Source organism: Bacteroides gallinaceum, from assembly GCF_030373775.1.
In the GTDB taxonomy this organism is placed as follows: Bacteria; Bacteroidota; Bacteroidia; order Bacteroidales; family Bacteroidaceae; genus Phocaeicola; species Phocaeicola excrementipullorum.
On the sequence record NZ_JAUDEN010000013.1, the window covers coordinates 57672 to 106618 of the forward strand.

Genomic DNA, 48947 nt, shown 5'->3' on the forward strand with positions numbered 1-48947 from the left:
CGCTACTTCATCAACTACTGGTTCTTGGGAGCTAATGTAAACTGGTTTGCACGCAACTATATAGAGGCAGCTCCGCTCCGCCGGCAGGCTTCGAACTATGAAACCGTAAATCCGTACGATCCGGAAATGATGGAAGCTTATCGTAAGCTGACTACTCAGGAACGTTTCCCGTCGGCCTATACGATCGATCTTTCAGTAGGTAAGATCTTCTATCTGCGCAACCGCCAGTCTATCAACTTCAATTTGTCGGTGAACAACTTGCTGAACAAAGAGGATATTTGTACGGGAGGTTACGAGCAGGGCCGCTCGGATCTGGACTATCCGGACCGGTTTGGTGGAAAATACTATTATATGCAGGGAATCAACTGCTTCCTGAACTTAAGCTACCGCTTCTAACGATTCATATTACTAACGACAATAAAACTTATCATATATGAAACTTTTGAATAAATTCAGTTTATTGCTGCTTTCCGCTTCATTTGCATTTACTGCTTGCGAACGCGATTATGATGCACCTCCTTTGAGCGAACCGGAATATACCGGTCCGGCAGCAAATACAACCATAGCCGAATTGCGCGAATTAGGCGCGAGCGCAACCCAGGATGTACCGTTCGTTATCGCCGGAGATTTTGTTTTGAAGGCTACCGTAACAGGTAACGACGAATCGGGAAACATCTATAAAAAAATATACTTTCAGGATGAAACAAGTGCCATCGAGATGGAAGTTGACCAGAACAGCGTGTACAATTATTATCCGGTGGGACAGGTTGTTTATGTAAACTTGAAAGGATTGAGCATATCAGTGTATGGCGACGAGCAACAGTTGGGACATCCTGACGGTTATCTTTATCGTACCCCATGGGAAACATTTCAGGAGGTTGTGAGCAAAGACGGATGGGCTAATCCCGAAAACGCCAAACCTACAGTCATTGATGACATAAGTACGGTCAACACAAACGTTGACGGCTATAAGTTCAAGCTTGTCCAGTTTACGAATGTGTCTTTTGCAAACGGAGGTAAAAACATTTTCGCTCCGGAAAGTGGTTACGGTGAAGAGAATATCGTAGATAGTCATGGCAATACGCTGATGGTGCGCACCAGCAATTATGCTGATTTTGCCGGACAGACGCTCCCTGCAGGAAGAGGCAATGTAACTGGTATTTTGGGAAGATTCAACGGTACATGGCAGCTGACTCTCCGTTCGATCAATGATGTTGCTGACTTTACAGGAGAAAGCGCTGGCGATGGAGAACAGGGAGGTGAAACGGAAGAAAACGTTATCTTCAGTGAAACTTTCGGGACTCCGGAGAGGAGTGGCAGTTATTGGCCTTTATTTAAAGATTACAATGGGTTTGATAATCCGAAGGAGATGTTCGAAGACGAATCAGGAAAGGCTTCTGTGCGTATCGCAAACAATTACACGAACGTTTGGTATCCTACCGGTTCTGATATTAATATTAAGATAAAGGGCATCAATGCACAGGGACAAACTGTAGCTACTTTGGTATATGAAGCTGGAGCGAATGTATATGATGCTGGTGAAACTCAGGATCTGAACACGTTGAAAGTGCGTTGCAATGGAACTGAGCTGACTGTGCCAAGTAAAGTTGTTACCGGTGATGATAAGCAAGGCAATACGCCCTTCAAATTCACGTTTGAGAATGTAAATGTTTCTGACGATACTACCTTGGAGTTTTATACTACGTCCGCAGACAATACATACGGGCTTCGTTTGTATAATGTTAAGTTGTATACCGCAACAAGTGGTGGAGGCTCTCAAGGCGGCAATACCGGAGATGGAGGCACGCCTATAGAACCGATACCGACCAACAATTAAAATGTAATCTGATTATTTATGAACAAACGAATCATTTTATTGAGCCTGTTTGTGACATGTATTGCACTCAGCCTTTCTGCACAGCAGAAAAGGCTGGGCGTATATGCCGCGGCATTCTATAACTTGGAAAATCTTTGGGATACGGAAGATGATCCGGACAACCCGGGGGATGATGAGTTCACTCCTAAAGGTCCGTACGAATGGACGGAAACAAAATACAGGCAGAAATTGAACAATGTGGCTAAAGTGATTTCTCAACTGGCGCTTGACTATTGCCCTGCCGGGCCGGCGATTATAGGTATTTCGGAGGTGGAGAACCGGAAGGTGGTCGAAGATTTGGTGAAGGCAGAGCCTGTTGCTTCGAGAAACTATCAGATCGTGCATTTTGAGTCGCCCGACCATCGGGGAATTGATGTGGCAGCACTTTATAACCCGCGTCTGTTCCGTTTCATTTCTGCTCAGAAATATCCGTTCAACAAACCGGATATGCCTGACTATCGTACGCGTGATATTCTTCTGGTAAACGGACTTCTGGCAGGGGAGCCTTTCCACTTGATTGTGAATCACTGGCCTTCGCGCTATGGCGGTGCCAAGTCTTCTCCGTTGCGGGAGTTTGCGGCAAGCATTGTCAAGCATATCGCTGATTCGCTTCATGCAGACAACCCGGAAGCGAAAGTCTTGATCGTCGGCGACTTGAATGATGATCCGAGCGACCCGAGCTGCAGCAAGGTTCTGGGTGCCAAGAAGAATAAGAAAGATGTGAAGCCGGATGGTTATTTCAACGCAACTTGGAAATTCTTCGATGAAGGCATCGGCTCGCTGTGTTATCAGGACAAATGGAACTTGTTTGACCAGCAGATCGTTTCGGGGAATCTGTTGGGCAAAGACCGCAGTACGCTGAAGTTCTGGAAATCGGAGATCTTTAACCGTTCGTTCCTTATCCAGCAGGAGGGCAAGTATAAAGGCTATCCGCTGAGAACCTTTTCGGGTACGACCTTCCAGAACGGATACAGTGACCATTTACCCACACTGACATATTTCATTAAAGAAATCCAATGACATTGACGGGCAAAGGCGGACGGGTGATGGAGAAACTGAATAAACGGCCTCGTTCACCCGTCCGCCTTTACTTTTTGATCAATATTCAAAAGTAATTCCCAATGTGGGAAGCACCGTTCCGCTTTCCTGTCTGATTGACTTCATTACGTAACGCTGCTCAGCCGACGGAGCAGATGGGTTTGCTATCTGCCCGGTGCTCATCAGTACATCCTGCTGGCGCAGCTTGCTCCCGGTGATGTTCTGTATGTCGATATAGAAGCCGAGCATATATTTCTTCAAGTAAAACGTTTTGTCTATGCGCACGTCAAGTTGTCCGAAAGCAGGCAGACGTTCCGAATTGTAGCGGCTATAGTCGAAGTAGGGCTTGCCCTGTGCGTTCCATGCCTCCACCAGCGATGACTTGTCCGTATCGTAAGGAGTGTAGGGAGAGCCGCCGATGCAGCATACTTTCATTCCTACGCTCCAGTTCTTCGGAAAGTTGTACGTGCCGCTTACGTTCAGAATAAAGCGGTTGTCCCATGCGGACGGCAGATAACTTCCTTCGTTGCCGGAGCGGAATTCGCTCTTGAACAGCGTAAATGAGGACGAAAGGTTCAGCCGGTTAGTGAGCAGCCATTTGAACATCATTTCAACCCCGTATGAACGTCCTTGAGCTTTCGACACGAGTTCTTCGTTGCCTATCACTCCATAGTCGTTCCCTTTGCAGGATAAAGGTATGCCGTCGGTTACGGAAAGAGGCATATTGCGGTATAATTTATAGAATCCTTCAACTGATACTTCCATCGTTTCATTCGGGTTCCAGGTCAGTCCGATGCTTTCTTGCGAAACGGAAGTATAATCCAGATCGCGGTTGACATACTGCCCTTCATTTCCTTTGAATCCCAATGCCGTATATTGGGGAAGCTGGTAATATAATCCTACATGGCCGCTCAGAAAAAGTCCGTCAAGCAGCCGGTATGATACCGAGAGCCTGGGTGACATCTGGCGCCAGAGCTCTTTCATTCTGTCGCTGTAATTGTTCGCATCCGCCCGCAATCCCAATGATGCGGTGAAGCTTTCATCGGAGGAAATATAGTTCATTGACGCGAATAGCCCCCAGCGTAACAGGTTCAGGCTGGTATGATAGTCTGACAGATGCATCTGGTCGGTAAAAATTTTCTGGTAAGTGGTGTTCGTATAGTGCGACTGCCCCAGCTCCAGTCCGAAATTCAGTTTCCATACGTTCCATGCAGAAGTGTTCTCCAGCCGCAATTTTGTTTCCTGTTCTACAGAGCGCAGATTCAGTGTCAGGTTCTCTTCACTGCTTTCATCATTGTTCAGATACTTCAGGTTGCGGTTGTTCAGGTAGCTGTGGCTCAATGTGACCGTTTGCACATGATTGCCGGCATAATGCCGGTAGACTCCTCCCAGCGTAAAGGTTTCCTGTTCTATCTTTGGCAGATAGCTCAGCATGTATTCTGCATCCTCTCCGTCGATGCCCAGATTCAGTTTCATGCGGTCGATTCCTCCCAATCCCAGTACGGTCAGTTCATTCTGCGGATTGAAGCGGGTCTTGACTTTAAACGAAGCGTCGGTGTAGGCTGGAAGAAAAGGCAGGCCCAGCACTTTGAAAAGCATCTGCAAGTATGACTGCCGGACGGATACCAGATAGGAGGTACGTTCGCCGAAGTGTCCGTTGGAACTCAGTGAAACTTCTGATGCTCCCAGCGTAGCCTTTATTGAATTATGCTCCATGTCACCGTCGCGCAGGCTGAAGTCGAGAACCGAGCTCAGCGCATTGCCTCGGTTGGCGGGGAAAGCTCCGCTGTAAAAGTTTACGTTGCGGATCAAGTCTGCGTCAATCAGCCCGACCGGCCCTCCTGATGCTCCTTGTGTACTGAAATGATTGATGTTTGGAATCTCGACTCCATCGAGGTAGAAGCGGTTTTCTGAGGGGCCTCCTCCGCGTACGATCAGGTCGTTGCGATAGCCGATGGGGGAGAATGCTACACCCGGATAATTCTGTACCACACGCGATATGTCCCGGTTGGCTCCCGGTGCCTTTTCTATCTCCTGCATTCCGATGATGCGGAGGCTGACCGGGCTTTCTGCCACCCGGCGGAAAGGAGAGGCCGTAACGGTGACCATATCCAGTGCTGCCGCTTCTTCATCCATCTCGATAAAAATATGAGGGGTGATGTGATTCACTCTGTATTCCGGAGTCACGGCTGTTTTGTAGCCTATCAATGAAGCCTGCAGGCTGTAGATTCCTGGAGGCACGTTTCTGATTTCAAAATTGCCGGAAGCATCGGTCGTGCCGCCGATTCCCAGTCCCATAACCAGAACGTTGACAAATTCGATCGGTTCGCGTGATTTCCGGTCGATTACGGTTCCGGCTATGCGGTAGTTGGCAGCCAGAAGCCGAAAGACGGCCAGAAGCAAAGTCAGGAACAGGGCTATTCGTTTGAAGGACATAGGCTTTGGAAGAGGTCGGTGAGAAGGTGTGCCAGGATTTAAGCGGGCCGGGCACAGGAAATATAAAGTTGCAGAGGAGAAAATAGCTGCCAGTCTGTGTCTTTACACTTGGATCTTTATCCTGTCACACCTTCTTCAGACACGATTGTAAACGGTTCAATGTAAACGGATTCTTGGTTCGTGCCGGATATTCCGGTTAAAGATTTTCTCTGATAGCCTTTGCAATGGCTTCAAAATCCTCCGGCTGGAGTTTCAGTTTGGGATTCGAGAACAGCATGTCTGATTCTTTTTGCATCGGAATCAGATGAATGTGAGCATGGGGAACCTCAAGTCCGATTACCGCTTCGCCTACCTTTCTGCAGGGGAAGGCCTTCTGGATTGCCAGTGCCACATGTTTTGCAAACACGTGCATCTCTCCCAGATCTTCATCAGAAAGGTCAAAAATGTAATCCACTTCCTGTTTCGGCACTACCAGCGTGTGGCCTTTGGCCAGTGGGTTGATGTCGAGGAAAGCATAAAATTTGTCGTTCTCGGCTACTTTGTAGCTGGGAATCTCACCTGCGATGATTTTGCTGAATATTGTTGCCATACCGTATGAAATTAAATAAGGCAAGCCTGCACGAAGCAGACCTGCCTTCTGTTAGAATGATATACCTGTTACTTCCAAGCTGATTTTGCCCTGGGGAATCGTGATTTCAGCGACATCGCCTACTTTCTTTCCCAGCAGCCCTTGCGCAATCGGAGTGTTCACCGAGATTTTACCTTGTTTCAGGTTTGCTTCGTTTTCAGACACAATTGTATACGCCATTTTCATTCCGGTCTTTACGTTCTTCAGTTCCACCCGGCTCAGAATCTGTACTGTATCTGTTTTCAGCTTTGAAGTGTCGATGATTTTTGCATCTCCGATAGTAGCTTTCAGCTGGTTGATTTTCATTTCAAGCATACTTTGCGCTTCTTTTGCTGCATCGTATTCTGCGTTTTCCGACAAGTCGCCCTTGTCACGCGCTTCCGCAATGGCAGCAATCACCTTCGGCCGTTCAACCGACTCAAGGCGTCTTAATTCAGCCACCAGTTGCTGGTAGCCTTCTTCTGACATATAAGCCATAATTTTTCCTCCTATATATTTCGTTAGTTAATAATTTCAGATAAAAGTAAAGGGCTGTTCCAAAATAGAACCACCTATCAAAAGTAAAGTCATTCTGAACGAAGAAAAGAAGACGGGCACTGAGAAAGACAACGCCCACCGTCTTCACTTTGTTCAGAATGACAATTTTGAATAGTCAGTAAAAATTTTGATACAGCCTCTTGGCTATAAACTCTTTGTATTTTCTGCAAAGATAAGCTTTTTTGTATTACGAACCAAATGCAGAGAGATATGCTTTACAACATATATGGAATATTAAAGAAGTTTCTTGATTTCCGTTTCCAGATCGGCGTTTTCCGGGAGCCGGAGGCTCAGTTCGTTATTGCGGTTTATGAGGAAGCTTCCGGGAAGTTTGGTCAGACCGTATATGTTGATATACGATGAGTAGGGGCCTTGCGGATCGCGGACGCAAATCCACGGCAGATTGTCGGCCGCGGTTTTCCAGAAATGCTCGTCCACGTCAAACGAAACCTGGTAAATTTCGAATCCCTGCGGCGCATACTTGTTGTAGAGTTCGCGCAAGGCAAGGTTGCGTACGCCGGAGGTGGCGGCGCCATAAGCCGTGAAGTCGAGGAGCACGACTTTTCCTTTCAGGTCTGTAAGGTGATGAAGCTTGCCGTTGATGTCTTTCAGCGGAACGTCTATGATGGATGTTTCCTGAATCTTGTCGGCCGGCAGAGCTATTTGTTCCTGCGCCGGCGTGCGCGTATTCTTCATTCCCTTAATTACCATGTTATAAAGGTTGCGCGAACGGTCGGCATGGGGGTAAAGGTTGTTCAGGCTGGTAGCGACGGCCGCAAAGCATTTCACGTCGTCCTTGCTCGTCAGCGGGTCGAAAATCATGTAGCCGTTCAGCGTCTGGAACAATGCGAAGTAGGCGTATGACTTGTTGGGAGCCGCGAAAATATAGTTCCGGCGCACCTTTTCCTTATAGGCATTCACTATCCGCATCAAGCTGTCCTGAGCAATTCCGGCGGGCAGCCCCGACTGTCCTAATTTGTTGACAGCCTGCTGCAGTCCGGACTGCAGCAAAGCAAGTTCCTTTATTTTCAGGTTGTTTTCCGAACCTTCAATCTGATAGTCTGTGGAGAAGCCGTTGTAATCGGCCTTCACCGTTACCGTTTCAATGGAATCTACCGAAAAATTGATGATCTGATTGTCTATGCGCAGGCGATAGAATTCCGGAGATTCGGGGCGGTTGCCTTTGAAGCTGAAAGTTCCCTTGCTGCCGAGCTTGACAGAGTCGAGTTCAACAATACCTTCCAGACCGGTCTGCTCAAAATACAGCATTTTGTCATCGGCGCCAGTTACCGCACCTTCTACGAGGAAAGACGGATTCTGGTTGCAGCCAGCCAGAACGGCAGCTATCAAAGCTGCCACCATATAAGCACTTCTTTTCATTGACAGTTCTTTTTTAATTTTGCTGCAAAGTTACTTCTTTTCATGACTTCACAAAGTTTTTCCGCCACAAATCGATTTCACGCGCCTGCAAACCTTTTTCCGGGCAGGGAAGGGCCGCCGGGAAACGGCCGTAGCCTTGAATAAAACGGCCGCTCGTCTTGCCCGGTTTGTCCCGTCATCTTTGCAGAGATGGCCTGTCTTTTTTTGAGGGGATTTCGGTGGCGGAGAAAATGAGGAAACGTGATTCCGGTTTCAGAAAACGAACATATAAAAAACGTGTTGGCGGTAAAAGTTTTCACGGATAACGAGGGTGGTATACAATAAAATATCTATCTTTGCGCAGATTTTTGAAATAATATAAAAAAGTTTTTTATGATCAATCCTATTGTTAAGACGATCGAGTTGAGAGATGGAAGAACCATCACGCTCGAAACGGGAAAGCTTGCAAAACAGGCAGATGGTGCTGTTATGCTGCGCATGGGAAATACCATGCTGCTGGCTACTGTTTGTGCAGCAAAAGATGCAGTTCCCGGTACAGATTTCATGCCTCTCCAGGTAGAGTACAGAGAAAAATATTCCTCATTCGGACGTTTTCCGGGTGGCTTTACCAAACGTGAAGGAAAGGCTTCTGATTACGAAATCCTTACTTGTCGTCTGGTGGACCGTGCCTTGCGCCCGCTGTTCCCGGACAACTATCACGCAGAAGTATACGTGAACATCATTCTTTTCTCTGCCGACGGCGTTGACATGCCTGACGCACTGGCCGGACTTGCCGCTTCTGCTGCTTTGGCCGTATCCGACATCCCGTTCGGAGGCCCGATTTCAGAAGTGCGTGTAGCCCGCATCGACGGCAAATTCGTTATCGACCCTACTTTTGAAGAGTTGAAGCGTGCCGACATGGATATCATGGTTGCAGCAACTTACGATAATATCATGATGGTGGAAGGCGAAATGAAGGAAGTTTCAGAACAGGATCTGCTGGAAGCCATGAAGTTCGCTCACGAAGAAATCAAGATTCACTGCAAGGCGCAGATGGAACTGATGGAGGAAGCGGGCAAGACGGTGAAGCGCGAATACTGTCATGAAGAAAATGATGAAGATCTGCGCAAGGCCGTTCATGAAGCCTGCTATGCAAAGGCATATGCCGTAGCAGAGTCAGGCAACAAGAACAAGCACGAACGTGAAGATGCGTTTGCTGCCATCTGCGACGAATTCAAGGCTCAGTTCACAGAAGAAGAGCTGGAAGAAAAAGGCCCTATGATCGACCGCTACTACCACGATGTGGAAAAAGAGGCTATGCGCCGTTGCATCCTTGACGAAGGAAAACGTCTGGACGGACGTGCCACTACTGACATACGTCCGATATGGTGCGAAGTAAGTCCGCTGCCCGGTCCTCACGGCTCGTCAATCTTCACCCGCGGTGAAACTCAGTCGTTGAGTACCGTGACGCTGGGAACAAAGCTCGACGAGAAGATCATTGATGATGTGCTTGACCAGCACAAGGAGCGTTTCTTGCTGCACTATAACTTCCCGCCGTTCTCAACCGGTGAGGCAAAAGCGCAGCGCGGTGTAGGCCGCCGCGAAATCGGTCACGGCCATCTGGCATGGCGTGCGCTGAAAGGACAGATTCCCGCAGACTATCCGTACTGTGTGCGTGTGGTTTCAGATATTCTCGAGTCAAACGGTTCGTCTTCTATGGCTACCGTATGTGCCGGAACACTGGCCCTGATGGATGCCGGTGTGCCTATCAAGAAGCCGGTATCAGGTATTGCAATGGGATTGATCAAGAATGCCGGAGAAGACAAGTATGCGGTGCTTTCAGACATCTTGGGAGATGAAGACCACTTGGGAGATATGGACTTTAAGGTGACAGGTACCCGCGACGGTATCACCGCTACACAGATGGATATCAAATGCGACGGACTTACGTATGACATTCTTGAAAAAGCACTGTTGCAGGCAAAGCAGGGACGCGAATACATTCTCGGCAAATTGACCGACTGCATCGCCGAACCTCGCGCCGAACTGAAGCCTCATGCTCCGCGTATCGAAACGATGACCATTCCGAAAGAATTCATCGGAGCCGTAATCGGCCCGGGCGGAAAGATTATTCAGGGTATGCAGGAGGAAACCGGAGCTACCATTACGATAGAAGAAACCGACGGTGTGGGACGCATTGAAATCGCCGGAAACAACAAGACGAGCATTGATGACGCAATTCGCCTTATCAAGAATATTGTTGCTGTTCCCGAAGTGGGCGAAACCTATAAAGGCAAGGTGCGCTCTGTAATGCCTTACGGAGCATTTGTTGAGTTCCTGCCTGGAAAAGACGGCTTGCTCCACATTTCTGAAATCGACTGGAAGCGTTTTGAAACGATTGAAGAAACCGGACTGAAAGAAGGCGATGAAATCGACGTGAAGCTGATGGATATCGATCCGAAAACGGGCAAATTCAAACTGTCGCACAAGGCTCTGCTTCCCAAACCGGAAGGTGTGGAAAACGGAAACGGCAAAGGCGAAGGACGCGGAAAGCGCGAACGTCGTCCGCACAACAATCCGAAAGAATAAATGCAGCTTAGCTTAAGCTTATTCGCATAAAGAAAGTCCTGCTCTCTTCAATGGGGGCAGGACTTTTTTGTATGCTCGGTCTGATCTTATAGCCGTTATTTGCGCAAAATGCGTGTGGAGGCACTTGCGCGCCGGAGCATATAAAAGATTTCATCCGTAATGCGGCGTGTTGAGTTGTGGCGGGCGAGCGCGTAGTTGGCGCAGAGGTGGGAAAGGAGCGAACCCGCCAGAAACAGGAGGCCGGCAGTATGCAGTATGTTGCCCAGTCCCGCAAGAGGAGAAACGATTCCGCCGAATGCAAATCCGATAGCGCCCAACAGAGCCGAAGCTATCCCAGCGTTTGTCCGTTCGCAGTCCATTGCCAGTGCACTGGAGGCGGTGAATGTCATTCCTACCATGGCCAGCAGGCAGAAAGCCAGCGTTTCGTATATCCAGAAGTTGCATCCGAGGTAGAGTGCAACGAATAAAACAGTTGACAGAAGCAGCATGGCGGAACTTCCGAATCCAAGCGCATCTTTCATGTTGCGGAACCTTACAGCTACGGTAGACGATATGACCATTGCGATAGCATTGGCCCCGAAGCAAAGGCTGAATTCCATCGGACTCAGCCCATAGTGCTGCTGCATGATGAACGGGGCAGAAGCAATGTTGGCGAAGAGCACCCCCATGGTCAATCCGTATTGCAGGATGTAGCAGAGGTATTGCCTGTTGTGCGTCACGGTTCTGAAGCGTCGGAATACGTTGCTCCAGCGCATGGAGGCGCGTTGTTCGGAAGACAATGATTCGTTGAAATGGAAGCTTCCGGCAAGCAGAATGACTCCCAGAAAGAGCAGGAAGCAGAATATTCCATGCCATCCGCCGATTTCGGATAAAGTGCCTCCGGCAATGGGGGCGGCTACAGTAGCTATTCCGTTGATAGCCCCGATGATTGCCAGCATGGCTGCGAGTTCGTGTCCTGCATATTTGTTGGCTGCTATGGATCTGGATATAACTACGCCTCCGGCTCCGGCTATTCCTTGGACAAGCCGAAGCGCAACGAACTGCAAGATGGTTTCGGAAAGAATGCAGCCCGCGGTAGAAAGCAGGAAGAGAATCATGGCGGCAAGCAGAGAGGAACGCCTGCCGAATTTGTCGCTGACAGGACCGAATACAAGCTGTCCTGCAGCCAGTCCGATCATGCTGGCCGTCAGTCCCAATTGCACCATTGATGATGACGTGTTGAAATAGCCGGTCATTGCAGGCAGGGTAGGCAGGTACATGTCCATTACGAAAGGCCCGAATGCGCTCAGCATTCCTAAAAAGATTATGGTGAAGGTTCTTGAATTTTGTCTGCTCTTCATTGTCGTGCCGTTTTTTAATTCGCCTGCAAAATTAGGGCATTTCTATGGGATGGAATATTTCGGAATTTGTACAAAACATTTCATTTTAGGAACAATGTGGTGGAAATATATACAGGGCAGCGGATTATTGGCTATATTTGTAGGAAAAAACAGAATAAATCCATTTGGGGAATATAGCAGGATATGGATAATACACTTTTTCCGTCTGATACCTTAAATATTCATTACGAGGAAACCGATCTGCAGTTTCTTCGTTTAAAGCCTTGTCATTTTCAGTGTGGGATTTATATTATTTGTGTGCAGGGATATGCCCGCATGTCAACGGGTGTGCAGCAATATGAATTGGCCGGACAGACCGAACTGATTTTTCTGACGGGCACGTTGCTGCAGCTTCTTGAGGCTTCGGACGATTTCCGCGTCCGTTTGCTGATGTTTCCTCAAGAGGTTTTTCTGAAAGCTGTGCTGCCTATTGATACACCTTATTTTAATTATACGCATGAGCATCCTTGCTACCGGCATACGGCAGACGAACGCAGCCAGAAGACATGGAAAGAAATCAATCTTTGGATGGATATGGCAAAGATGCTGTTTACAGGCAGCACCTCGCAGTTCAGGCGGCAGCAGGAACATGATTATTTGCAGGGAATGCTGATGTGGCTGTTCAACACCATTCAGGAAAAGCTGGCGTTGAAGAACCAGTATAGCCGGAAGCAGGTCATCTGCCACAGATTCATGCAGCTGGTCAGAGAGCATGGGCGGCAAGAGCATCAAGTGTCGTTCTATGCCGAAAAGTTGTGCATAACTCCGCGCTATCTGCATCAGGTGACGATGCAGTATATGGATGGAAGGTCGCCGAAAGAGTTGATCGACGAGCAGTTGACGGCAGAAATAAAGGTGCTGTTGAATCAGCCCGAACTGTCGGTTGCAGAAATAGCGGAGCGTTTGCATTTCGCGGACCAGTCGTACCTGACGCGATTCTTCAAGAAGAACACGGGCATGTCGCCCAAAGAATTTCGTTTGAAGTAGTTTCTTTGTTTTACGGCGGACAGAGTTAAATTATTTGCGTCTAGGTATGTCTGGAGATGATTTGGGGATAAATAAGGATAAAAAGAAATCGGCCAAGTGTTGATGTTTAATCACTTAGCCGATTTGCTCGTACCCAGACCCGGGGTCGAACCGGGATGGATGTTACTCCACTGGTGTTTGAGACCAGCGCGTCTACCGATTCCGCCATCTGGGCATTTCATTGAATTGTGGTGCAAAGGTACGCCTTTTTTTCGAACCTGCAACAGTTTTCCCGAAAAATGGTCAAAAAAACTTATCTAACACTATTTTGGATCCTTTTGAGGGGCATTTATGGGGAAAAAAGATTATCTTAGCGTAAACTTTAACGCTATTATATTATTAACCATGAGTAATAATAATTTTTATTGTGTTATCATGGCTGGCGGAACGGGGCGGAGGTTCTGGCCGTATAGCCGGAAAGCATTGCCCAAGCAGTTTCTCGACTTTTTCGGAAGTGGACAGACCCTTATCCAGCAGACCTACGAAAGGTATAGGCAGATTGTTCTTCCGGAAAATATCTATATTTCAACTTATAAGGATTATAAGGATATTGTGCTTGAACTGCTTCCCGAGGTAAAGGAAAGTCAGCTTATTATTGAGGAGGAGCATAGGAATACGGCTCCGGCCATCGCATATGCATCACATGTCATTCAGAAGATGGATCCTGACGCAACGGTGATAATGGCTCCGTCGGATAATATGGTGCTCAAGCAGGAGGAATTCAAGCAGGCAGTGCTGAAAGGTATGGAGTTTGCGTCACATTCAGGTAAATTGATCGTGATGGGGATTAAGCCGACTTATCCGGAAACGGGATATGGATACATTCAGGTGTCTGAAGAGCGTGAGGGGGATTTTTGCAAAATCAAGACATTCATCGAAAAGCCGGCAAGGGAGTTTGCCGAGGTGTTTGTGCAGGGTAACGAATTTTTTTGGAACTCAGGGATTTTCATTTGGCACATTGATACGATATTGAAGGCTTTTCATGAAATGCTTTCGGATATATGTCCGCGTGTGGAATGCGACCGTCCGGATTTCAGCTCATGTCCCAACAGTTCTTTCGATACGAGTATTATGGAAAAGGTAGACAATGTATATGTGCAGCTTTGTGATTTCGGTTGGGCGGATATTGGCACGTGGGGTGCTCTTCACGATTTGTTGCCGAAAGACGAAGAACGTAATGTGGTTATCGACAGCAATACGATGCTTTACGGATGCAAGAACAATCTGATAATGATGCCGAAGGACAAGCTTGCAGTGATACAGGATCTTGAAGGGTATCTGGTGGTTGAAAAAGACAATGTGCTTCTTATTTGCAGGAAAGACGACCAGAATGCTATCCGTAAATTTGTGAACGACGTTGAAATGCGTTTCGGAGAAAAATATTCCTGACAATGGATGAGATAGAAAGAGTCCGGGAAATGTCATTCCCGGATTTCTTTTTCCTGAAAGTCCTTCCTTCGCAGCACAAAGCTGTTGCTCAAGTATTTCTCTCGTACAATCTTGTTTTCGGCAAGTTCTTCGGGCGTGCCTTGGAAGAGGATTTTACCTTCGAACAGCAGGTAGGCCCGGTCGGTGATGCTCAGTGTTTCCTGTACGTTGTGGTCTGTAATCAGGATACCGATATTCTTGTCTTTCAGTCGCCACACAATGTGCTGGATGTCTTCTACGGCAATCGGGTCAACTCCGGCAAACGGTTCGTCAAGCATGATGAATTTAGGGTCGATGGCCAGGCAGCGGGCAATTTCCGTACGTCGGCGTTCGCCTCCCGAAAGCTGGTCGCCCAGATTCTTCCTTACCTTCTGTAGGCGGAATTCAGCGATCAAGCTTTCCAGTTTTTCTTTCTGATACTCCGGGCTTTTGTTTGTCAGTTCCAGCACGGAGGCTATATTGTCTTCCACACTCATCTTGCGGAACACTGAAGCCTCCTGCGCCAAATAGCCGATACCGATTTGGGCACGCTTGTATACCGGATAGGATGTGATGTCCTGATCGTTCAGATAAATGTGCCCTTCGTTTGGCACAATAAGTCCGGTTGTCATATAGAAAGATGTGGTTTTTCCTGCCCCATTGGGGCCTAACAGGCCTACGATTTCTCCCTGCTTCACATTGATCGACACGTGGCTTACTACCGTACGTTTGCCGTACTTCTTCACTAAGTTCTCTGTGCGCAATATCATCCGTCCGTCAGTCGGGAGTTCGAATGCTTCGGCTGTATGTGATTGGTTCTCTAGCTCTGCCATAATAGAATCGTTGAGTGCTGCAAAAGTAGTAAAATTATTGGGTTATATGGTCGTTCAGTAGAATTTCGTCTTATCTTTTATTATAATATAGCTAAAAAAGCGTACTTTTGTACCAAATATTATTCAAGCTTATGGTAAAGCCTATTACGAACTTTGGAAAATATCTTGTGCTGATGAGCCGGGTTTTTTCTCGTCCGGAACGTTTCCGAATGTATTTCAAGCAATATGTCAATGAGATGGTGCAGCTTGGAATCAATTCCATCGGCATTGTCCTTCTGATCTCATTTTTTATCGGAGCGGTAATCTGCATTCAGATCAAGCTGAATATCGAGAGTCCGTGGATGCCCCGATTCGTGGTGGGATATACCACGCGAGAAATTCTGCTGCTGGAGTTTTCGTCTTCTATCATGTGTTTGATCCTTGCGGGAAAGGTGGGGTCGAACATTGCTTCCGAAATCGGGACAATGCGCGTTACCCAGCAGATTGACGCACTGGAGATAATGGGGATCAATTCGGCCTCTTACCTGATACTTCCCAAGATACTCGGCCTGATGACCATTATCCCGCTGCTGGTTACATTCAGCATATTTGCCGGAATTATCGGTGCCTTCTGTACGGCGTGGTTTGCCGGAATAATGAATGCGACTGACTTGCAGTACGGTTTGCAATATTGCTTTGTGGAATGGTATATCTGGTGCGGGTTTATCAAATCACTTTTCTTTGCTTTCATCATAGCCAGTGTGTCGGCCTATTTCGGCTACACGGTTGAAGGAGGCTCTATTGCGGTGGGAAAGGCCAGCACAGACTCGGTGGTGTCAAGCAGTGTGCTGATATTGTTTTCTGATTTGATACTTACACAATTGTTAATGGGATGATACAACTGAATTCTATATGCAAGTCGTTTGAGGGACGTACGGTTCTTGACGACATCGATTTCTCTTTCGATGATGGAAAGACTAACCTGATAATCGGTCAAAGCGGTTCGGGAAAGACAGTGCTGATGAAATGCATTGTCGGTCTGCTTACACCTGAAAATGGTGAGGTGCTTTATGACGGACGGGATCTGATTCATATGGGAAAGAAAGAGAAGCAGGCGCTTCGCCGGGAAATGGGGATGATTTTTCAGAGTGCAGCCTTGTTCGACTCGTTGTCTGTGCTGGAAAATGTGATGTTCCCTCTTGACATGTTTTCAACGGATACTTACCGTGACCGCGTGAAGCGTGCCCGGTTTTGTCTGGACCGTGTGAACCTGATAGATGCGCAGGATAAATATCCCGGAGAGATCAGCGGAGGCATGCAGAAGCGTGTGGCGATTGCCCGTGCCATAGCCTTGCAGCCGAAGTATCTTTTTTGCGATGAGCCAAATTCGGGGCTTGACCCCAAGACTTCGCTGGTTATCGACGACTTGATCCATGGCATCACGGTTGAATATAATATGACTACCATTATCAATACGCATGACATGAATTCGGTGATGGGGATAGGCGACAGCATTCTGTTCATCTATCAAGGCCGGAAAGAATGGGAAGGCACGAAGGATGACGTGTTTAATGCAACCAACGAGCGGTTGAACAATTTCATTTTTGCTTCCGACCTGCTGCGGAAGGTGAAGCAGGAAGAAAACAAGGCCAAATGACGGGATGCTTCCGGCGCGAAAAAGGAGGGCGGAAAAACCTCTCCGGATGGGCGTTCGTTTTATGCAAGACATGCGCTCATCTTTCTTCAGATGAGCGGCCGTTTTTTGAAGAGGGCAGAGGAAATATGCGCAAGCGTGCGTTTTTCTTTTTTTTGCCTGACTTTTTGGTAATTGCCAGATTAAGCATTATTTTTGCAACCGCTTTGTAGAAAATAAAAGAAACTAATAATTAAATAAATAAGTCGGAAATGAATATTTCATTGCAAAATGTTGACAAAGTAAGTGCTGTGCTTACTGCTCAGATTGAAAAAGCTGATTATCAGGCTCAGGTTGACAAATCCCTGAAGACTCTGCGTCAGAGAGTGAATATGCCCGGATTCCGTAAAGGTATGGTTCCGATGGGACTGATTAAAAAGCAGTATGGAACTTCTGTATTGATTGAAGAAGTTGACAAGCTGCTGCAAGAAAAAGTGGGCGAATATATCCGTGACAACAAGGTTAATATGCTGGGAACTCCGCTGCCGAAGGAAAACAACGTAAACTTCGCGACAGACGAGAACTTTGAATTCTCGTTCGATATAGCTCTGGCTCCTGAATTTGACCTGGCGCTTTCGAAAGAGGATACCATCGATTATTATGATATCAATGTAACCGATGAAATGGTTGAACAGCAGGTGAAGATGTACACCCAGCGTACGGCCAAATATGAAAAAGTGGAAGAGTATCAGGATAACGACCTGCTGAAGGGTCTGTTGGCTGAACTTGATGAGAACGGCAATACAAAAGAGGGCGGCGTTCAGGTAGAAGGCGCTGTGATGATGCCTTCTTACATGAAGAACGATGAGCAGAAGGCTATCTTCAACGGAGTGAAAGTGAATACGGTGCTGGTGTTCAACCCTGCGGCTGCCTTCGACAACAATGAGGCCGAACTGGCTTCCTTGCTGAAGGTCAAGAAAGAAGAAGTTGCAAATCACAAAGGTAACTTCAGCTTCCAGATTGAAGAAATTACGCGTATGATTCCGGGCGACCTGAACCAGGAGCTGTTTGATCAGGTGCTGGGAGAAGGCAAGGCACATACGGAAGAAGAATTCCGTGCTCAAATTAAGGAGGTGATTGCCGGACAGTTTGCTGCCGACGCCGATTACAAGTTCTTGATTGATGTGCGCAACTATGCGATGAACAAGGTTGGCAAACTGGAATTTGCCGATGAACTGATGAAGCGCATCATGCTTGACAATAACAAAGACAAAGGTGAAGAGTTCGTTTCTCAGAACTACGACAAGAGCATCGAGGAGCTGACATGGCATTTGATTAAAGAAAAGCTGGTGGCTGCCAACAGCATTAAGGTTGAACAGAGCGATATCAGCGATATGGCGAAGGAGGCTACCCGCGCTCAGTTTGCTCAGTATGGAATGATCAATGTGCCTGATGAACTGCTTGAAAACTATTCTAAGGAAATGCTGAAGAAGCGTGAAAGCGTAGAGGCTCTTGTAAATCGTGTGATTGAAACGAAGCTGGCTAATGTTCTGAAAGAACAGGTGACATTGAATCACAAAGCTGTTTCGGCTGAGGAATTCAATCAGATGTTTCAATAAACAAGCAAATGCGGGTGGACGCAAATTGCTAAAACTTGCTAAAAAAGGGGGCTTTTAATCGGACTTCTTCCACAAGACGGAAGTGTTTTGTACTTTTGTTAGTCGGGAGAGAGGGGGATTGAAGGCCTCCTTTTCATTGTGTGACTTTAATCTTTATAAGATATGATGGATGATTTTAGAAAATATGCTACCAAGCATTTGGGCATGAACAGCATGGTGCTTGACGATGTGATCAAGTCGCAGGCGGGCTATCTGAACCCGTATATTCTGGAAGAGCGTCAGTTGAACGTGACTCAGCTGGATGTGTTCTCCCGGCTGATGATGGACCGTATCATCTTCCTCGGAACGCCTATTGACGACTATACGGCAAACACGCTTCAGGCACAGCTGCTTTATCTGGATTCTGTAGATTCAGGAAAAGATATCTCGATTTACATCAATTCGCCGGGAGGATCTGTGTATGCGGGATTGGGCATCTACGACACGATGCAGTTTATCAGCAGCGATGTGGCTACAATCTGTACAGGCATGGCGGCTTCTATGGCGGCTGTATTGTTGGTGGCGGGAAAGGAAGGCAAGCGTTCGGCTCTGACGCACTCGCGCGTGATGATTCACCAGCCGATGGGCGGAGCGCAGGGACAGGCTTCAGACATCGAGATTACAGCCCGTGAAATACAGAAACTGAAGAAGGAACTTTATACGATCATCGCCGACCATTCGCATACGCCTTTTGACAAGGTTTGGGCGGATTCCGACCGTGACTATTGGATGACGGCCCAGGAGGCGAAGGATTACGGGATGATTGATGAGGTGCTTTCGCGCAAACCTGAAGCAGCACAACAAGATATAACGAAATAAAAACAAGACAAATTGGAAGATAATAAAAGTTCAAGAACAAAAAGAAGATGCAATTTTTGCGGCCGTACGGAAAACGAAGTCGGATTTCTGATAACGGGAATCAATGGCTGCATCTGTGACAGCTGTGCGGAACAGGCGCATGAGATTGTTCAGGAAACGCTTCAGGCGAAGAACAAGCCTGCCGGTGAACTGGATATGAGCGAACTGCCGAAACCGAAAGATATAAAGGATTTTCTTGACCAGTATGTCATTGGACAGGATGATGCAAAGCGTTATCTGTCGGTTGCTGTCTACAATCATTACAAGCGTCTGCTTCAGCCGAAAGATGAGGCGGATGTGGAGATAGAGAAGTCGAACATCATTATGGTAGGAAGCACCGGTACGGGGAAGACTTTGCTTGCCCGTACGATAGCGAAGCTGCTTCATGTGCCGTTTACCATTGTTGATGCCACTGTGCTCACCGAAGCGGGTTATGTCGGAGAAGATATCGAAAGCATCCTTACCCGTTTGCTTCAGGTGGCAGACTATAACGTTGCCGAAGCCGAGCGGGGCATCGTGTTCATTGATGAAATCGACAAGATAGCGCGTAAGGGAGATAATCCTTCCATCACTCGCGATGTGAGCGGGGAAGGCGTTCAGCAGGGCTTGTTGAAACTGCTCGAAGGGTCTGTGGTCAATGTCCCCCCTCAAGGCGGACGCAAACATCCCGACCAGAAGATGATTCCGGTGAATACGAAAAACATTCTGTTTATTTGCGGCGGAGCTTTTGACGGAATCGAACGGAAAATCGCCCAGCGCCTGAATACGAATGTCGTAGGCTATAATGCCGCAAAGGAGCAGGTTAAGATAGACAGGAGCAACTTGATGCAGTATATTGCGCCGCAAGATCTGAAGTCGTTCGGGCTTATTCCCGAAATTATCGGCCGCTTGCCGGTGCTTACTTATCTGAATCCTTTGGACCGCAAGGCTTTGCGAAGTATTTTGACCGAGCCTAAAAACTCCATCATCAAGCAGTACGTCAAACTGTTCGAAATGGATGGGGTCAAGCTGGAGTTTGAGCCTGAAGTGTTCGAGTATATCGTTGACAAGGCTATGGAATACAAGCTGGGTGCCCGGGGACTGCGTTCGATAGTAGAAACCATCATGATGGATACGATGTTCGAGATTCCATCTCAGAAGACCGACCGCCTGGTGGTGACGCTTGCCTATGCAAAAGAACAGATGGGGAAAGCGAATCTGTCAAGGTTGCAGGTGGCGTGAAAAAGTGAGTGTTTTTTGTGAAGAGAAGTCTTTGGAGAAAAATATTCGCCGAAATTCTTGCATGATATGAAAAGTTGTTTATAACTTTATAGACAGAAAATTTCAACGGGAATTATACATTAAATCTGAGGACAATGACGGAAAATATCAATTTGACAGAGCAACTGAAGAAATATTTTGGCTTTGATACCTTCAAAGGTAATCAGGAAGCGATTATCCGGAATTTGTTATCCGGGAAAGATACTTTTGTATTGATGCCTACGGGCGGAGGCAAGTCCCTCTGCTACCAGCTTCCCTCCCTGCTGATGGAAGGTACTGCGATTGTTATTTCTCCGCTAATTGCCTTGATGAAGAATCAGGTGGATGCGATGCGCAACTTCAGCGAAGAAGATGGCGTGGCGCATTTCATCAATTCTTCACTGACAAAGTCTGCGATTGAACAGGTGAAGTCGGATATTCTTGCCGGCAAGACCAAGCTGCTTTATGTGGCTCCTGAATCGCTGACAAAAGAAGATAACGTTGAGTTTTTGAGGCAAGTGAAAATTTCTTTCTATGCTGTAGACGAGGCGCACTGCATTTCTGAATGGGGGCATGATTTCCGTCCGGAATACCGGCGTATACGTCCAATTATTGATGAAATCGGAAAGGCTCCGATCATTGCGCTTACGGCAACCGCTACTCCGAAAGTGAAGATGGATATCCAGAAGAACTTGGGGATGATGGAGGCGGCTGAGTTCAAATCGTCGTTTAACCGTCCGAACTTGTATTATGAAGTGAGGGCCAAGACGAACAATGTGGATGCTGATATCGTGAAGTTCATCAAACACAACGAAGGTAAATCGGGGATTATCTACTGTCTGAGCAGGAAAAAGGTTGAGGAACTGGCCGAGATTTTGCAGGCGAACGGAATCAAGGCGCGCCCGTATCATGCGGGGATGGATTCTGCCACACGGAATGCCAATCAAGATGCGTTCTTGAAAGAAGACATAGATGTGATTGTGGCTACCATCGCGTTTGGCATGGGGATTGATAAGCCGGATGTGCGTTTCGTGATTCATTACGATGTCCCTAAGAGCCTGGAAGGATATTATCAGGAAACCGGACGAGCCGGACGCGACGGGGGAGAAGGCCAGTGCATCACGTTCTATTCGAATAAAGATTTGCAGAAGCTGGAGAAATTCATGCAAGGGAAGCCGGTATCTGAGCAGGAAATCGGACGTCAGCTGTTGCAGGAAACGGCAGCTTATGCTGAGTCGTCCGTTTGCCGCAGAAAGATATTGTTGCATTATTTCGGAGAAGAATATACCGAAGACAATTGTGGAAATTGTGATAACTGTTTAAATCCTAAGAAACAAGTGGAGGCTCAGGATGCATTATGTACGGTGATAGAAACGATCATCGCTGTAAAAGAGAATTTTAAACAAGAGTATATTCTTGATATATTGTTGGGTAAGGAAACGTCGGAAGTGCTTGCCCATAAACATGAGGATCTGGAGATTTTCGGTGCCGGAATGGGCGAGGAGGACAGGCTGTGGAATGCTGTAATCCGTCAGGCTTTGATTGCCGGGTACTTGAAGAAAGATGTAGAGAACTATGGCCTGCTGAAGGTTACTTCCGAAGGACACAAGTTCTTGAAGAAGCCGAAATCGTTCAAGATTGTGGAAGATACGGATTTTGATGAAGAGGAAGCGGAAGAAACTCCGATGAGGAGCGGAGCTTCGTGTGCCGTTGATCCGGTTCTGTATGCTATGCTGAAAGATCTGCGCAAGAAGATGTCGAAAAAACTGGATGTTCCTCCTTATGTGATTTTCCAGGATCCTTCGTTGGAGGCCATGGCTACAATTTATCCTGTTACATTGGAGGAGTTGCAGAATATCCCGGGAGTTGGAGCCGGAAAGGCAAAACGCTATGGACAGGAGTTCTGCGACCTGATAAAGAAACACTGCGAGGAGAATGAAATCGACCGACCGGAAGATTTACGCGTGCGTACGGTTGCCAACAAGTCGAAACTGAAGGTTTCAATCATTCAAAGTATCGACCGTAAGGTGGCGCTTGACGATATTGCTGTTGCTAAGGGTATTGAGTTCAGCGAACTGCTTGATGAAATTGAAGCGATTGTTTATTCGGGAACCAAGCTCAACATCGATTATTTCTTGAATGAAATCATGGACGAAGACCATATGCAGGACATTTATGATTATTTCAAGGAATCTACGACCGACAATATTGATGATGCGATGGAGGAACTGGGCGATGACTACACGGAAGATGAAATCCGTCTGGTTCGCATCAAGTTCATTTCTGAAATGGCAAATTGACCAAAAAGACACAAGAAAATGTGTGCAGGCGCGGAAAACAGGGGAATGAACCGCTGTTTTTCGCGTTTTCTTTGAAAAAAGATGTTAAGTCGTCTGTTGGTTTGGAAGAAAATCCGTATATTTGCACGCAATAAAATCTTAACGCATAAAGTCCTATGTCATTTATTGCAGATAAAGTTGTTATGGACGGATTAACGTATGATGATGTATTGTTGATTCCGGCCTATTCAGAAGTTTTACCTAAGACAGTCGAGCTCACGACTAAGTTTTCACGCAACATTGAGTTGAAAATTCCGTTTGTAACTGCAGCTATGGATACGGTTACAGAGGCGCAGATGGCTATTGCCATTGCACGCGAAGGGGGTATCGGTGTGATTCATAAGAATATGTCTATCGAAGAACAGGCGCGTCAGGTAGCTATCGTGAAGCGTGCCGAAAATGGCATGATTTATGATCCTGTCACAATTAAAAGGGGATCAACGGTGAAGGATGCACTGGATATCATGGCTGAATATAAAATCGGCGGTATTCCTGTGGTTGATGACGAGAAATATCTTGTAGGCATTGTGACAAACCGTGACCTTCGTTTCGAGAAGGATTTGTCAAAGCGGATAGATGAAGTGATGACAAAAGACAATATCGTGACCACAGCTCCGGGAACAGATATGGAGACTGCATCCAATATCCTCCAGGAACATAAAATTGAGAAACTTCCTGTTGTGGATGCCAACGGCAAGCTCGTAGGATTGATAACTTATAAGGATATTACAAAGGCTAAGGACAAGCCGATGGCTTGCAAAGATTCGAAAGGGCGTTTGCGCGTAGCTGCCGGTGTGGGTGTGACCAAGGATACGCTGGAGCGCATGGAGGCTTTGGTGAAGGCTGGGGCCGATGCCATTGTTATTGATACGGCTCATGGCCATTCAAAGAATGTAATTGACAAACTGAAGGAAGCTAAGCAGAAATTTCCTGAAATTGATATTGTTGTCGGTAATGTAGCGACCGGCGAAGCGGCCAAGGCCTTGGTTGAGGCTGGTGCGGATGCGGTGAAAGTAGGTATCGGTCCGGGTTCTATCTGTACGACACGTGTAGTTGCCGGAGTAGGTGTTCCGCAGCTGACTGCAGTATATGACGTAGCCAAGGCATTGGAGGGTACGGGTGTGCCTTTGATCGCCGACGGCGGTTTGCGTTATTCAGGCGATGTGGTAAAGGCACTGGCTGCCGGTGGATACAGCGTAATGATCGGTTCATTGGTTGCCGGAACAGAAGAGTCGCCGGGTGACACAATCATCTTCAACGGGCGTAAGTTCAAGTCTTACCGCGGCATGGGTTCGCTTGAAGCTATGGAAAATGGTTCAAAAGACCGTTATTTCCAATCAGATACAACAGATGTGAAGAAACTGGTTCCGGAAGGAATTTCTGCCCGGGTTCCGTATAAAGGAACTTTGTATGAAGTCATTTATCAGTTGGTAGGAGGACTTCGTTCGGGTATGGGATATTGCGGTGCGCATAATATTATGGAATTGCACAATGCCAAGTTTACTCGTATAACGAATGCCGGCGTGTTGGAAAGTCATCCGCACGATGTGGCTATTACGAGCGAGGCTCCTAATTACAGCCGTCCGCAGTAATTCATCGGAAAATTCTCAAGATTGTATTAAGGGGTGTTGTGAATATTTTAAGATATTCGGGCACCCCTTGTCTTTTTCATATAAATTTAAGGATGATGTGGCAGAAATTGCTTCTTGTAAGTGCATTGGGAATCGCATTGGATTGTGCCTCTCTTCGGGCGGGTACAGATGCTGATATCTTGTTTACGCTCAATGGTAACCCTGTTTCGGTTGGGGAGTTTAATGGCTATTGCGAACGCTCAGGTGCGGGGGAGGGGGAGTTCTCAGAACGTCTTTTCAATTATTTCCTCTATTTCAAGCTGAAAGTAGCCGATGCACGGCGAATGAAAATAGATACGCTTATGGATTTCCGTTTGCAGTGCAGGATGCTTCAGGGACAGGCTTTGGAGCATTATGTGGCTCAGGCTGAAGGGAAGAAAGATTATTCCAGTTTGAATGGGAGTAAGAGCCATGGGAACTTTCCGGCAGATGATTGGGTGAAAATCCAGCATATCACTTTGTCTTTGCCGCAGCATTCTTCTGCAGGGGATGAACGGAAAGCGGAACAGCGGATGGATTCTGTCTATCATGCGCTGAAGCATGGAGCTTCTTTTGAGTTTATGGCTTCACGCTACGGACAGGGAGAGGGTTTTGCTTATCGTCCGGATGAGTGGCTTCCCTTGTCGGCTTTGCTTGATGAGTTTGTAGGAAAACTCGAGCAACTGAAACCGGGAGAGTTTTCCACCCCTTTCTATTCTCCGTTGGGAGTGCATATCGTGCGTTTAATCGACCGTAGGCATGGAATGGAGGCTGAAAGTGCTGTTCCGGATCGGGGCCTGCCGGAGAAAAAGGCGCAGCTTCCATTTGCCGGATCGGATTTGTTCCGGGCGTGGAAAGATGGAACCGATAATTGGCCGGTGGCTGTTTCTGCTTTGCTAAATCGCGTTGAAGATGAATTGCTGGCCGTTTATTGGGATAAGATGCAAGGAAAAACAATGCCGTTGGAGGTTTCTGACGAAGACCTGGAGCGTTATTTCAAAAGCCATCGGAAAGAGTATCAATGGAGTCTGCCCCATTTCAGGGGAGGAGTCGTGCATTGTCTTGATAAGAAGTCGGCCTCACGTCTGAAAAAGATATTGAAGAAGATTCCTTATTCACAGTGGAATGAAAAGATCCGGGAACTGGCAGCAGAAGATGAAAGGCTGGAGGCTGTTGTCGAAACCGGAGTGTTCCGAATTGGAGTGAACGCCTATGTTGACAGGCTGGCTTTCAAGTGCGGTTCGTTTGTTCCTTTCCCAGATCTGCCTTTTACTTTTGTTTTGGGAAAACGGTTGAAAAAAGGTCCAGAAAGCTATTTGGATGTTATTGATGAGGTTCGTAAGGATTATTTGTGCTCTTGTCAAGACGCGCGATTGGCGGAATTGAAGAACCGTTACTTGGTAGAAATCAATAAAGAGGTTTTAAAAACCGTTAATTGTGGTGGAAGTAACTGATTATTGCAGTATCTTCGTTCATTAATTATTGCTGTATGAAGCGAAGTAAGGTATGGATTGTGACATGTTTTATGCTTCTTGTATGTAGCTGCCACCAGACCTCCGAAGATGATCAGAGTGGGGAACCGGTGGTTCGTGCGGGCGAGTACAGTCTGTATAAAAGCGATTTGAGGTCCGCTTTGCCAGTCGGTGTCCATGGTGCGGACAGTGTGCAGTTTGCAGAAAAGTATATTCGTACATGGGTTGAAGATATGTTGATGTATCAGCAGGCGGTTGAAAACCTTCCGGACGGCAAGGAGATAGATGAAAGGGTGGAAGCTTATCGCCGTGCGCTCACTGTACATATTTATCAAGAAAAGCTGGTAGAACAGGAACTTGGATCCAAGGTTGCTGATTCGGAAATAGAAACTTATTATAACACTCATTCTGAACAGTTTGTTGCGACGGAGCCTTACTTGAAAGGTGTATTCATGAAAGTGCCGTTGCATGCGGCTTCGCTTAAAAATGTGCGTGCCTGGATGAAGAATCCGGAAGGAAATGGCAATCTGGACCGTTTGGAGAAATACAGCATCTCACATGCGGTAAGTTATGAGTGCTTTCCTGACAGATGGAAGCCATTTTCTGAAATCTCTTTGCAGATGCCGTTGGTTAAGAAAGATCTTGACAACCTGCGTGGGCATAGGAGCGTTGAGGTTTCTGATTCTGCTTTCCGCTATCTGTTGCATGTCTGTGAAGTATTGCCGGTGGGAGAGCGTGTGCCGCTGGAATACGCTTCCGGAGAAATAAGAGAAATATTGGTGAATCTGAAACGGGCTGAGTATATAGGCCGGATGAAGTCGGACTTGTATAAGCGGGCTTTAGAGGATAAGAAGATAATTTATTATAATTGATAGAAATGAATAGACTGACTTTGACTTGTTTCTGTGTGTGTATATGTTTGATGCTGGGGATAGGCTCAGTGCATGCACAGGAAAATGTAATCGACGAAGTGGTATGGGTGGTTGGTGATGAGGCCATTCTGAAATCGGACGTTGAGAATGAGCGTTTGAACGCGCAGTATGAAGGAAGACATTTCGACGGTGATCCTTATTGCGTGATTCCGGAAGAACTGGCTGTGCAGAAACTTTTTTTGCATCAGGCAGAAATAGACAGTGTGACTGTGACTGACCAGGAAGTGTTGCAGGGAGTGGAAGCGCAGATGTCGTGGCTTATCGATCAGATTGGCTCGAAAGAGAAGATGGAGGAATATTACAACAAGACTTCCACCCAGATCAGGGAGATGCTCCGTGAGAATATCCGTAACGGAAAAACTGTACAGCAGATGCAGCAGAAAATTGTGGGGGACATAAAATTGACTCCTGCCGAGGTGAGAAACTATTTCAGCCGCTTGCCGCAGGACAGCATTCCTTTTGTCCCTACACAGGTGGAGGTGCAGATTATTACGCGTGAGCCTAAAATAAAAGAGGAGGAAATCGAACGTGTCAAGAAGGAGTTGCGTGATTTTACCGAACGTATCAATAAGGGAGAAACGACTTTTTCTACATTGGCCCGTCTTTATTCGGAAGATCCGGGTTCTGCCCGTCGGGGGGGGGAATACGGCTTTACAGGGCGCGGCGAACTGACACCGGAGTTTGCCAATGTGGTATTTAACCTGACAGACCCGAAGAAAATATCAAAGGTTTTTGAAACAGAATATGGTTTCCATATAGCCCAGCTTATAGAGAAACGAGGCGACCGTATCAGCTACCGTCATATTCTGATGAAGCCGCGTGTTGATGAAAAGGATATTGAAAGGGAGTTGAACCGTCTGGATACGCTTGCCAATGACATCCGGAAGGGAAAAGTGACTTTTGATGAGGCTGCTACATGGGTTTCTCAGGATAAAGATACGCGTAACAATCACGGATTGCTTGCCAATCCGCAGACATCCACTTCCCGTTTTGAAATGCAGCAGCTTGCAGGCCTGATTTCGCAGGAAGTTGCAAAGACTGTTGAGAATATGCAGATAGGCGAGGTTTCGCAGCCTTTTACGATGATAAACGGTAACGGAAAGGAAGTTTGTGCCATTGTGAAGCTGAAAAACAGAATAGATGGGCATAAGGCTACGATTTCAGAAGATTATCAGAGGCTGAAGGAGATTGTTACAGCCAAGAGAAGCGAGGAGAAGCTTCAGGAATGGATTGTAGAGAAACAGCGTGCTACGTATGTGAGAATCAGTCCTGAATGGCGGAAATGTGATTTCAAGTATCCGGGATGGATAAAGCAATAAGATTTTTGACAGCTGACTGATGGGTGTGATACAGAATAACAACAAACGTTCGGACCGATCTCACCGGTTCCTGTTGGTTGCGGTCCTTTGTCTTGTCGTTTTTTGTGTGTCTGCGCAAGTGGTGGATACATTGCGGAATGTCGGTGGTACCGTAAAAAAAGAAACGAAGCCCGTTGTTGTAAAAGACAGTGCGGCAGGAAGATCCGGGCAGACAGGGCAATCGCGTCAAGTGCGGAACAGGCCGGCAGCGAAAAGCAAGGTGTATCTTCTGCATTCAGATCTGCTTCGTAAAGATGCGGAGCATCCCGAAGCTCAGATTGTGATTGGGAATGTGCGCTTTCGTCATGACAGTATCTATATGTATTGCGACAGTGCCTGTTATTACGACAAAATAAGCAGCTTCGAGGCTTTCGGTAATGTGCGGATGGAACAGGGGGATACACTGTTCTTGTATGGCGACCGTCTGTATTATGACGGATTGACGCAGATTGCGCGGATGCGTGACAATGTGCGCATGGAAAACCGAACGACTACGTTGCTGACCGACAGCTTGAACTATGACCGTGTGTATAATCTGGGGTATTTCTTCGACGGTGGAACGATGATGGATGACCAGAATGTGCTGACTTCCGAGTGGGGAGAATATAGTCCGCAAACCAAACAGTCCGTTTTCAATTATAACGTGCGTCTGGTGAATCCGCAGTTTACGCTGACTTCCGACACTTTGCGTTACAATACGGCTACTAAAATAGCAGATATTGTAGGGCCTTCGGATATTTGGAGTGACGCTAATCACATTTATTCAGAGAAAGGGACTTATAATACGGTAACGGGAATGGCTGATTTGTACGACCGGTCTGTACTGACCAATGAAGGGAGGCAGCTTACGGGAGATACGCTGTTCTATAACCGGAATACAGGTGTGGGAGAAGCCTTTCATAACATGGTGATGACTGATACGGTGAACAAGAATATGATGACCGGTGAATACGGTTATTATAATGAGCTGAAGAAGTTTGCTTTTGCGACAGACAGTGCGGTAGCGATTGATTATTCTCAGGGAGATAGCCTTTTTCTTCACGGAGATACGTTGCTGATGGAAACGTTCAATCTGGATACGGATTCGATGTATCGCGAAATGAGGGCATTCCATAAAGTGCGCTTCTATCGTACGGACATTCAGGGTACGGCAGATTCGCTTGTGTTTTCTACTGTCGACAGTTGTCTTACCATGTATCGTGACCCGATTGTATGGAACAAAAACCAGCAGCTTGTGGGCGAGTTGATGAAAGTGTACATGAATGATAGTACCATCGACTGGTCGCATATTATAGGACAGGCTCTTTCGGTGGAGCGGGTGGATTCGACTTTGTATAATCAGGTGACCGGGAAAGAAATCAAGTCGTATTTCTCCGGAGGGCAGATGAAAAAAACGGAAGTGATTGGCTCTGTCCGGGTGGTATATTATCCGATGGATTCCGACAGTACGCTGATTGGCATGAATGTATCCGAAACCAGCAAGCTTGAGATTTATCTGGCCAATCAAAAGATCGAAAGGATGGTGATGAGTCCCAAGTCAAACGGAACGCTCTATCCGATGTCGCAGATTCCGCCCGGAAAGGATAAGCTCGAAAATTTTGTGTGGTTCGATTACATACGTCCGCTGAACAAGATGGATATTTTCAATTGGCGTGCGAAGCGGGTGGAAGACCAGCTGAAAAAGAATATACGCGGACCTGTGGAGTTGCCTAACAGCCATCTTTTTGATAAGAAAGAACAAAAATAGGAGATTTTATATATGAGTGACGTAATTCGGTTGTTGCCTGATTCCGTGGCTAATCAGATAGCGGCGGGGGAAGTGATCCAGCGTCCGGCGTCGGTCGTAAAGGAATTGGTTGAGAATGCCATTGATGCGGGAGCATTGCATATAGATGTCAGTGTGACGGATGCAGGCAGAACATGCATCCGGGTCATTGATGATGGAAAGGGAATGTCTGAAACGGATGCGCGCATGGCTTTTGAAAGGCATGCCACCTCTAAGATCCGGGAGGCTTCCGATTTGTTTTCCTTGCATACGATGGGGTTCCGGGGTGAAGCGCTGGCATCCATTGCTGCCGTGGCTCAAGTTGAACTGCGTACATGCCAACAGGACGGAACGTTGGGGACGCTGCTTGAAATTTCGGGTTCTAAGGTTGAAAACCAGGAAGCTGTAGCTTGCCCTAAAGGAAGCGACTTTTCTGTGAAAAATCTTTTCTTCAATGTGCCTGCACGCCGGAAATTTTTGAAATCCAACCAGACAGAGCTGAGTAATATCTTGACGGAGTTCGAAAGGGTGGCACTGGTAAATCCGGAGGTTTCTTTTACCTTGCTTCATAACGGTACGGAAATGCTTAATCTTCCAGCCATGGGATTGCGCCAGCGGATTATGGGTGTTTTCGGAAAGAAGTTGAATCAGGAATTGCTTTCGCTTGACGTTAAGACGACAATGGCACATGTTCATGGCTTTATAGGCAAACCGGAAGCTTCGCGCAAAAAGGGTGCCAGGCAATTCTTCTTTGTAAACGGGCGCTATATGCGTCATCCGTACTTCCATAAAGCGGTAGCTGACGCATATGTTAATCTGATTCCGGTTGGAGAGCAAGTTTCTTATTTCATTTACTTTGACGTTGATCCTGCCAATATTGATGTCAATATTCATCCGACAAAGACTGAAATAAAGTTTGAGAATGAGCAGGCACTCTGGCAGATTCTGTCTGCCGCAGTCAAGGAAACGCTCGGACGTTTTAATGAAGTGCCTTCCATTGACTTTGATGTAGACGGTATGCCTGACATTCCGCCGTTGAGTACGGCTCCTTATACTGCTGCCCCGGCTTCTATCAAGCCGTCATTTGATCCGACATACAATCCGTTTGATGTTTCTTCGGTGCCTCCATCCGCATATTCTTCTTATCATCCGAAAGGGAGTCCGGATTGGCAGCCTTTATTTCAAGGCTTGGAAAAACAGACGAAAGCGGAAAACGCCGTGCTTCCGGACAATGAGATCTGGGAGGAACCGGCAGAGCCAGACTCTGCCGGTGAGGGCGGTGTTCAAACCGATCTTTATTCAAAACAGGGAGCACCGGAAAACTCCATGCACCATTTTCAGTTTAAGGGAAGCTTTATCTTGACTTCCGTCAAGTCGGGATTGATGATCATAGATCAGCAGCGGGCGCATATAAAGATTCTTTATGACCGTTATATGAGTCAGATTGCAGGCCATAAGAATGCTTCCCAACGTGTCCTTTTTCCTGATATGGTGCATTTCGCTCCAGATGAAATTCCTGTGCTGAATGAAATAATGGATGATTTGAATTATCTGGGATTCGAATTGAGTGATTTGGGAAGCGGCACTTATGCCATTAATGGAGTGCCTGCCGGAATTGAAGGACTGAACCCGGAAAAGCTGCTGACTGATTTGTTGCATTCTGCCATTGATAAGGGGAGCAAAGTGAAAGAAGAGGTCCAAAGCGTTCTGGCTTTGTCTTTGGCTAAAGCGGCTGCAATCGTTCCGGGTCAGGTGCTGACTGATGAGGAGATGGATAATCTTGTGGACAGTCTTTTTTCTGCTTCTACGCCCAACTATACTCCTGATGGCAAGAAGGTGCTTGCTGTACTGAAAGAAGAGGACATAGAAAATATGTTTAAATGATTTGTACGCTTTGAAGGGCTGCAAGCTTTCCGGTGAAGCTGCAGCCCTTTTTTTCAGAGAATCTTCTCCTTTTATTCTGCTGTAATTTGAGATATGTTCCTGAGAATGTTTCTCTGTTTGGTGAGGGAAATAGCGGAATATCCGCTGAAGAAAAACAGGAACACATACCGGACACAAGCATAAAGGAAAGCTGGCAGTATTGTTTGGCCGGGAAATTTAAACGACAGCCTCTTATTTTTTCCTTTTGAACAGTTCCTTTAAGGCGATTGTCTTGTTGTTGATTAGCGGGTGTGCCCAGCATCCTATAAAGGTAAGATATCCCATGAAAAGGAATATAAGGCACATGCCTGTACGGAGATCGGTGGCGTCTGCCAGCAGGCTGATCAGCAGCGGACCTCCTGCTCCGCCCACGATTCCGGTGCAGAGTATGCCGGCAAATGAGCCGTGGTTAGCTGTCGCCGTATTTAATGCTAATGAAAAAACAATCGAGTACATCATGGATATGCAGCATCCGATAGCCGGAAACGCGATAATGGCCATATCTGCTGTTCCGAAAAGCGCTGCCGTGAGCAATAGCATTGAAATCAGGCCGGAGATTTGAAGAAGGCGGCGGCTGTCAACCAGTTTCAATAGCAGCATTCCTGCCAGACAGCCGATGGTCATCGATCCCCAGAACCAGCTTATGCATTGTGCTCCTACCGTGCGCGGGTCGATGCCGTGATAATGTTCAAGGAAAGTGCTCATGAATACCGAAGTTCCCTGTTCTGTACTCACATAGCAGAAGATTCCCAAAAAGAACAGCCACACATAGCGTTGGCGGAACAGATTGAAGTAGGATGCTGATGATCCGCTTCGTTCATCTTCCCGCAGTTCGATATGAGGAAAGCGGACGCAAGCCACTATAATCAGCATTACAGCGAGGAGCGCAGTGAACACCCAATAGAGAGATACCCAAGGGAGTTCCATCGGTGTCAGCGAGGCCAATGTGTCGAGCAGTGCGTTGTTCCCGGGTTTGTACATGTCGGGCGAGAGAGCATGGATAAGCCATGTATAGACCAGCGGACTGACGAAAGAAGCCGCTCCGAAAACAAATTGGGCCAGTTCTGCCACAAATGCGTAATTTTCTTCACCGCCTACCACGCGTTGCAGAGGATTGATGACCGTCTGCAGCATGGCCATGCCAAGTCCTATAATGAATGATGAGGCCAGCAGCACTTCATAGCAGGGAAAGCAGGCGAACAGCATTGAGCCGATGAAAGGCATCAGAAATCCGGTGAACAGTACAGGCTTTTCTCCCAAACGGTCTATAAGCAGTCCGGCTGGTATGGACATGACAGCGTAGGCGAGGAAAAATGAAGTTGGGATGAAGCCTGCCATAGCCAAATCCTTCAACTGGAAGTTGTCGATGATTTCCGGGATAAGAGGTCCGAGAATGTTGGTGATAAAAGAAATGGTGAACCAGAACATCATGATGCACACCAACGGGAAATATCTGTTTTGTCTTTTCATAAATAATAAGATTTTCTGCAAAAATACGCAGGCGTGCGGCAGAATGTCTTTATTTCTGTTGAAAGATGTTTTACATATATTGAAAAGAATACCAAATTTGTTGAAACATCTATAATATTGTTTCGGATAAGGACTTGTTGGCTTGTAAAACCTGATGGAGGTGGCTTTGCATGGCTGTCTGAAAAGAAAATCCACCCATGTCGCCGTCAGGACGGCAAGATGGGTGGATTTCCTTTCAGCATATTATTCCAGTCATTCGACAAGGTGATTGTATACTTTCAGGTTGGTGATCCGGCTCTTGAAATTGCCGGCCTTCTCCAGCGGAAAGACCAGCGTGCGCAGATAGTTCATGGAGTCTTTTCCAGCATTGAAATAAAGTTTCTGCACATCCATCTTTTCAATCAGCTTTCCATTTATATACAGAGAAGTTGACCTGTTGTCTCCCGTAATCTTTACGGTCACTCTCTCATTCGGATACGGACGGAAACCGAACGTGTTCAGATAGCCGTCGCGCGAGAATCCCAGCATGCCGTTTACAGGGTCAGACAAATAGAACACTGCGTTCGGCGAACGGAAAAGTTCTGTTCCCGGCTCCTCGGATGCAGCCTGCAAATCAAACGACACGGTATAGTCATATCCTATTTCCGGATATTCCAGTGTCATGCCCGGGCGTACCTCGCCAACCTGATAAACCAGTCCCGGCGCTTTCCCGATTCTGGCCAGCTGATTTACGCCGGGAGCCTCGCTTAGCTGTCCGCGTGCAGCATCGAAGGTGTCAAACGTCCGGGAAGGAGCAATATTCCATGTCTTTGTAGCCACCGTCTGCAAGGCTGGAAATACACGATGGTGAATGTCTTTCACCGAAACGCCATTGCCAACATGGTCATTCCACACGGCAAACATGCCTCCAAGAAGTGTGGGGTCGTATTCCTCAAACACCACATTGCCGATGTGTGCAGGTGTCCATGAGTCATAGAGGTATTTGATGTTGAGATAATCGTAATAATATCCGGCCATCGGCACGATATACATCATTCCGTCAGGGATACATACCTGCTTGTAGCCCAGTTTAGCCATTTCTTTCGGGTCGGCATAACCGTTATACCACGTATACATGTCCACATTTTCCACTTTTACCGGCGTTTCTCCTTTGGCATGTGTCAAGGCTCCCCATATGCAGGCCTTCTTCCCGTAGCTTTCCACCAGTCGGATATAATGATCCGTGAAGGCACGGAACTGTTCTACGACTTTCTGGTCTTTGTTTGAATATTCATCGGTGCCGATATGCACGCGCGGTCCTGCAAACACAGGATTCTCTCCTTCCAGATATTCCTTGAAAAGCGCATCCATGAACTTATAGGTTTCGGGATTGGACAGATCAAGATGATCCATGCCGTATTTCTTGCTTCCCAGTTCCGGCTTGTAGTGGCTGAAAGCCAATGTATGCGCCGGAGCGTCGATTTCGGGAATAATTTCAACAAACATATCCGAAGCCTCTTGCTGGAAATCAGCGAATTCCTTCTTTGTATAATATCCGTCGCGGGCTGTCAGACCGGGAAATGTTTCGCATTCCAGACGGAAAGCGGCGTATGTCTTGCTCCAGTCGTGATTGAAGAACTGCTTGAAACCGTTGTCATTCAGATGCACGTGCAGCACGTTCATCTTGTAGTAGGACAATATTTTCGCCAGGTCGCGCAAGTAAGGCATGGGAATAAATTTCCGTCCGCAGTCGATCATGAAACCCCGCATGCCATAATCCGGGTAATCGCGGATTGTTCCTTTGGGCAACTGGCGGTTCTCAGACTGCTCGCTGATCTGGAGAAGGGTTCGCGTAGCCCAGTATGCGCCTACCGGTTCTGGTGCCGTGACTTTCACCGTCTTCGCCACAGCCACCGTATATCCTTCTTTTCCCAGTTTCTTGTCTTTCTTGACAGTCAGGAAAATGTCGCCTTCCGAAGGCTTGCCGGAAACAACTTCCGGGCGCACTCCGAACATCTCTTTATAATCATCCGCAAAAAGCGTTGCCACTTTTTCCAGTGCGGGCGCATCATATACAATCCGCATATTCTCACCCGGGACGAAGAAGCCGTCCTGTCCTTTCCATTCCTTCAGCTCCGGAATGACGTTTGGTTTCACATTCGTGGCATTCGCCCCCAGACAGCCGCACAATAGCAGCGCACAGAAAATTCTCAAAATGTTTTTCATGAATATCAGTTTTATTACGTGAAAAGTTAAAGTATTATTTAGAGCGTTTATTCTTTAAGTTAAGAACCTGATATCATATTGCTTTATTGGAAAGTCTAAACAGGCTCTAAAACTGAAAGCGTGCTTTTTCTTTCCGCGAAAACGAGTATTTCTTAAGCTTCTGCGCTTGAAAGATAATGATGTATTCAGCGGATCCGGAAAAACACTGTGGCAATTTACGGGGAAATTTTTGAACCTGCAAGAAAGAACGCGAAAATATGATTCTTGGATGCAATTAGTGCGGGATGCTTGTTGTTTTCAAAAACAAGGCCGGACTTCTTGCCTGGAGTCCGACCTTGGGTTGAGGTGTGCATTGTTTTTCTTCACATTAGAACAGATCCCATGTACGGATCTGGTCTTTCCATGCGTGGTCTTTCGGGAACGGCTTCTCGTTCCAAGCCTTTACGCTGGTCCATTCTTGTGCTGCATCTGTCCAGAAGGGATGCGAAGCCGGCAAACCGAGCGGAAGGAAAGAGAGGGTAGTCATGTAAAGGCTTCCGTTGTTCGTGTACCAGTCGGCAATGTTCGGCTGTTTTCCTGTAAATCCGATGGTCAGGAAGCCTCCTTCGTTGAAATTGTGGCCGGTTGCGAACATGCGTTTCATTACGGCAGTCAGTGCGCAACGGACTTGTGCGTTGCTTACGCCTGCCGGGAGCTTCTGATACCATGCCATGAGTGCAAGCGGCTGCATGGTTGCCATGCGGTAGGGAATGGAGCGTCCGAATACGGGGAACGTCCCTTCGGGCGAGATGAAGCGTTCCAGAATCAGACTGTATTTCTGTGCGCGTACCAGTGCGCGGTCGTAATATTTGGCATAATCTATGCGTGAGCGCACTTTGGCATCTTTCATGGCCTGAAGCGTTTCCAGATACATCGGGTGGAACACATAGCTGCTGTAATAGTCGAATGCGAAAGTCGGTCCGTCAGAATACCATCCGTCGCCGGTATACCATTCTTCAACTTTACGGATAGTCGAGTTGATGCGGTATTCGTCAAATTGCGCTCCGGCCTTTGCCAAAAAGCTTTCGATGGTCGATGAGAACAGCAGCCAGTTGGTGTAAGGCGGGTCTATGCGGCGCAACTGCTGGAACTCTTCAACATACCTTTTCTTTGTGGTTTCATCCAGCGGCATCCAGAGCGCATCGTAAGCACGGAGGAAACTTTCTGCCACGTATGCGGCGTCCACAAGCGTCTGTCCTTCCTTTCTCCAAAGCAGGTAGTCGGGACTTTGCGGGTCTACGGCATTTTTATAGCTTGCCAGCGCCCATTCGCGCAGTTGTTTGCGCATCTTTCCTTCTTCGCTGTCATCGTCGGGAAGTGTCAGCCACGGTGCGATTCCGGCCATCAGCCTTCCGAAAGTTTCCATATAAGCCACTTTTTTGTTGCGTCCGTCCCATGTAGGGCTTACTTCCAGTATCATGTTCTTCTGCAGTTCACCCTTTGCCATGTTGCTCAGCACGGGTGCCGCCATGTCGTAAGCCAATTTGCACCAGTATGAACGGTCGGCAAGTGCGGCTGCGTCAGAGCTTTCCAGGTACCGTACATATTCGCAGGCAGCCAGCAGGAATGCGCCGACACCGAAATTGGCGGTAGATTCTGCGTTGATGACTTGTCCCGGGATGGCTTTTTCGCCGATCGGTTGCACATAGCCTACCGTCCCGTCTTTTTGAACGGCTGTTTCCGAAAGGTATTTCCATGCCTTTTCAATGACTGGCATATAGGTCGGCTTGTCAAGATAGCCGTTGTTTATTCCCCACATGATGCCGTACATGAAAAGAGCCGTACCGCTCGTTTCGGGCCCTGGAGCAAATTCCGGATCTATCATGCTTCGTGTCCAGTATCCTTCCGGCTGCTGGATGGCGGCTACAGCCTTTGCCATTTGGCGGAACTTGTTTACGAAAAATTCGTGATGCTTGTATTCTGCCGGCATATCTTGCAGCACTTTTGCCAGTCCGGCTACGACCCAGGCATCTCCTCGCGCCCAGAAGTCCTTCTTTCCGTTGACAGTTTTATGTTTGGGATAAATATATTTTGCATCGCGGTAGTACAAGTTTTCTTCCTTGTCGAACATGATGCTGTCTGAATAGGTGATGTATTCATAAAGCTTGTCAAGATATTTCAGATTGCCGGTTATTTTATACATCTTCGTCATCACCGGCATGGCCATATACAGTGCGTCGCTCCACCACCAGTAGTCGTTGTTGGGCGTGCTCATCTGATATTCCATCACTTCTTTAGCCCTTCTGATTTTGTAGTCATCTGGTGCAATCTGATACAGGTCGGCATACGTCTGGAAACAAATCTGATAGTCGCCGAAGAGCACGTATTCGTCTGTTTCTCCGTATGAATATTTCCATTCGGCTTTGTTGTCGCTTTTAGCTCCTTTCCATTGATTGTGCTCGGCCCACGTGGTTGTATAGTTCAGATAATCTTGGTTCCCGGTCAGGAAATAGGCTTCCATGTTTCCTGTGTGGTATACTGCATTGTCCCAGAAAGAGCGCACTTCCGCCTTGTTTTCCGCCTGCCAGTGCTGGTTTACTTTGTCGATCATCTTTCTTGCCTGAACAGCTTCCGATGTTTTCGCTGTGGCCAGTGCTGGCAGGATTCCGGCCGCACACACGAATAGAAGTTTGTTGAACTGTTTCATTATGTCCTCTAATTAAGTTTGTTATATAATTCTTTAATATCTGCTTTGTCCGCAGCCATGGACGGAGGGGGTGTGTTTAACGGATGTCTGCTTCCAGAACGTAGACAGGAGTCGGTTCGGCTTCTACAGTCTTTTCTCCGTCGCCTTGAAATGTCTTCTGTACGAAGATATGCAGCTGTTTCCGGCTTTTCCATAATTCCGAATCTATTCCCGGCTCCCAGGCTTCCACCGGGAAGTCTGTCAGATCGCTCACTGTCCATTCTCCCGATGCGATATTGTCGGTATAGGCCATCGAAACTCTGCTTCCCCGTTCCGCATCACGGAAGACAAACCATGCCTTTCCGTTGTCGACAACGATTTTGGGGCGTGCGATGGGTATCATTTTCGTTCCTCCTCCTTTCAGAGAGAACGGGAGGGTGCGGTTCATTATCTGGCGGCTGTGCCATTCTTTTCCGTCATTCCATACCAGTCTGTATTGCGGAATTTTGCTGTTGCCGTCGCGCCAGTAGGTCACGATATAGGGATGGCCCGCCTTGTCTGCGCTCATGCTTGTCTGGTTGATGAGCTCGCTGTTTTGCGGAATGCGCCAGGCATATTCTGCGTTGTCTTTGCGGATCGGCAGATTGTATTTTTCTCCGTTCGACTTATACCATGTGTTCCCTTCGTCGGGAGAATAGGCGTAACACAAGTCGTGGTTTGTTTCTACCATCCATGTTTCCCGCCATACCCACGACAGGTGAATCCCGTCTTTTTCGTCCACGTATAGTTGCCAGTAGGCGTTTCGCTGGTTTTCACCGTCAATCAGAATATCCTGTATGCGATGCCATGCGCGTTTCTTCAGATCGTATTTGTTCAGAATCAGATTGCCTCTTCCGGAAGCTCCCGACCGGTAGGCAAACAGCAGGTTTCCGTCGGTCAGGCGGTAGAATTCCGGATAGGTCACGTCCTCTTCGTCTTTTCCTGTCATGGAAATCTTTTCTTCTAAGGCCAGCGATCCGGGAGCGGTGCTCCGGGCGTAATTGAGTTTTTGTCCGTGATGGTCGAATGCTACATGGATGTATCCGTCGCCGTCGGTCATGATGCTGATAACGTTGTGCGCGTCTGCCACGTTTCCTTTATATTGCGTCCGTCTGATGGTCCATTCCGCAGAACCGAGTTTGCGCTTTCCCAGCGTGACATATCCTTCCGGATCGTAATAGGAAATATATTGGGTGTTTCCGTCCGTAACAACGGATGAACTCCGGAAAACTGCGGTATTGACCGATGTGTTGCTGTAGCCCATTCCGGCTTTTACCAGCCGTTGGCTTATTGCCGGAACAATGAATCCCGAAAGCAGCAGCAAAGTGAAGAAACGTATGTATTTCATAGCTTGATGTTTTTATTGTTCGTTTTTCACAAAGATACGGCTAAACTTGCTCATATGTCATGAAAAATTCGTCATCGGTGGCATAGAAACTCGGCTTTTAGTCTATATCTTCTTTCTCAGATACTCCGAAGGAGCCATTCCGTATTCATCCTTGAAGCATTGACGGAAATAGGCCACACTGCTGAATCCTGTCAGGTCGGAGATTTCGGCGATTGAATGTTCGCCGTCAGCGAGCAGCTCCACGCTTTTGCGCATTTTTATTTTGCGGATGAATTCGTTGACAGACATGTCTGTGAGTCCTTTGATTTTTCTGTAGAGCGTGGAGTGGCTCATGCACATTTTGTCGGCTATGAATGCCACGTCCATTTTGTCCATGCTCAGATTTTCTTCAACGATATCCGTCACTTTCTTCAGGAACTCCTTGTCGAGCTTGTTCAGGTTGTTTTCCTGACTCTCCATTGCCTGGCTTGCTTCTTTTTCCGCTTCGGGAGTGGAAGGCACGAGGTTTGCCGCGATTTTCCGCCGGTTGTTCAGAATGTTGTTTATGCGGCTTGCCAGCAGACGCGCGCTGAAGGGTTTTGTTATGAACGAGTCTGCTCCGGCCGCATATCCTTCTTCTTTGTCCTGCAATGTGTCTTTTGCCGTGAGCAGAATAACCGGAATATGGCTGGTCCGCATGTCCTCCTTTATCATTTTGCACAGTTCGATTCCGTCCATTACGGGCATCATGATGTCAGAAACGACGATGTTCGGAATACGGGTCGATGCGATTTCCCATCCTTCTTTCCCGTCGTTGGCTATCAGCACATCGTATATGCTTTCGAACGAACTTCGGATATATTCGCTGATGTCGCGGTTGTCTTCCACGACAAGAATGAGCGGCTTGTTTTCGTCTGTTTCGATGTTCGCGCTTTCAGGTTTCTGCTCTTCCGGCCTGTCCGGTTGTGCGACTATCTTGCGTTCTGCGTTCGGGTAGGTGTTTTCCGTGAGCAGGCGGAGGATGAATTCGCTTCCTTTTTCCGGTTCGCTGTTCACTTTGATAGTGGCCTGGTGTATGTCGGCAAGCGATTTCACGAGCGCGAGTCCGATGCCTGAGCCTGATGCCTGGTATTTGCTGTCGCCTTGATAATACCTTTCAAAGATGTGGTTGAGCGATTCTTTCGATATTCCGTGTCCCGTATCCTTGACCGATATCTCCGTGTAGGCCACTCCATTTTCTTCGCACGAGCTGAGCTGAAGTATTATTTCTCCTTTCGGGGTGTATTTCAGTGCGTTCGACATCAGGTTGTCGAGAATAATGGTGATTATCTCCCGGTCAAAGCAGATGGAAGTGCTTTCTGTCTTTATTTCTGTACTTATATCCACATTCGGATTCTGATTCAGTTCCTTGTATTTGAGTCCGATTTCCTGAATCAGCTTGCCCAGGTCGTCTTGCGCTACTTTCAGCTTTCTGTTTTCGGTTTCGGTTTTGCGGAACTCCAGAATTTGGTTGATCAGGTTCAGCAGCCTGTTCGCGCTGTCCCTGATGATGCTGATTTTGTTCAGATGTTTGGGCGAAAGCGTCCTGTCTGCAAGCAAATCCTCCAGCGGGCCAAGTATCAGCGTGAGGGGAGTGCGCAGTTCATGCGTGATGTTCGTATAAAAACGAAGCCGTTCGTTGTTCAGCTTCTTGTCTATTTCGTGCTGGTGGTGTTCCAGGCTGAGGCGGCTTTCCAGCGCGAGCTTGCGTTTGTAGAAGCGCACAATGAGGTACAGTATTCCTGCGCAGATAATCACGTAAAGCAGTTTTGCATACCATGTGAGCCAGAGCGGAGGACTGACGGTGATTTTCATCGAGGCGAAATCTTCTCCCCATTCCTGATTGAGAAGCCGGGCCTTTACTTTGAACTTGTATGTTCCGGGTGAAAGGTTGCGGAAAATCATCTCGTTTTCTTCTCCCGTTTCAAACCACGTTTTGGTGAGTCCTTCCATCATATAGGCATATTCAGCCTCAGAACTCAACGTATAGTCCATTACATTGAATGTCACGGCAATGGTGTTGTTGTGGTGCGAAACTTTCACGCTTTCGTTGTCGGTCCGTTCAAGGACGGCCTCTTCCAGGCTTTTCGATTTGTTTCCGTAGCTTTTGATTCCGGTAATCTTGATTTTGATGCGGCTGTTGTTGTCGGTCAGCTGTTCGGGAGTGAAGTAGCATACCCCGTTTTGCGATCCGAAGTAAATCGTGCCGTCTTTGTCTTTGCATACAGAACCGTCCATGAAATCTGTCTGAGGCACTCCCTGCTGGTGTCCGTAGTTGTAGAAACGCTGCTTGTCGGGCCTCCATAGCGAGATGCCTCCGTTTGTGCTGAGCCAGATCTGGCTTTTGTTGTCTTCAATGACGGCTCTTACATTTTCTGTCCGGAGCCCCTGCTTGTTTCCGTATATGTGGAGTGTGTAGTTCTTCGTATCGCTTATGTGCGCGACACCGGCTCTTGTCGCCACCCAAAGTTCATTCTTGCTGTCCTTGTATATGGCGTTGACGGCATTCGATGCCAGTCCGTCGGATGTTTCAATCCGTTTCACCAGTTTCTGGTTTTTATCGAATACGAACAGTCCTTTCCCGAAGGTGCCTACCCAGAGTTTCCCTTCTTTATCTCTTGTAATCCCGTGTATCATGTGGTCCGGCATTTGCCGGGTGATGTTTTCTTCTCTCTTTACGGCTCCGTTTCTTAACGTATACAATCCTTCCTGTGTGCCGATCCACAGGATTCCTTCCTCTTCGAAAAAGCAGCACACTTCGGCGTCCGGTTCGTCCGGAATCGCTATCCTTGTCACTTCCGTTGTTTTGGGGTTGCATTTGAGCAGGCCGTTGCAGTACATCCCGAGCCAGAGCATTCCGTTTTTGCCGGTGTGTATATGGGATACGTGTGTGAACGGAATCGTTTTGTCCTTCAGTGAAATGACTTTTTTGATGTCTTTTCCGTCGAACATCACTATTTCGTTTTCTCCTCCTGCCCACAGATGTCCCTCGTTGTCCAGCGCAAGCCCCCACACCTGTTTGCCAATAAGCTGCCCGTCCATCATCCTCAGAAAGTCGAGCGTCTGGAAGTCCGGCTTTTTATAGCTGAGAAAATCTACGCCTCCCCGGTAGTTGCCCAGCCAGATGTTCCCGAAACAGTCTTGCATGAAGCAGCGTGCGTTGGGGGACGAAAGCCCGTGCTTGTTGCCTGTAAACGTGATGTTTTTGAAATGCGTGTCTTCGGGGCGCGTAAATGAATTGGCATGCAGGTCAAGGATGCTCGCTCCTCCCATATAGGTGCAGATCCATATTCTGCCTTCTTTGTCTTGTCCGATGTCGTTTACCTGGTTTGATATGAGCGAGTATTTGTTTTCGGGGTTGTGTCTGAAAACCGTGAATGTTCCTTCTTCAAGGTTGAACAGTGCCAGTCCGTTTGACGTCCCCACCCATATATTCCCCGTGTTGTCGATGAATATTGATTTCACGCAGTTCCCCGGAAGGCTGTTCGGGTCATTGGGGACATGCATGAAGTTTTTGCATTGACGCGTTTTCAGGTCGACGACACTCAGTCCGTTCGTGTTTTTCCCGACCAGCAGGTGGCCTTTCCCGTCGTCTGCCGCACACCAGTAGTTGCCTTCCAGTCCTTTGATGTCGCTTGCCTTGTAGCTGGTAAACTTCTTTTCCTTGTTGCTGTAATAGTCGATTCCCAAGTGGTAATGCACGATCCACAGCCCTCCGTCTGCCGCGGGCACAATGTTTGTAACGTCGTCGGTTATGAGTTCTCCCGAGCGGAAAAAGCGGGTGAAGCGTTGCTGCTTGCAGTCGTAGAGGCAGATTCCGTTTCGCTGTGTCCCTATCCACACTGCATCGTCATAGCTGTTGTAGAACAGTACATTAAGTTCATTGCTGCTGATGTTTGAGTTGGAAATGTTGTATGTGGTGAACCGTTTTCCGTCGAACCGGCTCAAGCCGGATTCTGACGCAATCCAAATGTATTCTTGTTCGTCTTGCGTGATGTCTACGACATAGTTGCTTGCCATTCCGTCGGTAACGTCCAGACGCTTGAATGTGAATTCACTTTGTGCGCGGACCTCCCCGTTTCCTATTGCCAGCAGAAGCAGTGCGGCAAATCCTGTCATTATTTTGATGTATGTTCTTCGTATCATGCGAACAAATATAGTGAAAAGAGATTAAGGTTCTGGTTTTGTCGGAATGTTTTTTCTCCCTTTCAGGCGATTAGACGAATTTTTCTCTGCTCGTGAACGGTTTGTGATTGCTTGAAAGACAGTTTGTCTGCCCGTTATGTATTAAAGCCCGCTTTATGCTTGTCTCTTTTACGGTCCGGCACTTGGACCGTATGGATCACGCAGTGAACCGTATGGTCCACATATGTGATCCGTACGGTTCACGTGCTGGACTATAGAATATGTGAGCGTATATGCAGTTTTCGGGTGTGGCAGAAAGGCAGACTGGTGAAGATGCACGGATTTTATCTGTGTTCCGCCTTTTGGCATTTGTTCGTGTCTTGTGTGGAAATTCCGGGCTATCTGCTTATTTTTTCTATTGTTGCGCTTATTTTTCTATGTTTTTGCGGTTTTTAATGTTGTCTGTTGATTTGGGAAATAGGGGGAAGAAGTTGATTTTGATTGACGGCATGGAGGGTGACCTGACCACAATCAACCCGCAGGATATTGAAAGCATCTCTGTGCTGAAGGATGCTGCCGCATCTTCCATCTACGGATCCCGCGCTCCGTTCGGCGTTATTCTGGTGACGACGAAAAGCGGCAAGACAGGGCGCGCGCAAGTGAACTATAACATGAACGTGCGTTTCCAGACTCCGCTGAACATGCCGGAGATGGCGAACTCGTGGGAGTTTGTAAACTTGTTTGATGAGGCGAAGTTCAACAACTCCGGCAACCACCTGTATGAAACCGACTATATGCAGCAGGTGAAGGATTATATGGAGGGAAAGACCGATGATGTAGTATGGGGGAAGGATCCGGAGGCAAATGGAACTATGATTACACCATCGCCAACGTCGACTGGCTGGAAGAATATTACAAAAGCATGGCTCCTTCACAAGAACACAACATCAGCGTCAGCGGAGGAACGGACAAGCTGACTTATTATGTTTCCGGAAACTACATGGGGCAAAAGGGGTTCATGCGTTACGGCCAGGACACCTATAACCGCTATACCTTTACAGGCAAGTTCAGTGCTCAGATGAACAAATGGTTGAAAGTGGATTACTCCAGCCGCTATGTACGTACTGATTATGGAAGGCCTACCACGATGGATGACGGCTTTTATGATAATATTCTTCGTCGTGCTCGTCCCGTCCGTGCCAAATATGATCCGAACGGTTATCTGATGGCCGATATCAACTATATTTCTGCATTGCAAGACGGTGGGCGGCATAAAGAACAGAATGACATTCTTTCTCAGCAGTTCCGGTTCACGATTACTCCGTTAGAGAATTGGAATATTATCGGTGAAATGAACATCAAGACTGACAATGATTGGACACATGAGGAGGAGCTGGTTACTTATGCGCATTATGCCGACAATCCGGAAGAAACGTATATCCCAAGTACGACAAGCGCAACTAAACCTTCAGTTTCGGAATATTCATTGAAACAAACTTATTTGAATCCGACTTTATACACGAATTATAATTTTTCGTTAAATGACCTGCATAACTTTACAGTGATGGCTGGTTTTCAGGCCGAAATGATGAATTATCGGGATGTGACCGCAGAACGTGCCGGGCTGACCACCTCTGACCTTCCGGTGCTCTCACAAACCACTGATGTGGATGATTACACTATCGACGGAATCTATAAGAACTGGAAGACCGCCGGATTTTTTGGGAGAATCAATTATGACTATAACGGAAAATATTTGGCTGAATTCAATCTGCGATATGATGGTTCTTCACGTTACCGCAAAGAAAACCGTTGGATCTGGACGCCGTCTTTCTCTTTGGGATGGAATATGGCACGCGAAGCTTTTTGGGGCGATTTGGCCAATTACATCGGCACATTCAAATTGAGAGGCTCCTATGGTGAACTTGCCAATCAGAACACAACTAACTGGTATCCTACTTATCAGATTATGACGGTTACCGCCAGTAACGGTAAATGGCTGCAGGACGGTGCATTCCCCAATACAGCAACCGTTCCTGGGTTGGTTTCTACGGGTCTGACCTGGGAGAAAATTAGAAATACCAATCTCGGTCTTGATTTCGGTGCGTTCAACAACCGTTTGACCGGATCATTCGATTACTTCTGGCGCAAGACGAGAAACATGGTTGGCCCTGGTGTTGAGCTTCCTGCTATACTGGGAACTGATGTGCCAGTGACTAATAACTGCGACTTGACAACATTCGGTTGGGAACTCTCGCTGGGCTGGAGAGACAAAATCGGTGATTTCAGCTACGGAGTGAAAGTGAATGTTTCCGACAGCCAGACTCGCATTGACCGCTATGCAAATCCGACAAATTCATTGGATACATACATTGCAGGAGAATTGGTGGGTGAGATTTGGGGATATGAAACGATCGGCATCGCAAAGACGCAGGAGGAAATGGACGCTCATTTAGCTTCTTTGCCGAACGGCGGACAGACTGCTATTGGCACGAAATGGGAGGCCGGCGACATTATGTATGCCGACTTGAACGGCGACGGTAAAGTTGATAACGGAAGTAACACTTTGGGCGATCATGGTGACTTGAAGAAGATTGGTAACGAAACGCCGCGTTTCCGCACGGGCATTACATTGGATTTCCAATGGAAAGGCTTGGATTTCTCCATGTTCTGGCAGGGAGTGCTGAAGCGTGATTATGCTCCGGGAGAGAACATCTTGGTGTTTTGGGGCGTGACCGGAAGCGGGCAGTGGTGGTCTACTGCATTCAAAGAGCATATGGATTATTTCCGTGCGGAGGACACATCGTCTAATTTGGGAGCGAACGTTGACGGATATTATCCTCGTCCTTTGTTCAGCAACAAAAATCATCAGACGCAGGCCCGTTATTTGCAGAATGCTGCCTACATGCGGCTGAAAAATCTGCAGCTGGGATATACGTTCCCGAAGCATATCATTCAGAAAATCGGTCTGCAGAATGTAAGGGTATATGTTTCGGGTGAGAACTTGTGGACAATCACAGGGCTGAGCAAGACAATGGATCCCGAAACTGTCGGAATAGGCAAGCAGGGAGGTACTGTGTATCCGTTGTCGCGTACTTATTCATTTGGCTTGAGTGTTAACTTTTAATTAGAATGTACATTATGAAAAAATATGACTTTATGAAAGTTGCAGGTAGACTGTTTATGGGCGTTTCGTTGTTTGCCTTGGCTGCATGTAATGATTTTCTGGACGAGGAGCCCCAATCTGACGTGTCACCCGAACAGTACCTGTGGAGTGAAGACCAGTTGAAGGCTTATGTGGACAATTATTATGCGGATTATGACAATTATGACGGGGACAGCGATGACAAGGGAGGCATGCTTCCGAGCCATTATGGCAGTGAGAACGGTTCGCCATATTATGATGACGATGCGACAGATAACCAGCAGGGAACAAACGGGCGCTATTTGCAGGATACATGGACTGTCGGGCAGACAGGCGGAAAGTGGAACTTTACTAATATCTATGCGCTGAATTATTTCATTGAAACCGTCACTCCCCGTTATGAGGAGGTCTCTATTTCAGGATCGGCTGAAAACATTGAACAGTATTTGGGGGAGGCGCATTTCCTCCGCGCATTGGAATATTTTTATCGCTTGCGCACTTTGGGTGATTTCCCGATTGTGGAGAATACGCTGTCTGATAATATGGAGGAGCTGACGGAAGCTTCTGTCCGCAAGCCGAGAAATGAGGTGGCGCGTTTTATCTTGGAAGACCTGGATAAGGCTATTGAATTGTCAACGAACAGTCCGGCCAAAACCCGTATCACCAGAAATGCGGCTTTGGTGTTGAAGTCACGTGTCGCCTTGTTTGAAGCCACTTGGGAAAAATATCATGCCGGAACAGCTCTGGTTCCGAACGGATCCGGATGGCCGGGTGCAGAAAAGGAGTATGGACAGAATTACCAGTTTCCGAATGATGAAGGTACTGCAGAAGGTGAAATCAATTTCTTTCTGGATGAAGCGATGGATGCGGCTTCACAAGTGGCGGATGCTGTAGAGTTGACTTCAAATAATAAGACGATGCCGGATGATGGGAGTGCAAATGATTACTATGACATGTTTGCTTCTCATGACCCGAGCGAATACTCGGAAGTGATTATGTACCGTGAGTATAGCTTGTCATTGAATGCTACGCATCATTTTAATCATTATATGTACCATGGCGGAAATACCGGTTATACAGCGCAGTTTGAAAAAGCTTTTTTGATGGAGAATGGTTTGCCTTGGTATGATGCAAATAGCGGATATGCTGGTGATGATTACATAAGTGATACAAAAACTGGCCGTGACTGGCGTTGGCAGTTGTTTATGAAAGCACCCGGAGATGTGAAAGCGACAGAAAATATTACTACTCCTGAAACGTTTCCGACGGCTCCCCGTGTTTATATATCAGACTCCAGAAATGCCACATCTACTGGTTATATTCAGGGAAAAGGGCATTCGATGGATTATAATGATCAAGTGCTGGGGCAGGATCAGACAGCATTTGTCGTTTATCGTGCGGCTGAAGCTTACTTGAATTATATAGAGGCTTCTTATTTGAGATACGGAAACTTGAATGATACGAAACTTGATACATATTGGAGAAAGCTACGCCAGCGTGCGGGGGTTGATGAGGACTATAATAGTACAATTGCAGCCACTGATATGGCACAGGAGGCCGAAAATGACTGGGGAGCATATTCTCACGGGCAAATTGTGGACGCTACTTTATATAATATCCGCCGTGAACGTCGTTGTGAATTCATAGGTGAGGGATTCCGTTATATGGATTTGATTCGTTGGAGGGCAATGGATCAATTAAATGGTTATCAATTGAAAGGAGCTAAGATATTTGGTCCGATGGAAGATTTGTTCGTTGATAGCGAAACAGGTGAATCTCTTCTGAAATATGATCAGGCAGACGAGGCAGACAATAATGTGTCTTCTCCTTCTGATGGGGATTATTTACTGCCGAACAGAAAAACTTCAACAAATGAATACTATAATGGTTTTTATTTCTTTGAAGCGCATTATCTGTATCCAATTGCTGTTCAGCACTTTTTGATTACTTCCTCAGATGGAGCAAGTGTGGATGATTCTCCGATTTATCAGAATCCAGGTTGGCCGATTGTTTCGGGAGCAACTTGTGAATAAGATGATATAGCATTAAGTGGGATAA

Annotated in this window: 32 protein-coding genes and 1 tRNA gene (1 of these 33 only partly in view); 21 read left to right on the forward strand and 12 right to left on the reverse strand. The window is 47.2% G+C overall.

Annotation, left to right across the window (positions count from 1 at the left end; genetic code table 11):
- The 3 genes in view from QUW60_RS08660 to QUW60_RS08670 are tightly spaced (at most 37 nt apart) and all read left to right on the forward strand, a layout consistent with a single transcriptional unit that may run on beyond the window.
- Positions 1–396, forward strand: the 3' portion of a protein-coding gene (locus QUW60_RS08660) for a beta-sandwich domain-containing protein (RefSeq protein WP_289559878.1). The gene continues 2325 nt to the left of window position 1, outside the view; the window shows 396 of its 2721 coding nt (coding positions 2326–2721); its start codon lies beyond the left edge, outside the window; it ends in the stop codon at positions 394–396.
- Positions 397–433: 37 nt separating this feature from the next.
- Positions 434–1837, forward strand: coding sequence for a DUF5689 domain-containing protein (locus QUW60_RS08665; protein ID WP_289559880.1), 1404 nt, complete (start codon positions 434–436; stop codon positions 1835–1837).
- 18 nt (positions 1838–1855) lie between these two features.
- Positions 1856–2896, forward strand: a complete 1041-nt coding sequence (locus QUW60_RS08670; protein WP_258337961.1) for an endonuclease/exonuclease/phosphatase family protein — start codon at positions 1856–1858, stop codon at positions 2894–2896.
- Positions 2897–2974: 78 nt separating this feature from the next.
- Here the strand turns inward: QUW60_RS08670 and QUW60_RS08675 are convergent, their stop codons facing one another.
- From QUW60_RS08675 to QUW60_RS08690, 4 genes are all read right to left on the reverse strand, one after another.
- Positions 2975–5350, reverse strand: a complete 2376-nt coding sequence (locus QUW60_RS08675; RefSeq protein WP_289559882.1) for a TonB-dependent receptor — start codon at positions 5348–5350, stop codon at positions 2975–2977.
- Positions 5351–5546: 196 nt separating this feature from the next.
- A complete protein-coding gene (locus QUW60_RS08680) occupies positions 5547–5939 on the reverse strand; it encodes an HIT family protein (RefSeq protein ID WP_289559884.1) in 393 nt (130 codons plus the stop codon).
- Between the two features lie 51 nt (positions 5940–5990).
- Positions 5991–6455 carry a transcription elongation factor GreA gene (gene greA / locus QUW60_RS08685; protein ID WP_289559886.1) on the reverse strand — a complete coding sequence of 155 codons (465 nt, stop codon included), beginning with the start codon at positions 6453–6455 and terminating at the stop codon, positions 5991–5993.
- Positions 6456–6749: 294 nt separating this feature from the next.
- Positions 6750–7895 (reverse strand): TlpA disulfide reductase family protein, encoded by a 1146-nt coding sequence (locus QUW60_RS08690; RefSeq protein WP_289559888.1) that lies wholly within the window; start codon positions 7893–7895, stop codon positions 6750–6752.
- A 372-nt stretch (positions 7896–8267) separates the two neighbouring features.
- Here QUW60_RS08690 and pnp point away from each other — a divergent pair, with 372 nt between their 5' ends.
- Positions 8268–10463, forward strand: a complete 2196-nt coding sequence (pnp, locus tag QUW60_RS08695) for a polyribonucleotide nucleotidyltransferase (RefSeq protein WP_258337966.1) — start codon at positions 8268–8270, stop codon at positions 10461–10463.
- 95 nt (positions 10464–10558) lie between these two features.
- Here the strand turns inward: pnp and QUW60_RS08700 are convergent, their stop codons facing one another.
- On the reverse strand, positions 10559–11803 hold the full coding sequence (locus QUW60_RS08700; protein ID WP_289559890.1) for a multidrug effflux MFS transporter: 1245 nt from the start codon (positions 11801–11803) through the stop codon (positions 10559–10561).
- A 183-nt stretch (positions 11804–11986) separates the two neighbouring features.
- Between QUW60_RS08700 and QUW60_RS08705 the strand changes: the two genes are divergently transcribed.
- The gene (locus tag QUW60_RS08705) at positions 11987–12829 is read left to right on the forward strand and encodes a helix-turn-helix transcriptional regulator (RefSeq protein ID WP_258337968.1); all 843 of its coding nucleotides are present in this window, start codon (positions 11987–11989) and stop codon (positions 12827–12829) included.
- Positions 12830–12959: 130 nt separating this feature from the next.
- Here QUW60_RS08705 and QUW60_RS08710 read toward each other — a convergent pair.
- Positions 12960–13043: transfer RNA gene (locus QUW60_RS08710), tRNA-Leu, on the reverse strand.
- Between the two features lie 170 nt (positions 13044–13213).
- Between QUW60_RS08710 and QUW60_RS08715 the strand changes: the two genes are divergently transcribed.
- Positions 13214–14257: a mannose-1-phosphate guanylyltransferase gene (locus tag QUW60_RS08715; RefSeq protein ID WP_289559893.1), complete on the forward strand. Its 1044-nt coding sequence runs from the start codon at positions 13214–13216 to the stop codon at positions 14255–14257.
- Between the two features lie 32 nt (positions 14258–14289).
- On the opposite strand, the gene lptB is transcribed toward QUW60_RS08715, so the two are convergent.
- Positions 14290–15108, reverse strand: coding sequence for an LPS export ABC transporter ATP-binding protein (gene lptB, locus QUW60_RS08720; RefSeq protein WP_258337970.1), 819 nt, complete (start codon positions 15106–15108; stop codon positions 14290–14292).
- A 131-nt stretch (positions 15109–15239) separates the two neighbouring features.
- On the opposite strand from lptB, the gene QUW60_RS08725 reads away from it, so the two are divergent.
- From QUW60_RS08725 to mutL, 12 genes are all read left to right on the forward strand, one after another.
- Positions 15240–15983 carry an MlaE family ABC transporter permease gene (locus tag QUW60_RS08725; RefSeq protein WP_258337971.1) on the forward strand — a complete coding sequence of 248 codons (744 nt, stop codon included), beginning with the start codon at positions 15240–15242 and terminating at the stop codon, positions 15981–15983.
- A complete protein-coding gene (locus QUW60_RS08730; protein WP_258337972.1) occupies positions 15980–16744 on the forward strand; it encodes an ABC transporter ATP-binding protein in 765 nt (254 codons plus the stop codon). Before QUW60_RS08725 ends, QUW60_RS08730 begins: the two co-directional genes overlap by 4 nt.
- Positions 16745–16992: 248 nt before the next feature.
- Positions 16993–18339: a trigger factor gene (gene tig / locus QUW60_RS08735; RefSeq protein WP_289559896.1), complete on the forward strand. Its 1347-nt coding sequence runs from the start codon at positions 16993–16995 to the stop codon at positions 18337–18339.
- A gap of 165 nt (positions 18340–18504) precedes the next feature.
- Positions 18505–19197, forward strand: a complete 693-nt coding sequence (clpP, locus tag QUW60_RS08740; RefSeq protein ID WP_258337996.1) for an ATP-dependent Clp endopeptidase proteolytic subunit ClpP — start codon at positions 18505–18507, stop codon at positions 19195–19197.
- Positions 19198–19209: 12 nt separating this feature from the next.
- Positions 19210–20457, forward strand: coding sequence for an ATP-dependent Clp protease ATP-binding subunit ClpX (gene clpX / locus QUW60_RS08745; protein ID WP_289559898.1), 1248 nt, complete (start codon positions 19210–19212; stop codon positions 20455–20457).
- A gap of 134 nt (positions 20458–20591) precedes the next feature.
- Positions 20592–22775, forward strand: coding sequence for a DNA helicase RecQ (recQ, locus tag QUW60_RS08750; RefSeq protein ID WP_258337975.1), 2184 nt, complete (start codon positions 20592–20594; stop codon positions 22773–22775).
- 155 nt (positions 22776–22930) lie between these two features.
- The gene (guaB, locus tag QUW60_RS08755; protein WP_258337976.1) at positions 22931–24406 is read left to right on the forward strand and encodes an IMP dehydrogenase; all 1476 of its coding nucleotides are present in this window, start codon (positions 22931–22933) and stop codon (positions 24404–24406) included.
- Positions 24407–24498: 92 nt separating this feature from the next.
- On the forward strand, positions 24499–25878 hold the full coding sequence (locus QUW60_RS08760; protein WP_289559901.1) for a peptidylprolyl isomerase: 1380 nt from the start codon (positions 24499–24501) through the stop codon (positions 25876–25878).
- Between the two features lie 35 nt (positions 25879–25913).
- Positions 25914–26768 carry a peptidyl-prolyl cis-trans isomerase gene (locus QUW60_RS08765; RefSeq protein ID WP_258337978.1) on the forward strand — a complete coding sequence of 285 codons (855 nt, stop codon included), beginning with the start codon at positions 25914–25916 and terminating at the stop codon, positions 26766–26768.
- Between the two features lie 50 nt (positions 26769–26818).
- Positions 26819–28147, forward strand: a complete 1329-nt coding sequence (locus QUW60_RS08770; RefSeq protein WP_375337964.1) for a peptidylprolyl isomerase — start codon at positions 26819–26821, stop codon at positions 28145–28147.
- Between the two features lie 16 nt (positions 28148–28163).
- Positions 28164–29933 (forward strand): OstA-like protein, encoded by a 1770-nt coding sequence (locus QUW60_RS08775; protein WP_375337965.1) that lies wholly within the window; start codon positions 28164–28166, stop codon positions 29931–29933.
- Between the two features lie 12 nt (positions 29934–29945).
- A complete protein-coding gene (gene mutL / locus QUW60_RS08780) occupies positions 29946–31835 on the forward strand; it encodes a DNA mismatch repair endonuclease MutL (protein WP_258337981.1) in 1890 nt (629 codons plus the stop codon).
- Between the two features lie 231 nt (positions 31836–32066).
- Here the strand turns inward: mutL and QUW60_RS08785 are convergent, their stop codons facing one another.
- From QUW60_RS08785 to QUW60_RS08805, 5 genes are all read right to left on the reverse strand, one after another.
- Complete coding sequence (locus QUW60_RS08785; protein ID WP_289559905.1) at positions 32067–33344, reverse strand: sugar MFS transporter; 1278 nt, start codon at positions 33342–33344, stop codon at positions 32067–32069.
- A 252-nt stretch (positions 33345–33596) separates the two neighbouring features.
- A complete protein-coding gene (locus QUW60_RS08790) occupies positions 33597–35549 on the reverse strand; it encodes a beta-N-acetylhexosaminidase (RefSeq protein WP_289559907.1) in 1953 nt (650 codons plus the stop codon).
- A gap of 367 nt (positions 35550–35916) precedes the next feature.
- Positions 35917–38235 carry a DUF2264 domain-containing protein gene (locus QUW60_RS08795; protein ID WP_289559909.1) on the reverse strand — a complete coding sequence of 773 codons (2319 nt, stop codon included), beginning with the start codon at positions 38233–38235 and terminating at the stop codon, positions 35917–35919.
- Between the two features lie 76 nt (positions 38236–38311).
- Positions 38312–39601 (reverse strand): alpha-l-rhamnosidase, encoded by a 1290-nt coding sequence (locus QUW60_RS08800; RefSeq protein WP_289559911.1) that lies wholly within the window; start codon positions 39599–39601, stop codon positions 38312–38314.
- A gap of 102 nt (positions 39602–39703) precedes the next feature.
- Positions 39704–43765: a hybrid sensor histidine kinase/response regulator transcription factor gene (locus tag QUW60_RS08805; protein WP_289559912.1), complete on the reverse strand. Its 4062-nt coding sequence runs from the start codon at positions 43763–43765 to the stop codon at positions 39704–39706.
- 470 nt (positions 43766–44235) lie between these two features.
- Between QUW60_RS08805 and QUW60_RS08810 the strand changes: the two genes are divergently transcribed.
- The 3 genes from QUW60_RS08810 to QUW60_RS08820 are packed head-to-tail and all read left to right on the forward strand — an operon-like array spanning position 44236 to position 48922.
- A complete protein-coding gene (locus QUW60_RS08810) occupies positions 44236–44721 on the forward strand; it encodes a TonB-dependent receptor plug domain-containing protein (RefSeq protein ID WP_289559914.1) in 486 nt (161 codons plus the stop codon).
- Complete coding sequence (locus QUW60_RS08815; RefSeq protein ID WP_289559926.1) at positions 44667–46871, forward strand: SusC/RagA family TonB-linked outer membrane protein; 2205 nt, start codon at positions 44667–44669, stop codon at positions 46869–46871. The genes QUW60_RS08810 and QUW60_RS08815 overlap by 55 nt, the downstream gene beginning before the upstream one ends.
- Before the next feature lie 32 nt (positions 46872–46903).
- Positions 46904–48922, forward strand: coding sequence for a RagB/SusD family nutrient uptake outer membrane protein (locus tag QUW60_RS08820; protein ID WP_289559916.1), 2019 nt, complete (start codon positions 46904–46906; stop codon positions 48920–48922).
- Positions 48923–48947: the final 25 nt, after the last annotated feature.

Excerpts from the sequence above, each read along its gene's own strand:
- QUW60_RS08770 (WP_375337964.1), top strand. The coding sequence starts at position 26,819 with ATGCTGGGGATAGGCTCAGTGCATGCACAGGAAAATGTAATCGACGAA.
- mutL (WP_258337981.1), top strand. The coding sequence starts at position 29,946 with ATGAGTGACGTAATTCGGTTGTTGCCTGATTCCGTGGCTAATCAGATA.
- guaB (WP_258337976.1), top strand. The coding sequence starts at position 22,931 with ATGTCATTTATTGCAGATAAAGTTGTTATGGACGGATTAACGTATGAT.
- QUW60_RS08665 (WP_289559880.1), top strand. The coding sequence starts at position 434 with ATGAAACTTTTGAATAAATTCAGTTTATTGCTGCTTTCCGCTTCATTT.
- QUW60_RS08700 (WP_289559890.1), bottom strand. The coding sequence starts at position 11,803 with ATGAAGAGCAGACAAAATTCAAGAACCTTCACCATAATCTTTTTAGGA.
- QUW60_RS08765 (WP_258337978.1), top strand. The coding sequence starts at position 25,914 with ATGAAGCGAAGTAAGGTATGGATTGTGACATGTTTTATGCTTCTTGTA.
- QUW60_RS08675 (WP_289559882.1), bottom strand. The coding sequence starts at position 5,350 with ATGTCCTTCAAACGAATAGCCCTGTTCCTGACTTTGCTTCTGGCCGTC.
- lptB (WP_258337970.1), bottom strand. The coding sequence starts at position 15,108 with ATGGCAGAGCTAGAGAACCAATCACATACAGCCGAAGCATTCGAACTC.
- QUW60_RS08800 (WP_289559911.1), bottom strand. The coding sequence starts at position 39,601 with ATGAAATACATACGTTTCTTCACTTTGCTGCTGCTTTCGGGATTCATT.
- recQ (WP_258337975.1), top strand. The coding sequence starts at position 20,592 with ATGACGGAAAATATCAATTTGACAGAGCAACTGAAGAAATATTTTGGC.
- clpP (WP_258337996.1), top strand. The coding sequence starts at position 18,505 with ATGGATGATTTTAGAAAATATGCTACCAAGCATTTGGGCATGAACAGC.
- QUW60_RS08705 (WP_258337968.1), top strand. The coding sequence starts at position 11,987 with ATGGATAATACACTTTTTCCGTCTGATACCTTAAATATTCATTACGAG.
- greA (WP_289559886.1), bottom strand. The coding sequence starts at position 6,455 with ATGGCTTATATGTCAGAAGAAGGCTACCAGCAACTGGTGGCTGAATTA.
- QUW60_RS08725 (WP_258337971.1), top strand. The coding sequence starts at position 15,240 with ATGGTAAAGCCTATTACGAACTTTGGAAAATATCTTGTGCTGATGAGC.
- QUW60_RS08760 (WP_289559901.1), top strand. The coding sequence starts at position 24,499 with ATGATGTGGCAGAAATTGCTTCTTGTAAGTGCATTGGGAATCGCATTG.
- pnp (WP_258337966.1), top strand. The coding sequence starts at position 8,268 with ATGATCAATCCTATTGTTAAGACGATCGAGTTGAGAGATGGAAGAACC.
- QUW60_RS08670 (WP_258337961.1), top strand. The coding sequence starts at position 1,856 with ATGAACAAACGAATCATTTTATTGAGCCTGTTTGTGACATGTATTGCA.
- QUW60_RS08730 (WP_258337972.1), top strand. The coding sequence starts at position 15,980 with ATGATACAACTGAATTCTATATGCAAGTCGTTTGAGGGACGTACGGTT.
- QUW60_RS08795 (WP_289559909.1), bottom strand. The coding sequence starts at position 38,235 with ATGAAACAGTTCAACAAACTTCTATTCGTGTGTGCGGCCGGAATCCTG.
- QUW60_RS08715 (WP_289559893.1), top strand. The coding sequence starts at position 13,214 with ATGAGTAATAATAATTTTTATTGTGTTATCATGGCTGGCGGAACGGGG.
- QUW60_RS08680 (WP_289559884.1), bottom strand. The coding sequence starts at position 5,939 with ATGGCAACAATATTCAGCAAAATCATCGCAGGTGAGATTCCCAGCTAC.
- QUW60_RS08815 (WP_289559926.1), top strand. The coding sequence starts at position 44,667 with ATGGCTCCTTCACAAGAACACAACATCAGCGTCAGCGGAGGAACGGAC.
- QUW60_RS08820 (WP_289559916.1), top strand. The coding sequence starts at position 46,904 with ATGAAAGTTGCAGGTAGACTGTTTATGGGCGTTTCGTTGTTTGCCTTG.
- QUW60_RS08785 (WP_289559905.1), bottom strand. The coding sequence starts at position 33,344 with ATGAAAAGACAAAACAGATATTTCCCGTTGGTGTGCATCATGATGTTC.
- QUW60_RS08790 (WP_289559907.1), bottom strand. The coding sequence starts at position 35,549 with ATGAAAAACATTTTGAGAATTTTCTGTGCGCTGCTATTGTGCGGCTGT.
- QUW60_RS08805 (WP_289559912.1), bottom strand. The coding sequence starts at position 43,765 with ATGATACGAAGAACATACATCAAAATAATGACAGGATTTGCCGCACTG.
- tig (WP_289559896.1), top strand. The coding sequence starts at position 16,993 with ATGAATATTTCATTGCAAAATGTTGACAAAGTAAGTGCTGTGCTTACT.
- QUW60_RS08690 (WP_289559888.1), bottom strand. The coding sequence starts at position 7,895 with ATGAAAAGAAGTGCTTATATGGTGGCAGCTTTGATAGCTGCCGTTCTG.